45 protein-coding genes and 18 pseudogenes (1 of these 63 running past the window's edge) are annotated in these 57,671 nt (G+C 57.8%); 24 read left to right on the plus strand and 39 right to left on the minus strand.

The window, feature by feature from the left end:
* Positions 1–306 precede the first annotated feature (306 nt).
* Together X265_RS35640 and nodU are read left to right on the plus strand one after the other, a co-directional pair.
* The gene (locus X265_RS35640; protein ID WP_128929758.1) at positions 307–1,005 is read left to right on the plus strand and encodes a hypothetical protein; all 699 of its coding nucleotides are present in this window, start codon (positions 307–309) and stop codon (positions 1,003–1,005) included.
* A 946-nt stretch (positions 1,006–1,951) separates the two neighbouring features.
* On the plus strand, positions 1,952–3,664 hold the full coding sequence (gene nodU, locus X265_RS35650; protein WP_128955098.1) for a nodulation protein NodU: 1,713 nt from the start codon (positions 1,952–1,954) through the stop codon (positions 3,662–3,664).
* Positions 3,665–4,892: 1,228 nt separating this feature from the next.
* Here the strand turns inward: nodU and X265_RS35655 are convergent.
* A complete protein-coding gene (locus X265_RS35655) occupies positions 4,893–6,098 on the minus strand; it encodes a pyridoxal phosphate-dependent aminotransferase (protein ID WP_128929760.1) in 1,206 nt (401 codons plus the stop codon).
* A 1,002-nt stretch (positions 6,099–7,100) separates the two neighbouring features.
* Here X265_RS35655 and X265_RS35660 point away from each other — a divergent pair.
* The 4 genes from X265_RS35660 to X265_RS35675 all read left to right on the plus strand — a co-directional run bounded on the left by X265_RS35660 (position 7,101) and on the right by X265_RS35675 (position 11,679).
* Positions 7,101–8,690, plus strand: a complete 1,590-nt coding sequence (locus X265_RS35660; RefSeq protein WP_232995602.1) for an amidophosphoribosyltransferase — start codon at positions 7,101–7,103, stop codon at positions 8,688–8,690.
* Positions 8,691–8,698: 8 nt separating this feature from the next.
* The gene (locus X265_RS35665) at positions 8,699–9,370 is read left to right on the plus strand and encodes an HAD family hydrolase (protein WP_128929761.1); all 672 of its coding nucleotides are present in this window, start codon (positions 8,699–8,701) and stop codon (positions 9,368–9,370) included.
* 12 nt (positions 9,371–9,382) lie between these two features.
* Positions 9,383–10,288 carry an NAD(P)-dependent oxidoreductase gene (locus X265_RS35670; protein WP_128929762.1) on the plus strand — a complete coding sequence of 302 codons (906 nt, stop codon included), beginning with the start codon at positions 9,383–9,385 and terminating at the stop codon, positions 10,286–10,288.
* An 839-nt stretch (positions 10,289–11,127) separates the two neighbouring features.
* A complete protein-coding gene (locus tag X265_RS35675) occupies positions 11,128–11,679 on the plus strand; it encodes a hypothetical protein (RefSeq protein ID WP_232995603.1) in 552 nt (183 codons plus the stop codon).
* Between the two features lie 7 nt (positions 11,680–11,686).
* Here X265_RS35675 and X265_RS35680 read toward each other — a convergent pair whose 3' ends face one another.
* From X265_RS35680 to X265_RS35745, 16 genes and pseudogenes are all read right to left on the minus strand, one after another.
* On the minus strand, positions 11,687–13,462 hold the full coding sequence (locus X265_RS35680; protein WP_188637435.1) for a phosphoenolpyruvate hydrolase family protein: 1,776 nt from the start codon (positions 13,460–13,462) through the stop codon (positions 11,687–11,689).
* A 34-nt stretch (positions 13,463–13,496) separates the two neighbouring features.
* Complete coding sequence (locus tag X265_RS35685) at positions 13,497–14,609, minus strand: ABC transporter ATP-binding protein (RefSeq protein ID WP_128929765.1); 1,113 nt, start codon at positions 14,607–14,609, stop codon at positions 13,497–13,499.
* Positions 14,609–14,851 (minus strand): HAD hydrolase-like protein, encoded by a 243-nt coding sequence (locus tag X265_RS41580; protein ID WP_232995604.1) that lies wholly within the window; start codon positions 14,849–14,851, stop codon positions 14,609–14,611. Before X265_RS41580 ends, X265_RS35685 begins: the two co-directional genes overlap by 1 nt.
* A gap of 260 nt (positions 14,852–15,111) precedes the next feature.
* Complete coding sequence (locus X265_RS42365) at positions 15,112–15,435, minus strand: HAD family hydrolase (RefSeq protein WP_430648592.1); 324 nt, start codon at positions 15,433–15,435, stop codon at positions 15,112–15,114.
* A pseudogene (locus X265_RS35695) lies at positions 15,428–16,060 on the minus strand (SDR family NAD(P)-dependent oxidoreductase); the annotation flags it as partial. The gene X265_RS42365 and the pseudogene X265_RS35695, both read right to left, overlap by 8 nt.
* A 136-nt stretch (positions 16,061–16,196) precedes the next feature.
* On the minus strand, positions 16,197–17,138 hold the full coding sequence (locus X265_RS35700; RefSeq protein WP_128929766.1) for a ribokinase: 942 nt from the start codon (positions 17,136–17,138) through the stop codon (positions 16,197–16,199).
* Positions 17,135–17,899, minus strand: coding sequence for a carbohydrate ABC transporter permease (locus X265_RS35705; RefSeq protein ID WP_245470880.1), 765 nt, complete (start codon positions 17,897–17,899; stop codon positions 17,135–17,137). The genes X265_RS35700 and X265_RS35705 overlap by 4 nt, the downstream gene beginning before the upstream one ends.
* A gap of 107 nt (positions 17,900–18,006) precedes the next feature.
* Entirely contained in the window at positions 18,007–18,942 is a 936-nt protein-coding gene (locus tag X265_RS35710; protein WP_232995606.1) for a carbohydrate ABC transporter permease, read from the minus strand.
* Positions 18,943–19,027: 85 nt separating this feature from the next.
* Positions 19,028–20,416, minus strand: a pseudogene (locus X265_RS35715) (extracellular solute-binding protein).
* Positions 20,417–20,886: 470 nt separating this feature from the next.
* Positions 20,887–21,128: pseudogene (locus tag X265_RS41595) on the minus strand (hypothetical protein); the annotation flags it as partial.
* A 13-nt stretch (positions 21,129–21,141) separates the two neighbouring features.
* Positions 21,142–22,062 carry an ABC transporter permease gene (locus X265_RS35720; protein WP_245478061.1) on the minus strand — a complete coding sequence of 307 codons (921 nt, stop codon included), beginning with the start codon at positions 22,060–22,062 and terminating at the stop codon, positions 21,142–21,144.
* Positions 22,063–22,172: 110 nt separating this feature from the next.
* Positions 22,173–23,711, minus strand: a complete 1,539-nt coding sequence (locus tag X265_RS35725) for a sugar ABC transporter ATP-binding protein (protein WP_164934141.1) — start codon at positions 23,709–23,711, stop codon at positions 22,173–22,175.
* 38 nt (positions 23,712–23,749) lie between these two features.
* Positions 23,750–24,841, minus strand: a complete 1,092-nt coding sequence (locus tag X265_RS35730; protein WP_128929771.1) for a substrate-binding domain-containing protein — start codon at positions 24,839–24,841, stop codon at positions 23,750–23,752.
* Between the two features lie 94 nt (positions 24,842–24,935).
* Positions 24,936–25,949, minus strand: coding sequence for a sterol desaturase family protein (locus X265_RS35735; RefSeq protein WP_128955099.1), 1,014 nt, complete (start codon positions 25,947–25,949; stop codon positions 24,936–24,938).
* 176 nt (positions 25,950–26,125) lie between these two features.
* On the minus strand, positions 26,126–26,491 hold the full coding sequence (locus tag X265_RS35740) for a hypothetical protein (protein WP_128929773.1): 366 nt from the start codon (positions 26,489–26,491) through the stop codon (positions 26,126–26,128).
* Positions 26,492–26,595: 104 nt separating this feature from the next.
* A pseudogene (locus X265_RS35745) lies at positions 26,596–27,711 on the minus strand (DDE-type integrase/transposase/recombinase); the annotation flags it as partial.
* Positions 27,712–27,958: 247 nt separating this feature from the next.
* Here X265_RS35745 and X265_RS35750 point away from each other — a divergent pair.
* The 3 genes from X265_RS35750 to X265_RS35760 all read left to right on the plus strand — a co-directional run bounded on the left by X265_RS35750 (position 27,959) and on the right by X265_RS35760 (position 30,886).
* On the plus strand, positions 27,959–29,245 hold the full coding sequence (locus X265_RS35750) for an NAD(P)/FAD-dependent oxidoreductase (RefSeq protein ID WP_128929774.1): 1,287 nt from the start codon (positions 27,959–27,961) through the stop codon (positions 29,243–29,245).
* Between the two features lie 7 nt (positions 29,246–29,252).
* Entirely contained in the window at positions 29,253–30,104 is an 852-nt protein-coding gene (locus X265_RS35755) for a sugar phosphate isomerase/epimerase family protein (RefSeq protein ID WP_128955100.1), read from the plus strand.
* Between the two features lie 443 nt (positions 30,105–30,547).
* Positions 30,548–30,886 carry a MocE family 2Fe-2S type ferredoxin gene (locus tag X265_RS35760; protein WP_128930174.1) on the plus strand — a complete coding sequence of 113 codons (339 nt, stop codon included), beginning with the start codon at positions 30,548–30,550 and terminating at the stop codon, positions 30,884–30,886.
* Here the strand turns inward: X265_RS35760 and X265_RS35765 are convergent.
* A complete protein-coding gene (locus X265_RS35765) occupies positions 30,883–32,118 on the minus strand; it encodes an NAD(P)/FAD-dependent oxidoreductase (RefSeq protein WP_232995607.1) in 1,236 nt (411 codons plus the stop codon). The two genes, X265_RS35760 and X265_RS35765, sit on opposite strands and share 4 nt — an antisense overlap.
* A 103-nt stretch (positions 32,119–32,221) precedes the next feature.
* On the opposite strand from X265_RS35765, the pseudogene X265_RS42370 reads away from it, so the two are divergent.
* Together X265_RS42370 and X265_RS35770 are read left to right on the plus strand one after the other, a co-directional pair.
* Positions 32,222–32,344, plus strand: a pseudogene (locus tag X265_RS42370) (LacI family DNA-binding transcriptional regulator); the annotation flags it as partial.
* A 147-nt stretch (positions 32,345–32,491) separates the two neighbouring features.
* On the plus strand, positions 32,492–33,184 hold the full coding sequence (locus X265_RS35770) for a substrate-binding domain-containing protein (RefSeq protein ID WP_232995608.1): 693 nt from the start codon (positions 32,492–32,494) through the stop codon (positions 33,182–33,184).
* A 196-nt stretch (positions 33,185–33,380) separates the two neighbouring features.
* On the opposite strand, the gene X265_RS41600 is transcribed toward X265_RS35770, so the two are convergent.
* The 4 genes and pseudogenes from X265_RS41600 to X265_RS35780 form a co-directional block, all read right to left on the minus strand.
* Positions 33,381–33,593: a hypothetical protein gene (locus tag X265_RS41600; protein WP_232995609.1), complete on the minus strand. Its 213-nt coding sequence runs from the start codon at positions 33,591–33,593 to the stop codon at positions 33,381–33,383.
* 132 nt (positions 33,594–33,725) lie between these two features.
* Positions 33,726–34,235 carry a hypothetical protein gene (locus X265_RS41605; protein WP_232995610.1) on the minus strand — a complete coding sequence of 170 codons (510 nt, stop codon included), beginning with the start codon at positions 34,233–34,235 and terminating at the stop codon, positions 33,726–33,728.
* Between the two features lie 150 nt (positions 34,236–34,385).
* The gene (locus tag X265_RS41610) at positions 34,386–34,703 is read right to left on the minus strand and encodes an IS4/Tn5 family transposase DNA-binding protein (RefSeq protein WP_232995611.1); all 318 of its coding nucleotides are present in this window, start codon (positions 34,701–34,703) and stop codon (positions 34,386–34,388) included.
* Positions 34,704–35,327: 624 nt separating this feature from the next.
* A pseudogene (locus X265_RS35780) lies at positions 35,328–35,619 on the minus strand (transposase); the annotation flags it as partial.
* 52 nt (positions 35,620–35,671) lie between these two features.
* Here X265_RS35780 and X265_RS42135 point away from each other — a divergent pair.
* A pseudogene (locus X265_RS42135) lies at positions 35,672–35,773 on the plus strand (transposase); the annotation flags it as partial.
* A gap of 4 nt (positions 35,774–35,777) precedes the next feature.
* Here X265_RS42135 and X265_RS35790 read toward each other — a convergent pair.
* Positions 35,778–36,488 carry a hypothetical protein gene (locus X265_RS35790; RefSeq protein ID WP_128929777.1) on the minus strand — a complete coding sequence of 237 codons (711 nt, stop codon included), beginning with the start codon at positions 36,486–36,488 and terminating at the stop codon, positions 35,778–35,780.
* Positions 36,489–36,575: 87 nt separating this feature from the next.
* A complete protein-coding gene (locus tag X265_RS35795; protein WP_128929778.1) occupies positions 36,576–36,911 on the minus strand; it encodes a DUF4365 domain-containing protein in 336 nt (111 codons plus the stop codon).
* Between X265_RS35795 and X265_RS35800 the strand changes: the two are divergent.
* A pseudogene (locus tag X265_RS35800) lies at positions 36,910–37,752 on the plus strand (IS256 family transposase); the annotation flags it as partial. The gene X265_RS35795 and the pseudogene X265_RS35800 overlap by 2 nt on opposite strands.
* Before the next feature lie 61 nt (positions 37,753–37,813).
* On the opposite strand, the pseudogene X265_RS35805 reads toward X265_RS35800, so the two are convergent.
* Positions 37,814–39,040: pseudogene (locus tag X265_RS35805) on the minus strand (IS110 family RNA-guided transposase).
* Positions 39,041–39,284: 244 nt separating this feature from the next.
* Between X265_RS35805 and X265_RS35810 the strand changes: the two are divergent.
* Positions 39,285–39,493, plus strand: a pseudogene (locus X265_RS35810) (transposase); the annotation flags it as partial.
* Here the strand turns inward: X265_RS35810 and X265_RS35815 are convergent.
* From X265_RS35815 to X265_RS35835, 5 genes are all read right to left on the minus strand, one after another.
* Positions 39,457–39,684: a hypothetical protein gene (locus X265_RS35815; RefSeq protein ID WP_188637434.1), complete on the minus strand. Its 228-nt coding sequence runs from the start codon at positions 39,682–39,684 to the stop codon at positions 39,457–39,459. The pseudogene X265_RS35810 and the gene X265_RS35815 overlap by 37 nt on opposite strands.
* 743 nt (positions 39,685–40,427) lie before the next feature.
* Positions 40,428–40,661, minus strand: coding sequence for an IS4/Tn5 family transposase DNA-binding protein (locus X265_RS41620; protein WP_246767936.1), 234 nt, complete (start codon positions 40,659–40,661; stop codon positions 40,428–40,430).
* Between the two features lie 245 nt (positions 40,662–40,906).
* Positions 40,907–41,812: an NAD(P)-dependent oxidoreductase gene (locus X265_RS35825; protein ID WP_128929779.1), complete on the minus strand. Its 906-nt coding sequence runs from the start codon at positions 41,810–41,812 to the stop codon at positions 40,907–40,909.
* Between the two features lie 3 nt (positions 41,813–41,815).
* On the minus strand, positions 41,816–42,496 hold the full coding sequence (locus X265_RS35830; protein WP_128929780.1) for an HAD family hydrolase: 681 nt from the start codon (positions 42,494–42,496) through the stop codon (positions 41,816–41,818).
* A gap of 9 nt (positions 42,497–42,505) precedes the next feature.
* Positions 42,506–44,095, minus strand: a complete 1,590-nt coding sequence (locus X265_RS35835; protein ID WP_232995614.1) for an amidophosphoribosyltransferase — start codon at positions 44,093–44,095, stop codon at positions 42,506–42,508.
* A gap of 835 nt (positions 44,096–44,930) precedes the next feature.
* Here X265_RS35835 and X265_RS35840 point away from each other — a divergent pair.
* A pseudogene (locus tag X265_RS35840) lies at positions 44,931–45,847 on the plus strand (IS3 family transposase); the annotation flags it as partial.
* Between the two features lie 51 nt (positions 45,848–45,898).
* On the opposite strand, the pseudogene X265_RS35845 reads toward X265_RS35840, so the two are convergent.
* The 4 genes and pseudogenes from X265_RS35845 to X265_RS35860 all read right to left on the minus strand — a co-directional run.
* Positions 45,899–46,380, minus strand: a pseudogene (locus X265_RS35845) (transposase); the annotation flags it as partial.
* Positions 46,371–46,700: a hypothetical protein gene (locus tag X265_RS35850; protein ID WP_128929781.1), complete on the minus strand. Its 330-nt coding sequence runs from the start codon at positions 46,698–46,700 to the stop codon at positions 46,371–46,373. The pseudogene X265_RS35845 and the gene X265_RS35850, both read right to left, overlap by 10 nt.
* A gap of 917 nt (positions 46,701–47,617) precedes the next feature.
* A complete protein-coding gene (locus tag X265_RS35855; RefSeq protein WP_308421722.1) occupies positions 47,618–48,298 on the minus strand; it encodes a hypothetical protein in 681 nt (226 codons plus the stop codon).
* Positions 48,295–48,852, minus strand: a complete 558-nt coding sequence (locus X265_RS35860) for a hypothetical protein (RefSeq protein ID WP_128930177.1) — start codon at positions 48,850–48,852, stop codon at positions 48,295–48,297. The genes X265_RS35855 and X265_RS35860 overlap by 4 nt, the downstream gene beginning before the upstream one ends.
* Before the next feature lie 166 nt (positions 48,853–49,018).
* On the opposite strand from X265_RS35860, the pseudogene X265_RS35865 reads away from it, so the two are divergent.
* Positions 49,019–49,689: pseudogene (locus X265_RS35865) on the plus strand (DUF6088 family protein).
* A gap of 245 nt (positions 49,690–49,934) precedes the next feature.
* Positions 49,935–51,001: pseudogene (locus tag X265_RS35870) on the plus strand (hypothetical protein).
* Positions 51,002–51,101: 100 nt separating this feature from the next.
* On the opposite strand, the pseudogene X265_RS35875 reads toward X265_RS35870, so the two are convergent.
* The 4 genes and pseudogenes from X265_RS35875 to X265_RS35895 all read right to left on the minus strand — a co-directional run.
* Positions 51,102–51,476: pseudogene (locus tag X265_RS35875) on the minus strand (IS630 family transposase); the annotation flags it as partial.
* Positions 51,467–52,281: pseudogene (gene ltrA, locus X265_RS35880) on the minus strand (group II intron reverse transcriptase/maturase); the annotation flags it as partial. The pseudogenes X265_RS35875 and ltrA, both read right to left, overlap by 10 nt.
* Before the next feature lie 526 nt (positions 52,282–52,807).
* Positions 52,808–53,311, minus strand: a pseudogene (locus tag X265_RS35890) (helix-turn-helix domain-containing protein); the annotation flags it as partial.
* A complete protein-coding gene (locus X265_RS35895; protein WP_128929782.1) occupies positions 53,308–53,649 on the minus strand; it encodes a hypothetical protein in 342 nt (113 codons plus the stop codon). The pseudogene X265_RS35890 and the gene X265_RS35895, both read right to left, overlap by 4 nt.
* A 154-nt stretch (positions 53,650–53,803) precedes the next feature.
* Here X265_RS35895 and X265_RS35900 point away from each other — a divergent pair.
* The 3 genes and pseudogenes from X265_RS35900 to X265_RS41625 all read left to right on the plus strand — a co-directional run.
* Positions 53,804–54,093, plus strand: a pseudogene (locus X265_RS35900) (chorismate-binding protein); the annotation flags it as partial.
* Positions 54,090–54,380, plus strand: a complete 291-nt coding sequence (locus X265_RS42140) for a type 1 glutamine amidotransferase family protein (protein WP_347339917.1) — start codon at positions 54,090–54,092, stop codon at positions 54,378–54,380. The pseudogene X265_RS35900 and the gene X265_RS42140, both read left to right, overlap by 4 nt.
* Entirely contained in the window at positions 54,352–54,747 is a 396-nt protein-coding gene (locus tag X265_RS41625; RefSeq protein ID WP_206733205.1) for a hypothetical protein, read from the plus strand. The genes X265_RS42140 and X265_RS41625 overlap by 29 nt, the downstream gene beginning before the upstream one ends.
* Positions 54,748–54,984: 237 nt before the next feature.
* On the opposite strand, the gene X265_RS41630 is transcribed toward X265_RS41625, so the two are convergent.
* On the minus strand, positions 54,985–55,233 hold the full coding sequence (locus X265_RS41630; RefSeq protein WP_206733545.1) for a hypothetical protein: 249 nt from the start codon (positions 55,231–55,233) through the stop codon (positions 54,985–54,987).
* Between X265_RS41630 and X265_RS41635 the strand changes: the two genes are divergently transcribed.
* The 4 genes from X265_RS41635 to X265_RS41650 all read left to right on the plus strand — a co-directional run.
* Positions 55,232–55,999 carry a hypothetical protein gene (locus X265_RS41635; protein WP_206733544.1) on the plus strand — a complete coding sequence of 256 codons (768 nt, stop codon included), beginning with the start codon at positions 55,232–55,234 and terminating at the stop codon, positions 55,997–55,999. The two genes, X265_RS41630 and X265_RS41635, sit on opposite strands and share 2 nt — an antisense overlap.
* 8 nt (positions 56,000–56,007) lie before the next feature.
* On the plus strand, positions 56,008–56,388 hold the full coding sequence (locus X265_RS41640) for a hypothetical protein (protein WP_206733201.1): 381 nt from the start codon (positions 56,008–56,010) through the stop codon (positions 56,386–56,388).
* 393 nt (positions 56,389–56,781) lie between these two features.
* Positions 56,782–57,144 (plus strand): ATP-binding cassette domain-containing protein, encoded by a 363-nt coding sequence (locus tag X265_RS41645; RefSeq protein ID WP_206733200.1) that lies wholly within the window; start codon positions 56,782–56,784, stop codon positions 57,142–57,144.
* A gap of 14 nt (positions 57,145–57,158) precedes the next feature.
* Positions 57,159–57,671: the beginning of a hypothetical protein gene (locus X265_RS41650; protein WP_210326185.1), read on the plus strand. 579 nt of this gene lie beyond the right edge of the window; the window shows 513 of its 1,092 coding nt (coding positions 1–513); its start codon is at positions 57,159–57,161; the stop codon falls past the right edge of the window.

Here is a 57,671-nt window from a genome sequence, read left to right on the forward strand (position 1 = left end):
CCGAGATCCCATCGCGCTGTTGGAGCCGTAGCGAGGGGTGCAGATGCCGGGAGAGGCTACCACACTGCCGCTGTCGGGGCGGTGGGCGGAGTCACCATCAGCCGCCGCATTTGCACGTGGGGGACGCGTTAAAGAACCGAGAAGGAGCATGCGGCGCACTGTCGGAGTCACGACACACCCGTTCTACCTGAGACACGTGCCAGATGAGAATAAGAAGGAAACTCAGACTGACGGTTTTGGTATGCTTCTTGAACTCAGAAGCTGACCCGCCGTGTAATGCTCCATCCGAGAATAGGAAATGCTGCAATGAGCGCACCGAATTTGACCAAGCGAGCTAATGCCCTCGGAACCGACAAGGGGAATGAGGTAGGCGACGCCCACGGCTACACCAGCTTCTACTCTTTTCTGTTCGAAGAATTCCGCCAGCAACCTTTCACGATGGTCGAGATTGGATTACAACACGGAAACGGCTCTCTCGATCCCGATGTAGTGGTCGGTCGCAAGGTTGACGACATTCCGTCTATTAAGATGTGGCTGGAGTTCTTTCCCAAAGCCGAGATCATCGGATGCGACGTTGCCGATTTCAGCGCCTTTAAGATGGACCGGTTCCGTTTCGAGCGCCTTGACATGGGCGATACGGTAGCCCTGGAACGCCTAGCGAACTCGCTCCCGCCCGTAAGGATCATCATTGATGACGCTTCGCACGCAGCTTATCACCAGCAGCTTGCTCTAGCGAAGCTGTTTCCCATCGTCGAGCCTGGCGGTTTCTACTTTATCGAGGATCTACATACCACGCACGGGATTGCCGCACGATTGCCTTCCTGCAATTCAACTGAGACCGTAGTTGAGAAATTCGCTCAGACACGTCGGCTCGACATTCCGTTCCTGCCCGCGATCGAGCGTAGAAACCTCGAGACTACAATCAGGAAGATGTTCATTCATCGCGACGACAAGGGGGGTGTCAGCCGCTGGACCATGAAAATGGTGGGATTTGAAAAGTACTAAAGAGTCAACCGAACTTTCCCGCGACCAACATGCCTATCTAGTCGGCGGTCTTCGCTCGCGCACGTGAGACCACTAAAATGTTGATCTCAGAAATATGAATGGGTTCACAATGGTGGAAAAATGGCGATAGAGGTGATTTGCTGGCTGGAGCGGCTTGGCAATTCCCGTGCCTCGCTGCCGCGCGATACGGCGGCTCGAAGTCTTTGTGTTGGAGTTACAAGCTGCGGGCCGTCTAGCTACTTGATCGACGATCGCCAAGCTTTCTCGACAACAACGTTAGATTGAGGCCCTGGCTCTTTACGGACTTCAAGGCCAGGCTGTACAACGAATTCGCTGGCCATGAGCGACACGTCACGCAAGGCCTCGACAGGTGCGCCGACGACGACAATAAATTTGGAGAGGCTGCGCACCTCGAGCCGCCCGTCGACGTCAACATCGCGCCGAGTCGGCCAAATTCCTTCGTCCGCTTGGCCTGCACGCGGTAGCTCTCGATGATCGATGCATCAATGATCTGCGTGTTGCGGTACTTCCGCTGTTGACCGGAGAAGCCAAACCGACCGCCGAGTCCAGTTCGCGGCGGTAGGTCGGATAGCACCTCCCAATTGGCGTAGCGCATGCTTCTGTCCGAAAACACACTCGTCTGATGTCAGGAACCCGCCAAGCAGTTTGCGAACGCGAGAGTCGGCCGAGAAACCGCGAGGGATTCCTGCGATTTGCATTGGTCTAGATCGTGCACTGCGCTACGTGCGGCATCTAGTAATCGGATCGCCGCGCTGGGGTCACGCTGCTAGTGCCGAGACGGTCGTGGGTATGTGGAATGCAACCTTAGACCGACGTCGAGCGCGAGCGGTGCCAGAATCGATCCACGACGATTTCCTATTCGCATCTTTCTAAGTTCGATTCGGTCTTTGTCAATCGAATTGCCGGCATCAGACAAGGAGGCACTATGCGCATCTGCGGTATCAAGCTGACACATGACGGCGGGATTGCTCTTGTTGAGGACGGACGGCTTATCTTTTGTATCGAGCAGGAGAAACGGAGCAACAATCCGCGGTATCAAACAATCGACAACCTCGATGCAATCGTCGTCGCTTTGACCGAACACGGTCTGGATCCGCAAGAAGTTGATCAGTTCGTCATCGATGGCTGGGCGGGGGTGGCGGAGTCGCAGTTCCAGGTTCTCAGCGGGACGACACCGATCACTCTCAAAGGGGCGCCCTATGTTGAACGCCATGCCGACGGCCTTCTCACCTCGTGCGATGGCTCTGGTCTTAGGCTCGATGGCAGCGATTTCCCTTATAGAAGCTATCCGCACGTCACAGGCCATGTAGCCTCCGCATACTGCACCAGCCCCTTTGCCAAAGCTGGACAGCCCGCCTTCTGCCTCGTGTGGGACGGCGGCACCTTTCCACGTCTTTATCACGTAGAACATCGAGGCGCTCAGTTCATCGAATGCCTGTTCCCGGTGATTGGGCATGTCTATGCCGCCGCGGGACTTCATTTTGGACCGTATAAGCAGGCGAACCGCGCTAACTGGGACCTGGGTGGCCCCGGCAAGGTGGACCCGGGCGGTGCCGGCAAGCTTAACCTGGGTGTAGCCGGCAAGCTGATGGCGTATATCGCGCTCGGGTCTGTCATTGAAAACATTGTCACGGTCTTTGAGGAACTCTACCAGGAGCGCTTTGCGGCCGACACGAAACTTGCCAGTTTCCGTACAGACATTGAGAGCATGGAGTCCGCGCTTGCGGCTGTGCATGACTTCTTCGACGCCAGCGCGCGCCACCTAAAGGCCAGGGCCCCCGAAGATGTGCTGGCATCGTTTCATTGCTTCCTCGAGCGTCTCCTCGTCCGCAAAATGGCGCTTGCTTTGCAGCGGCATTCATATCTTGGGGCGCGCAATCTGTGCGTAGCAGGTGGCTGCGGTCTCAATATCAAATGGAACAGCGCACTACGTGCGACAGGCCTGTTCGATGCCGTCTGGGTGCCCCCGTTTCCGAATGACAGTGGCTCGGCAATCGGTGCCGCTTGCTGCGCAATGGTGGTGGAAAAAGGCTTCTCGCCGTTGGAATGGTCGGTATATAGTGGTCCAGCCTTGCAACGTCGAGATGTACCCCCCGAATGGAAGGCCGCGCCGTGTAGTCTGCATGAACTTGCGACCATTCTTGCCGGCAACAAGCCCGTGATTTTTCTTACCGGCCGCGCCGAGCTTGGGCCTCGGGCGTTGGGTAGCAGAAGCATTCTCGCCCCCGCGACCTCGCCGCGAATGAAGGATTATCTCAACGACATCAAACTTCGCGAACACTTCCGGCCAGTGGCTCCGATATGCCTAGAGGATCGTGCGCCGGATATATTTAGTCCCGGAACACCGGACCCTTACATGCTTTTCGATCACCAGACACGACCAGAATGGCGGGACAAAATCCCCGCTGTTGTACATCTCGATGGATCGGCGCGATTGCAGACGATTTGCAGGACCTCTCAGCACAAAGTCGCCGAGCTTCTCGTCGAATACGAAAAGCTCACAGGCATTCCGCTGCTTTGCAATACGAGTGCAAACCACCATGGACGTGGGTTCTTCCCGCATGTCGCAGCAGCCTGCGAGTGGGGACGCGTCGAGCACGTATGGGGCGACGGCATACTGTGGACCAAAGCTCGATAACCGTGCGGCGCGACAATCAGTGACAGTGCTTCCCAACCAGATTGTCGCGCTATAATAGCCTGTTCTAGAGGGCGCACAACGCAATTTGAGTAATACTCGGTAGAGCGGCTCCGGCGACGAATGCAGCCTCCCTGAGCGTCGCCCTCATCCAGCCGCCAGGATTTGACTTGTGTCGCAGTTGGCGCGAGCGATTAGTTTTTGTAAGGCGGCACGAGTACACCAACGTGATCACTTAGAGTTGCGGCATGGCCGCAATCTGACAGTGCAACGCAATACGCACGTGGCCTCGCTTGCCAAGGGAAACGCCAACTGTTTTGGCCGGGATCAGCACAATCCACGCGCTGTAGTAAGCGGATGTGTTCGGAATGGCTTGACGCATATCCGAGTCCGAAAAGAGTACGGCTGCTTTTCGGGTGCAGCAGTCGCAGGACCAACGGCCTATGAGCTTAGCAGGGTGCGAGTGGGCATCCTGGATCCCCGACCTCAGAGGATGACACCTGATACGAATGAAGTTCGCATAGCGCGCTCGGCGATGGTGTTGAGGTGGCGGGTTCGCGCGCTTCGGTGCTTCGGTAGTACCATCGATCGGATCGAGAACGAACGCGGCGCCTCGGTGACCGACAACGTCCCTTGGTCAGCATCCCTCCTGCCGATGAACGAAAGCACGTCTGGGCCGCGCTGGCAGTGACAGTTCAAATTGACGGCAGACCTGATTCACGATTAACCCCCGCCAGCGACCGACCATGTACGGATCGTAAGCGAACAAGCTCACTTGCCGTCCGCACTCGAAGATCCTGTCGTCGCCGATTGTCCTGCTGCACCTGTCTGTGGCCGCAGCAAACCAGAGGACCGCTTAACCCTACATTGCCATCCATGTTGAACGAGCGTGGCTTATGCCGCACCAGAGCTTCCTCTGCGCTCCCCGTTGGAACAAGCCGCCGCCGCTAGTAAGGACTCTTATGGTTCGGATCGAGTTCGATTTTGCAGTTTATGACTGGCCCACGTTAGACGTTTTGAGCTCGACTCTTGAGTGAGACTCACAGCGATGCCCTTATCACGGACCAGATCAGGAGATTGATCGCCAGAAGTGGCGGCATCGCTAGGGCTTAATTTTGAAATAGAGCAATCTCGCCGTTAACAAGATATCGAAAGCCCTATCCGCCGCTTAGCGGCAATGGATGAGGTGAACGACGGACACTCAGCTCAAATTCCTTCATTTCTGATGCGGTTAGGTCCCTGGCTGCCCGCGCCTTAGACCGTTGAGCGCCTCGACGATGCGTTTGAGCCCCATCTCCAATAGCTCCGGTGGAGCACCGAAGGAGAGACGTAGGCCGTTCGCGTCGCCGAAAGCGTCGCCTGGAACACATCCTACATTAGCTTCTTCGAGGAGCACTCGTGCGATGTCATCGGCAGATCGCACTGAGCCTTCAGTCCGCAAAGCAGACAAAAGCCGACTCAGATTGAGATAAAAACAGAACGAACCATCGGCGCGGGATGGAGTTACATCGCGTAGATCAGAAAGGATGTGAAGACCTATGTTGCGAGCGTCGACAAGACGCTGATAGATCTGCTCCTCAAAGCTGCCATCGCTGGCTTGAAGGTGGTGCAGGATCGCCTGCTGCGCGATTACATTCGGAGTTGCGATTGCATGGCTCTGAAGCTTTCTTACCGCGGAAACGAGCTGCGCGGGCGCGGCGAAATAGCCCAAGCGCCAGCCGGTTATCATCAACTCCCTTGAAAACGACTTGACTATGATCGTCCGCGAACGTACCCGGGGGTGCGCCATGACGATCGACTCGTGGTGACGAAAACCAGTGAATACCAGTCCCGAGTAGCACTCATCGGAAATGATCCATATCTGGCGTTCGATAGCGAGTTCGCCGATATCTTGTAGTATCGTTCGATTGTAGACTGCGCCGGTCGGGTTATTTGGCGAATTGATTATTATAGCTTTCGTCTGCGGTGTGACAGCAACTCGGATTGCACTGATATCGGGAATATATCTCGGGCAGCGAGCATCAACGAACACTGGTGCTGCACCAGCGAGAACGACCTGGGACAGCAATATCGGCCGCCAGGGGCGAATAATGATAACCTCGTCGCCCGGCGCTAGGACAGTCACGGCCGCATAGAGCAGCGCTTGCTGCGCGCCCGTAGTGATTACGATCTCTTCCGCACTCCAACCAACGCGCGTTTCGACCGAGAGCTTTTCGGCGACGGCCCTGCGAAGGGGCGTAAGCCCAATGAGATCGACATAGCGGTTCGCTTCGGCGTTGACCGCAGCCATCGCTCCTTCGCACACTGATGAGGACGGCTCGACGACGATTTCGTCGGTTGCCAGATCAATGAACCGGCGCCCAATCACAGCTACCGTGGCTAAGTCGTGGCCGGCTTTTCGGGATCTAGAAAGGAAGGACATCGGGCGCGACGGCATAGGCGCTCTCCTGCAAAGTTGTCGCGCTTGTGAAGTGATCCCAGCCGCGTGACCGGACGTTCCTTGATCTGTTTCGGAGATATCGCTCTTCGGGTTGAACAAGCTCTTCCCAACCGCCGAGAGTTCACCGAAACCACCAAGCCCTTTCTCAATATGCACAACACGTGGTTGCGACTACTCCGGAATTGAAGCCGAACACGCACAAGACGCGGACCAGAGCCAACCGCAGCCGACCTTCAGTAGTATTGGCACGGCGATAATGCTGGGAACAAACAGATCGACTTTTGGACCCCGATGTCGCTCGGCAGGACGCCACCATGCAATGCGGGCTGGTGAGCGCGCCACGAGTCGTGCCATCTGCCAACTTGCCGAAGCTCCTGTCTTCATCAACGAGCGCATGGCAGCGTTCAGCCTCAACACGCCACAACCTCCATGTGATCGTTCTGCGACCCGCCTTGCCGCCTCGACTAGCCCGTTGACGATAGTCGATTGTGGTTGATCTTAATTGCCGACCTCCTCCCATCTGCCTTGCGATCAGCGCGTGATCCGCAGCAGTTACCCACCGTTCATTGCCAAGAAACCATCTCTTGATCAATCACTATTGTTGGTAGTTCATCCGGGCAATACTTCCTTCTGCTGGATGCCAGCAAAGCCCCGCGGCCGGCTTGGCGCGACTCGCATTGGTCATGCTCGCTAATGTGAGGACACTGCCTCGTACCCACGCGCGAGCGTGAGAGTCTCAGACCAACGGTCGGCGCCTGACACTTTTCGGACGAGCTCGTCGCACCTTAGACAGAATGTCGGGATTCGGACACGGAGCTCATCGCGGGTCGCCAAACTGTTTGCGTATCTCGACCTTCGTTGTTGCATCAGCGCGAGCCAGCTCGTCTGAGGAGTGGTACGGCGCTTGCTTAAAGAGAGCAGAGCCACGTCGTCACGCCGTGGTGCATTCGCCAATGATGCGAGCCGGGACATCGGTTCTTCGACAAGAGGGGTAAAGGCATGTCCGGCGTTGCTGCTGCGTTTTTTTGTCCTTCAAGCAATTCGCAGGCGGATGTTTATGATCGACTCGAGCACATGATCCCGAAACTTGCGCTTCGTGGCCAGGCGGCGGTCGGCGTTGCGGCTTTCATGCACAAACAAGGTATTCGATATGGGAGAGCGTTTCAGTCATCGAGCGCTTCAGTGCGCATTGATCCCAACGAACAAGATCGGCGTTTTCGGCCTCATGTTGCAATCGCTCAAGTCCGTAGCCGATGCCGCGAACTCAGTGATGGCGTCGACCTTCAGTCAATTCATAACAATGCAGGCACCAGCCGCCATCTGGCCATTTCTCTGGATGAGGCCTTGGTCAATGCTCGTGAACTCAGGGGAGCCTTTCTTGCCCAGGAGCAACGATCAACCGTCAACACAGATGCTGAGCTCTTGCTCAAGTGTATTGAACGCTGTTGTGAACGACACTACTGGCGCCACGGTCTAGCGGCCAATTACGAAACCGTTTTTCGAGAGATTGACGATCGTATTGACGGCGCTATTAGCGCGCTTTTCCTGGACGGAGACGGAAATCTCATTGCTTACCGCAATCGAAGCGGCTTGCGACCGTTGGAGACCATGCAAACAGATGACGGGTTCTTGCTCTTCGCCTCTGAAAATTGTGCCTTTGCCGCTCTCGAGGGTAAGACGCGGCAGATCTCGCCGGGCCACATAACGTATGTGGACGGAACGACGGGGGGCAGCGTTAGTCGTGCCGTGCACAACGGGCGACATAAAGCCAGGCTCTGCGCGTACGAAGCTCTCTATTTAGGAAGTCCGAATACGTCGGTCGAAGGCCATTCACATTTCGAAACCCGGTACAATATCGGTGCTGCCTTGGGTGGGATTGTTGCGCAGCGACTGCAAGCTGAAGCAGATCCTACCTGCACACTCGTTTCCTCCAAGCCGCGTACAGGTGGTCCGTTCGCCGATGGCCTGTACGCATCTCTCGCGGAATACGGGCTGCTCGCCGAGCGTCGTGAAGTGGTCGCCACGACGTTTCTTCAGCGAACGCTCATCGGCACGACCGACGAGCGAAAGTCCCGCATTTCTCAAAAGTACCGAGTACTGGAAACTGACCTGACTAAAACCAGCGTAGTAATTGTCGACGAAGCACTCATTCGCGGCGATACCAGTCGAGCTGTCACGAGCATGCTCCTTACCGCCGGAGCCAAAGCCGTGCATTGGGCGATCGGTTCGCCGCCTATAGTGGCTCCGAACTACTACGGCATGGGTATCAACACACTCGATGAGCTCGCATTCTGGCAGATTTGGAAACGACTGCCGTCCGAGCAGCGAACGCAAAGCCTTCGCTTTCACAAGATGGAACCCCACGTTTTGAGACTCATCGAAAGCAACATCGCGACATCCATCAACGCAGCCTCGATAACGTATCTGCCCTTCCCACTGCTAGAATCGTTGCTGCCCCTGAGACCGGAGAGCTTCGATCTGTCACCCTTTACATTCGAGATGCCAACTCGGGCGGGACAGGAGCGGGCGGACAGGAATCTGCGCGAATTGGTGGCTGATCTTCCCCGCATGCAATCAGTTCACGCTTGAGGTCATTAATGAAACCCGTTCTCGTCTTTGATTGGAATGGAACGTTGCTCGATGATGCGCACGCACTGCTTCAAACGACTAATGCTATTCTGAACCGCTTTGGTTACGCGCCGATCAATATGGAGACGTTTCGGGAACATTGCGACCTCCCGCTATCTCTTCTTTATCGCAATCTCGGAATGTCGCAGGACGAGGTTGCGGCCGTGGATCGCGATGGCAGCGCTGTCTTTCACAACACCTATGAACCACTTGCGGATCGCGCCGATCTGCGCGAGGGCGCGCGTAGAGTGCTGGAGCTAGCGCACCGAGAAGCAGCTTTGTCCGTCATCGTGAGCAACCATATCGTTGCCCCCCTTCGGTCCCAATTGAGAAGACTTGGAATCCATGACTACATCAACGAAGCTCTCGCCTTTGAAAGCCGCGCCACTCAATACAAATCGATGAGCAAAGGAGAGCGGCTTCGCCTCTACATGCAGAAGTACAGCCTCGACCCGGCGTCGACGTTTATCATCGGCGATATGCCGATCGAAATGGACATCGCACGCAATCTCGCACTCATAAGCATATCGATCACCGGAGGTTTTGTTTCGGACTCGCGCTTGCGGGCGGCAAATCCTGACTATTCGATTAACAACCATCATGAGCTGTTGCCTATCTTACAAAGGCACGGCTTTTTCTAGAGTGCATGAACCATGTTCAGCGAGGCATCATCACCAAACGCAGGTCCTAGCACTGCGAAACAGAGAATAGGTCTTGTCGGCGTCGGGCGAATGGGAACTGGAATGGGTATTAGCCTGATGCGTCATCAAATTGAACTGCATATCAAAGCCAACAAGAATCGTTTCGGTGCGAATCGATTTGCTTCAGCCGGTGCCCGTGAACATCCTTCGATCGCTGAGTTGGCGCAACATGTAAGCGCTGTGGTGTTGTCCCTACCGTCAAGCCGCGAGGTTGAGGCAGTGTGCCTTGGGCAGGATGGGCTTTTTGTCCATATGTCCCGTGGCGGTTTGATAATTGACTGCACGACATCTTATCCTGCTTCGACAGTTACACTGGCGGAGCAGGCTCAAGAACATGGCCTAGGTTTTGTAGATGCCCCAGTAACACGTAGCCCCGAACAAGCTGAGTTCGGCCTTCTCAATGCGATCGTTGGATCGAACGAGACGCTCTTTCCTGTGGCGGAAGGCATTCTTGCTGCATTTTGTGAGACCGTTCTTCATGTCGGAGAAGTCGGACAGGGTCATAAGCTCAAGCTTGTTTACAACAGCATGACTATGGGCATAGCGGCCGTCGCAGCAGAGGTCTGCCAATTCGCAAAGGCTCTTGACATTGATCTTGTAACACTCCGCTCTCTGGTCAGCCGCGGTTCCACTAACAGCGGAATATTCCAAGCCTTCGCTGCCTTTTTGTTGGGCGAAAAACCCGATGTTCTGGCCGTCTCAATTGCCAATTCCGCAAAGGATATTAATTGCGCTGTGCGCCTAGCGGGCGAGAACGTAGTTTCGGTGCCGATCCTAGCTGCGGCTGCGAACAAGTTAAACGCCTCGGTTGCCTCGGGCAAAGGCGAACTGACTCTACCTCATTTGTCTCACTCATAAAGTCTTCGGTCTAATCGAATTTTACTATCTCACTGCCTTTGGAGGTACGGGCGTGTTCCTTCAATGCCGAGAGCGTGGAAGGGTCCCGCCCTTGAGGATTGGCGCGCTCGTTAGCGACACTCGCGCTTCAATGAATGAGATGCCTAGTGTCCTTTAAGAAAAAGCCGCTGTCAGATTTCTCCAACAGCGGCTTAAGTTGAGGGAGGAAGGCAGACGAACCGGTCTGCCAGCGGAGCCGAAGGCTATCGTTAGCAGGCGACAAATCGGATAGTTGGTCGCCCAACGCATCGACATAGGACGCCGGAGACCACCGCGACCAAATTACCGATTGAATTAGATTTTCCTGGTGCCCCCCAGTTCGGAGAGATTCCGGACGAGACGCTGGACCAGGCTGGAGACTTGCGCCGCCACTCTCGCATTCGGAGAGCGAGGGTCGGCACGGGCTTTGGCGCTTGCGCGTGATCCAGACCATTGAAGGTTGCGGTGAAGCGGAACACCTCTTTCCCATCACTGGCGGCCGCGAGATTTCCCCTTAGTGGCCGCGAAAGGATCCAGCGGGTGATTTTTGCTTCAGCTTCAACCAACCACCGACAAGGGTGACGCCGGCTTTCACACGCACGGATTGAAACATTTACAGGCGAGGCTCCATCCGGGACCGACGCTTGGCCGTCCGCCAAATAATGAGACACGAATTTCCTCCCGGAGCATTCTCAACAATAGGAGGTCTAGACCGGGCTGAAGCATTGTATAACATCGGCGATACTTCCGGGTGGGTAAGAATGGGTATAGTCAGCTGCAAGCTTGCCACGCGCTTAACGGCCGCATCTAGAGGCGCGCCCTTGGAAATCTACGCGCCGTCCCTGCGGAGCTTTCCAGCAGACTCGATGCTCGTAATGGCGACTTTACCTGTCGTCGACTGGAATGACTGTCTTTTGCGAGATTTGCGCAGCCTCGACAAGCAAGCGTCCATTCGCGCCTACGCGGCGATGGTCATGATCGATCCCTTTGCCTGTTGGGAGGATTTTGCCGACTTGCTGAAAGAGGCGAGAATCTCCGGCGTCACAAATTTCCCACCTGCATCTATCATTGAGCAGGCTACGGATGGCATGCCAATTAACTCCGGACTGGAGCTCGAACTTCGACGTATGGAATGGTTCGCCAGCCTGGGATTCAAAATCCTGTTTGTTGCTGCCAAGGATTCTGAGATCACGATGGCAGAGACGAGACTTGGAGCGCATCTCGAAGGTATTGTGTATTTGCCCGAAGAGGCTCTTGCGCGTAGGATTTGCGACGAAATGGGGTTGATCAGCCTTGGCCAACAGGCATCGTCGATGCCAAGGTTCTCGTTTTTGCATGCGACTACGTCGCAGCAAACCCGACGCAAGAAATGAGGGTAGGCTATTCTAGGATCCGCAGTTTCTTTATCTTGTTGTAAAGCGTCTTCCTTGAAAGCCCAAGAGATTGTGCGGTCTTGCCACGGTGGAGCCTGTTTCGTTTTAGGCCTTCGATGAACCACTCGCGCTCGGAGAATGCTCCTTTGGGCCGAGCGGGCGACGTCGAGTTCAGAAGCGGCTTGAGGACGTCAGCAGTTATATGCGCGTCTTTCACCATCACCAGTTGATTGACGATCTGGCGCAATTCTCTCAAATTTCCGGGCCAATGGTGGCCCGCTAACGCCAAGAACGCGGACTTCTCTATTGCCAGCGTTTGTGCATTCGAATCCCCCTTGGCTTCGACGGCAAAATGCTGAATGAGCTGTGGAAGGTCCTCCAGACGGTTTGGCAAAGCGGGTTGTTCTATGTCAAGCCCGGCAAAGAAGGCAAGAAGGCGGGGACATAGAACACTTTCCAAGCTTGCTCCGCGGGTCACTGTCGCGGTTGCGATGATCCGGGCGTTTGACCTTACAACGGATACGCCGTTCAGCGGCGTGAAAGTACCCGTCTCGAGATAGTCCGCGAGACGCTCTTGCCCATCTCGCGACAGCTGATCGACATGCGTCAGCAGGAGCGCGGAATCACTTGCGGCTTCGAGGAGCGACAGTTGGCGCCTCCTATTCTCAGCGCTCTCGGCACCGAACAGCGCACCGACCGTGTCGATTGCCGGCCCTCGGCGGCAATGAAACAGCGCGGCCTTCGTGTGTCTCCGATCGCTAAAGGCATGGACGAGGTTCGCTATCCTTCGCTTTCCCGATCCCGCCTCGCCCCACACCAGCACAGAATTGGGATTACTTGCCAAGCGCCTTGCAGTCTCAAGCACGTGCTTCATGATCGAGGACTGCGCGATGACGCCATGCCGGAATCCGCTCAACTGGAGCTGGCGCTCGAGGAGATCGACCTTCTCTCGCAATAAGTGGATGGTCTTAAAGCCCGAGGTTACCTCGAGAACTGACATTTCGAGCGGGATGCGGTCGAGCGACGAACCGCCAATGAAACCCTGCACACCCGTTTCTCGGCAGATGTCCAGGAGTTCGTCAGGCTTCGTGATTGGCCCGCCACCAAGCAGGCAAATTGCGTTCACGTCGACGGATTGAGCGACACGCGCAACAGCGCTCGTTCGCGCGGCAAGCTCCGACAGGCTGATCGACAAGTCGCATCCGCTTTCGACAGCGCGGTTGAGATTGAAGTTGATACAGATGGCTTCAGCTCCAGCTTCAACCATGCGCCTTGCTTCGGACTGGGTGCGAGTATAAGCGATGGTCATTAGGCCGCGTTTTGCGGCTTTGACCAGGAGTTCGATTTCCCGCTCGTAGCCGAGCCCGCAACTTTCAAGCAGTGATCTCCTGTAGTCATCAATGTGGATGACGGACGGGAAATTGGTGACGCCTGAAAAACCCCATCGCATGATGCGGTCGAGAAAGCGGTCGATATCCAGCTGCGGATCGAAGGTACAAGCGCCAAAAAATACCGGCAATTTCGTTGAGGGCAGGATCTCGGTCCGGCCGAAGCCCGCCACGAATTCGTTTGTATTGCGGATTGGAAGAATTGAGGCTGGCGAAGAGCCCCCCATCGCGCGAAATCGGCCGGCGTTAAGGGCGAGAACGAAATCCGCGCCCGCCCGTTCGGCCGCTCGCGCGGTCATGCCCGATCCTATTCCAGCCCCAAGCATAAAGGAGCGGGAGTTGCGGAAGAACCGCCTGATGCCGCCGCCCTTTGCCTGGTCTGTCCGCGTGTGCATGACTTGCCCGCCTCCTGCACGGCGGTTGCGAAAACTAGCTCCAATTTGCGGGCGCGTGCAACCGGCGCAGCGCCTTTCCGTTCGTCACGAACAGGTGGCAGTCCGCCGGCGACGCCGCAAGACGAACCTTGCCAGACCTCTTCTGTGACTCCGGCTTTGGCGCCTTTGCGACCACCGATTCCTTGCCAGCGTTTCCGTAGATGTAGGTGACGCTGCCAAGATGCTCGACGAAATCGACGTCGAGTTCGATCGCGATCTCTTTCCTCTCCGCCGCAGATGGAGAGAAGTCATCGGGGCGAATTCCGAGTGTGATCGGCTTGCCGACGAGCAATTGATCCGGCTGCACGGGGACGGAGACTGTCGCCCCGGCGTCGAGCCTGACGTCCATGCCCGCCTCGTGCGCCGCCTCGATGTGGCCGCCCAGGAAATTCATCTTGGGTGAGCCGATGAATCCGGCCACAAACCGGGATGCCGGATTGTGATAGAGATCATGCGGGCTTCCCACCTGCTCGATGTTGCCGTCCTTGAGTACGACGATCTTGTCGGCCATTGTCATGGCTTCCACCTGGTCGTGTGTCACGTAGATCATGGTATTCCCAAGCTGCTTGTGGAGCTTGGCAATCTGAACCCGCATCTGCACCCGCAATTCGGTATCAAGGTTCGACAGGGGTTCGTCGAATAGGAACACCTTGGGTTCGCGAACAATTGCGCGGCCAATCGCAACGCGCTGACGCTGGCCGCCCGAGAGTTGTCGGGGTTTTCGGTCCAGAAGATGATCGATCTGTAGCAGCGACGCAGTCTCGGCGACCCTGGTCTCGATCCCGGTCTTCGCAACCTTTGCCATTCGCAGAGGAAAGGCAAGGTTCTCGCGCACAGTCATGTGCGGATAGAGCGCGTAGCTCTGAAACACCATCCCGAGGTTTCGATCCGCCGCATCGACATCATTGACGAGCTCGTTGTCAATCAGAAGCCGGCCGCCGCTGATTCGTTCTAGTCCTCCAATCATTCGCAACAGCGTCGACTTGCCCGATCCCGAAGGTCCGACGAACACGACGAACTCGCCGTGATCGATGGTGAGATCAATGTTCCGCAGGATCTGGATTGTCCCATAGGCCTTGTTGACGCCTTCCAAACGAACATCGGCCATCACGAACTCCTCTGTCGAATCCGTTCGACCAGCGCCGCCGGGACCTCAATCTCTGCCAGGCTGGAGACGATAAAATCAGGTGGCACCAGGGATGGGTCTTCGCGGGGCGGCACGCCGGTCGTGACCAGCACCGTCGGTAGCTTCGCTCGCTTTCCGGCCTGGATATCCGTCTGGATCTGGTCGCCAATCATCAATGTGGCGTTGCGCGCCGTCCCGAGACGGGAAAGTGCCGTCTCGATCATGTGCGGCTCAGGTTTCCCGACAATCAAGGGCTTCACGCCTGTGGCAGCAGCTACAGCTGTGATCGTTGCTCCTGCTCCAGGTTCGAAACCGCCTGCGGTCGGCAGGAGGAGATCGGGGTTGGTGCCGACGAATGCGGCACCGTTCAGGATCGCTTCGACCGCAATCCGCAGCTTCTCATGCGTTATCTAGCGATCGAGGCCCATGACCACGGCATCGGGTTCGCGATCGGTCACATCGAGCCCCGCTTCGGTGATGGCCTTCACCAGCGATGGCGCGCCCACGACGAATACGCGCGTTGCATCCTTGTATGTCGCGCGAATGAGCTCGGCGGCAGTGATGGCGCTCGTGACAACGTCTTTCGGCGTGACGACAAGCCCGAAACTCGCAAGTTTGCGGAGACATCTTCGGGGGTATGGGTGGAATTGTTAGTCACGAAGCAGAACGGCAATCCTGCCGTCTGCCAAGCTCCAAATGTCTGGATAGCATCTGGTATCGCCGCGTTGCCGCGATAAACCACGCCATCGAGATCCGAAATGATACCTTTGACTTGCGGCCAGTTATGGGCCGGGGCGGTATTAGCCATTCATCAGCATCCCGCCGTTCACGTGAAGAATCTGCCCGGTCATATATGAGGCCGCGGGGCTTGCGAGAAAGACAGCAAGACCCGCGATATTCTCCGGTAGACCCACGCGTCCCAGCGGGATCCGGCCACTATGGCGGGCTTCGGTCTCCTCCCGGGGACGCCCGTGCATGGGCGTGTCGATAATGCCAGGGGCGATTGCGTTGACATTGATCTTGAGCGGCGCGCATTCGTAGGCGAGCAGCTTGGTGAGATCGTGGACGATCGCCTTGGACAAGCAGTAGTCGGCGCCGCCAGCCTGATAGTTGAAGACTGCACCTTGCGAGGACAGCGAGGAGCCGACGTTGACGATACGGCCACCTTTCGCCTTCATGAACCGGTCGACCACCAGTTTGGAGGAGCGCAGGACAGCGACTGAGTTGATCTGGATCGTGCGCTCGATCTTTTCCGAATTGCCGTTCAGGAGCGGCTCGGCAGACTTGATGCCGGCGTTATTCACCAGCACATCGAGCCGGCCGAAACGTCTGGCAATCTCATCTAGCACCCTTGCGACATCGTCCTCCCGCGCGACATCCATCGCCATTGGCAGTACGCCGTTGCCATGGGGCAGGCCAGCCAAGGTCTCCCTGAGGTTTGCGAGATTAGCATCGGTGGCAAGGACATTCGCCCCTCCCGCCCGGAATGCATTGAAACAATGGCCGACCCGATGCCTCCACCGGCTCCGGTTACGAGCACCGTTCTATCCGAAACTGAGAACTGTTCAGTCATTCCAACTCCAGGATCGTTTGTGATTGCAGAAATTCGCCAACCGCCTCGCGGCTCGGCATCGAGCTTTGAGCACCGCGGCGCGTCACGCACAGGGCTGCCACCGCGAGCGCCCTTCGTACGGCTTCCCTCAAGGGCAGGCTCTCAGCCAATGAAGCGGCGAAGGCGCCATTGAAAGCATCCCCTGCGGCCGTGGTATCCACGACCTTCACCGGGAAGGCGCGCAGAGAAAAAGATTGCTTCTTGTCGGCATAGTAAGCGCCCTGCGCGCCCAAGGTGATTAGGGCGGCAGCTGGACCGAGATCGAGAAGCTTTAAGGCCGCGCCCGCGGCTGTGTGGAAGTCGAGGACTTCGATCCCTGTGAGCTCAAAGGCTTCCGTCTGGTTCGGCGTGACGAAGTCAACGCTTGCCCACGCGGCCGGTGAAAGCCCGGGCCTGACCGGCGCCGGCTTGAAGATGAGTTCAAAACCCTTGTCCGCCTTCATCTCGAAGAGCCGATTAAGGGCCGAGATCGGCATCCCCATTTCCGCAACAACGATTGCATCGCGCGCGATGAACTCGGCCGCGCGCTCGATCATCTCGGGTGTCACGTTCAAATTCGTGCCAGGGTCTATGACGATCATGTTCGAGCCGTCGTCGCCGACCATGACCAGGGCTGAACCGGAGACCTCGCCCGCAGAGATCTGAATGGCATCTGCGCGAACGCCGGCCTGCATCAGGGACTGCAACAGCCAGTGGCCGGCATCGTCATCGCCGAGACGCGTGTAGAAATGTGGCTTGAGGCCAAGCCGGGCGGCAGCAACGGCCTGATTGGCGCCCTTGCCTCCGGGGTAACGGGTCAAGCCGCCCATCAGGCTTTCACCTGGAGTCGGCAGTCGCTCGACGTTGAAGCAGAGATCGAGATTCGTCGTTCCGAAGAACATCAATGGCCGGGTGTTCATTTTACGGCACCGAAGGTGAGGCCGCGTTCGAGGTGACGCTGGCCAATGACGATCAGGATGACGGGAATGATCATCGTCACGACGAGCCCGGCCGCCATGACGGGATAGAACTGCACGCCCGGATTGAGAAGCTTGAGCAGAGCGACCGTCACCGGCGCCTTGGTCGAGCTCAGCATTAGACCGAGGGCAAAATTGTGCCAGGCGAGCAGGAAGATGAGCAATGAGGCTCCGATCAGTCCTGGCTTCAACAGTGGCAGCACGATGTGCAGCACGACGCGAACGGGTTTGGCGCCGTCCATGGCAGCCGCCTCCTCGATGTCCTTGGGGATGTCCTCGATGTAGGAGCGGCTCAGCCAGACGATCATCGGCAGTGTGACCACCTGGTAGACCCAGATCATGCCGAGATAGGTGTCATATAGCCCGATGGTCTGGAATACGCTGAAGAGCGGGATGACGACCAGGAGAACCGGGGCAAAGCGGAATCCAAGAATGAAGAACGCAATGTCCTCTTTGAGAGGTATGTCGCGCCGCGCCAGCACGTAGCCGGCCGGCACGCCCACGAGCAGAGACACGATGACCGAGCCCAGCGCTATGACGACGCTGTTGGTGATCGGCGTCAAGAAATCGACTTTGATGGTGCCATAGCTGGTCGCCCCCGCCTGGGCGACATCAAACAGCACGCGAAAATTCTCCAGGGTCGGCGAGAACAGAAAGGTCGGTGGCCAGGTCATGACTTCGGCCTGCTGCTTCAGCGACATCATCAATATCCAGATAAGCGGAAAAGCTAGGATAAATGCGCAAACGCCCACGAGCAGGTTGAGGATCAGATTGGCGGGAGTCGAACGATTGACGCGCATGCGCGGCCTCTTCAGCTGACGCGCTGGCGAACAAAGCGCCAGAGCTTGACCATGGCGAACGTCCCGACTAGCACGATCAGCCAATTGACCACCATCAGTGCGGCGCCACGCCCAAAAGCGAGATTCTGGAACGCGGTGATGTAGGCACGTACCGAAAGAACCGAAGTGCTGTTGCCGGGCCCGCCTTGGGTTGTCCCGAAGATGATGTCGAACTGGTTGAGAGACTCGATCAGCCGAAACACCGCCGCGATCAGAATGTAGGGAGCAATCAGAGGCTGCTCGATGTGCAGAAAGGTCGCCAAGCCCTTCGCACCGTTAACGCGCGCGGCTTCTCTCACCTCTTCATTGATGCCCTGAAGGCCGGCGAAGATGATGAGTGCGAAGAAGGGCGTGTAGGTCCATACGTCGATCAGGACCAGGGAGAACATTGCGGTCACGGGATCTGAGATCCAGGCAAATCGGCCGATCCCGACAAGCGACAACAGATAATTCATGATCCCGTTTTGTGGGTCCATCATGGTCGTCCACATGAGCGCTACGCTCATCGGGGGTAGGACGAGGGGCAGGAGAATGACCGGCCGCATCACGCGGGCCAGGAAGACTTCGGTCGCGAACAGCTTGGCAAGCGCGAGACCGAAGGCTGCCTCGGCAAGGACGGCGGATCCAGAGTAGACCAGCGTCGCGCGAATGCTATTCCAGAAATCCTCTGTCTTAATCAGCGCCGCGTAATTGTTGAGGCCGATGAAGTGGACCAAGGGGCGACCGAACCTGAGGTCAGTCAACGACTGATAGACGCCGTAGAAGAACAGAAGCAGAAATCCTACAAGTATGACGATGGCTGGCGCAATTGCTGCAATGCTCCACCAGTCAAGACGCGGCTCCTCAGCGCTCTTGATCCGCCGATCCTGTGAGGAGGCAAGTTGGCTGGCCGAAGACTGCAGCGTCACGATTGCGTCGTATCCTCGAAGTTCCATATGACTACATCTCTAATTGCAAGAAGGGGCAGCGGGTCGCCGCCGCCCCCTCGGCACTTCACATGGTCGATCGGATTTCGGCCGCGAGGTCTGTCAATGTCGCCTTCACGTCAGCTCCGTTGACCATTTTCTGCATGGCAACGGCCCAGGCATTCATTGCTTCGGCAAAGCCGACGCGAGCTGTAAAGGCCAGCTTTGCCCGGTCCTGCACGCTCTTGAACGTGTCGACAAAGTTGTTGAATTCAGGCTTTGCCGCGTATTCGAGCCATGCCTTGTCAGTCCAGGTCGAGGTGCGCGGAGAGTTGACGAGCTTGCCGGCCACGGCACCGTTGAGCTTCACTTGCTTCGAAGTCGCCCATTGGATGAAGAGCCACGCAGCTCCCTTCTTTTGCGATGCCGCATTCATCGCCAAAGACCAGATCCAGATGTTGGATTCGAAGTTTTTGGCATTCGGAGCACGCAAGGGCGGCGCAAATGCTATTTTGCCTGAGGCTGGCTTGCCGGCAACGTCGTTCCAAAAGCCAAACATGTTGGAATCGATCGCCATGGCTGTGCGGCCGGAATTGATGCCTTCGACCACCTGGTACCAATTGTCGTTAGCAAAGGAGGGCGCCGCGCACTTCTTGATCATGTCCACATAGTCCTTGTGGAAAGCGATCGACTCGGGTGAGTCGAGGCCGGTGTCGAGCTTACCGTCCTTGACGGTGAAATCGTGCACCCCGTAGGACCTGGCGATCGAGATTGCGGCCGTGTGGATGCTGCTCCAGAACCGCACACCGCGGACGCCAAGGGGCGTAATCGTCGGATCGGCAGCCTTCAGCTTTTCGCATGCCGCGGACATCTCCGGCGGGGTCGTAGGGACCTTGATGCCATACTTGTCGAGGATGTCCTTCCGTTAGAACAGTTGGATATTCTCGAAGCCATGCGGAATGGCCCACACCTGCCCGCTTCCCGGCTCGATCTGGCCTTCCTTGACCTTCCAAGTCAGCGCATCTCGTAGTGCTGGGAAGAAATCCTTGTAATCGTAGCCGGCCGCCGTAAGTTTCGGATCGTTCAGATAGCGGTCGAGGGGCTCAAGCAATTGACCGGGCGCAAGATCCCAAGCCGGTTGAATGCCCGTACCGACAACGTCCCAGCTTGGTGATTTGGTGCTGAGCTGGATCGTCAACTTATTCCAATACGCATCGTCCGGATAAAGCTCCGGCGTCACCTTGATGCCGGTAAGCTTCTCGAATTCCGGCAGCTGGGCTGCAACCGCATCGGCATATGGATGAATATCGGAGGCCCAGACGATCGACTCGCCTTCGAACTGGCGCCAATTGATGTCGTCTGCCTTGGCGTGGGTAAGCGCCATGGCCGTTCCGGCCAAAAGCGTGGAGCAGATAAGGGTAGCTTTCCTAGCAAAATTTGCTGAACGGTCCGGACAAGCAGCGTACTTCCTTGGCATGATTCCCCTCCGGTGAGCTCTTTGGCCCGTAAACCTCGTGCCCCCTCCTCTTCGAGAGGCCGCAGTGTCGGCAAGGCTAGCGCCCGCTGTTCCGTCGTAAGCGGTTTTCCGAACTCTCTTTGGGTAAGATTGGGTAACGTCGAACAATCGGTAGTTCAGAAAGTGATCCGCGGATCGCGTCAGGCGTACTCAAGCCACGTTGTCTACCAATTTGCTGGACTGGCAGCAGTCATCCTCAAGGATCAATTAGCAAACTTATGACGCTGACGCCTCGTAGCTTCGGCAGTCAAACGACAGTCGATTGTCCTGGGATGTGGCGGCTCCGAAATCTCTTGTGCACGCGCCGGTTAGCGAGGTTCACAATGACCGTTCTCGAGTGCGCGATAGGGCAAAGGTTTCAATCCTCCACTGCAGTACTTCACACGGTTTTCCGTCTTCCGTACCGTTCCTCCGAATGCGCCGAGACGGCTTTAAGCTGCAAGAACCGTCATCAGGAATCTCCGGACCTCTGTCTTCAGCCGCGCGCTGTCGTTGGACAGCATCTGCGCGTAGGTGAGCAGTTAACTCGAAGCCGAGCCGGTCTCCGTTGCGCGGCGCTTCACGTCGGCTATGCTCGAAGCCACTCGGCGGGCCCCGTGTGTGCCTCCTGGATATTGGAGGAGATCTCTTGCGTAACAGCTCCTTGTTCGTCAACCGCGCACAAGATCGCCGACCAAGAACTAAGTTCAACGGCGGCGTGGGCCAAGCGTGTAACTCATCAGCAACGCGACCACGAGCAGCACTCCCTGAACGAAGCTTTGCGCGTAGTACGGGAAATTGAACATTGTCAGTCCGTTGATTAGTGTGGCGACGAAGACCGCGCCAACCAGCGTACCGACGGCATTCGCTTTGTTGGCGCCAAGCACGGCATATCCCACGAGCGCGGCGGACACGGCCTGCAGCAAGTACGCGTCGCCCACATTGACGTCGCCCCGGTTGGAGCGGGCCGCTAACATGACTCCGGCGATTGCTGCCAACGCGCCGGAGATCAGGTATGCCGCCATGCGATAACGCGCCACGCGGATGCCGGCCGCCGCGGCTGCGATCGGATTGCCCCCAACGGCGTAGAAGGCCCGCCCCCACCGCGTGTAATTGAGCAGCACAATGACGACGATGAATATCAGACCTGCGACCACGACTGACGCTGGGATACCGAACAGCCGCCCACCACCTAGCCAGCCGAATAGCGGCGAGAACTTGCCCGGAGCGACATTGCCGTTGAACGACATACCCTCCGCGATCGACTGGCCCGAGACGCCGAGCAAGGTCAACCCGTTGATGAGGAACAAGCCGGAGAGCGTTGCCACCAGATCGGGGATGCGGGCGTAGACAATGAGAAAAGTGTTGAATAGGCCGACCGCGACGCCCGCCGCCACGGCGATCAGAATCGCTGGGGCGCCACCGAGGTCGCCGATCACCATCGCCGCGGTTGCTGCCATCACCGCAAGCGACATCGACGCTCCTACGGACAGGTCGAATCCGCCGACCGTCATCGAAACCGTGGCGCCAAGCCCGATCACCGCGACCACCGAGGCCGCTTGCAGGATAAACATTGCATTGGCGAACGTGCGGAAGAACGGCTGCTGCCAGGAGAAGAACAGAATCATCAGCACCAGAACGGCCAAAAGCCCGTAGCGGTAGATGAAGACTTTCAGCTTTTCCGCGCTGCCGCGGGTGGATCCAGGCTCGGCCGGCTGCGCGAGCGAGTTTTGGATTGTCATTGAAGGGTGCCCCCACTTACGCCTTGCCGAGCTGCACCGGTCCGGCTCATGATTTCAGAAAGCTCTTCGGAGCTGAGCGCATCCGCCATAACTTCGCCCGCGATCGCTCCTTCGACCATAATGAGTACGCGGTCGGCGACCTCCACCACTTCCTCAGGGTCCGACGACGAGACTACGACCGAGTTGTACTCCGAGAAAGCCCGCAGCGCGTCCGAGATGATGCCGCGCGCTCCGATGTCGATTCCCCGGAACGGTTCGTCAAGAATTAGAAGTGACCAGCCGTGCTTGAGCCAGCGGCCGACTAACAGCTTCTGCTGATTGCCTCCCGACAGCGCCTCGATGGGGGCATCCCAGCCGGGACACTTGACGTTGTAGTCACGGATGATATCCTGGGTGAATGCCACTTCTTTATGTAGGTCGATGAAGCCATAGCGGCTGAAGAATCCCATTGCGCCGATCGAGCAATGCTTCGCCAGGCCCTCGCCAGGGAAGATCGATTGCTTCGCGCGCTCCTCCGGCACCATCGCCACGCCCCTCGTCAGCGCATCGGCTGCGTCGCGCGGCTTGAAGGGCCGATCGTTGAGCAGCATCTTGCCCGAAACCAGCGGCATAGCACCGTAAATCTGTTCCAGAAGCTCGGTCTTCCCGGCGCCAACGAGCCCGGTGATACCGATCACCTCGCCCTTGCGGAACGTCAGGTCGACGGGCACCGCATCGGGCCGCACACGCAAGCCGCGTCCGACAAACACCGGCACCTGGTCCGAGCGGCGGATGACATGTTTCGCCGACAAGATCAGATCGCCGAGAATTGATGTCGCTATCGCATTCGTATCGAGCGGTGACTGGTGCTCGGAAACGATCTGACCATTGCGCAAAACGACTGCGCGGTTGCATAGTTGCTGGCTCTCGCTCATGCGGTGCGAGACGTAAAGCACCGCGATACCGCGCCGCTTGAGGTCCGCCACCGCCTCGAACAATTTTTCCGCTTCACGCGCCGACAGCGTCGAAGTCGGCTCGTCGAGGATCAACAGCTTAGGGTTCTTCACTAGGGCGCGCGCGATCGCCACCTCCTGCCGACCGCTCGCTGACAGTTCCTCCACCGGAGCTTCCAGCGGTAGCTTGAGGCCCAACTTCTGCTGCACCTGCTGCGCGCGGTCCATGACGCTGCGGCGGTTGAGAAAGAAGGGCGAGTCGGCGGTCGAGAGATCGTCGAGCAGCAAATTTTCTGCCACTGTCATGCCGAACACCACGGCATCGTCGATGTTCTGGTGAACGGTCGCGATGCCGCAGTCACGCGCTTCGGTCGGCGAGCGGATTTCGGTCCGCTCGCCCTCGATCAGGATTTCGCCGGACGTGCGCAGGAAATTGCCGGAGAGCACTTTGATGAGCGTGGACTTGCCGGCGCCGTTGGCACCGAGCAGACCCAGCGTCTCGCCCGGCATAATCGAGAAGCTCACACCCTTTAGCGCTTGCGTGGCACCGAAGCGCTTGGTGATGTTGCGGAACTCGACGAGGGCTCTCGTTCGCTCGGACATAGGGCAACCTCCAGCGAGGCTTTCCTGCGTGGACCGATTCATTTCATCTTATCCATCCAAGGGGCCTTCGCCACGTCCGGCGTCTTCAGATCCGGAAAGACCGCACCAAGCTGTTCGATGTTCTCGACTTTGTTCGTGCGCAGCTCTTCCTGAGTGATAACCAGCGGCGGCACGCTCAGCGTGTTGCCGATGAGGTCGCCGGCAATCCTGGCCGCGGCCACCCGCAGTACGACCGAGCCGACATTGGACTGGTTGGTGGTAGCCGTGACCACCCAAGGACTGTGTGGCTTCGTCATTACCGCGATGTCGGCAGTTGAGATGTCCATGCCATAGGTCTTAACCTTGTCCGCCAGACCGAGTTCGCTGATCGCTAGCGATGCGCCTTTGGTGAACTCATCATACGGCGCGACAATCGCCTTGACGTTTGGATGGGCAGTCAGCGCTGCCTTGGCCTGATCGGCCGTCTGGGCGGCAGTGTTGGCGTTGACGACGCCGATCGTCGCTACCGTATTGACGCCAGGGTTGGCCCTCAAGAATTCCTTCCAGACTTCGTTGCGCAGATCGAGCGCCTGATAGCCTGGCACATAGACATAGATGACGTCAGCCTTTGCACCGTCGCCGCCGATATGGGCCTTCAGAGCACCAAGGATGCCGGTCATCATCAGCTTGTCGCCCTGATCAACGGTGATGACCTTGTCCGACGGCTCGACCGAAACGTAGTAGGTCACGACAGGAATATTGGCGTCAGCGGCCGCCTTGATGCCGTCGCGCAGACTATCACCAAATCCCCAACCAATGACGATGGCATCCGGCTGAGTGGCTACGGCCTGCTGCAGCATCAGCGCCTGCTTCGCATTGTCGCCGTCGGCGTTGTAGACCGTCAGCTTGACGCCGAGCTTCTTCGCTTCAGCCTCAACGCCGGCAATCCACTCCTGATACACGTCGCCAGTGTTGAGCTGGCGGACAACCGCGATCTTAACCGCGTGATTCTTAAACTTTTGCGGTACCTCGGCGTGCGCGTCCGACTTAACTCGAATCGGAGTGGGCCCGTCTGCGAACGCTACACTTGTAAGGGCGATCCCCGCGACGCCTGCGAGAAATGCGCGACGAACAATCCTTGCCACAATCATAACGTTTCCCCTTTGCTGACGTGGTGCTTGGCCGCGGAGTTCTCCGTGCGGCTTGAGTTCTTCAATAGGATTCTAGGGTACGTTGAGCACCCAGTCAGGCTCGAGCGTCCTTCTTGGCATAAGCTTCAGCACGCCGTTCCATACGAAGCTTTAGACGCTCATCGGCTTCAGGGCTGCCGTCGTGAAAGCTGCCAAACCACTTGTCTAGTGGGACCGCCCCATCAGCGTAATTCACCTCGAAAAGCTTGTGGTGAAGATAATGAGCGTAGACTCCAGATGGGACGGTGCGCTCGCCCCCCAGCTCGGTTCGATCGAAACCGGTATGGGCAATTGCTGGAGCGAGGCCCGCGCGCATCACCATGGCAAGCATATGTATTGGATGTGAATTGAAGACAGCGATCAACACGATGACAGAAAAATACAGGATGTGTTCGACCGGGTGCATCGCTAATCCCGACCAGGGAAGCACGTTCGTATTATTGTGGTGCAATGAATGAACGTACTTGTAGAGGAGACGAGTATGAAGCAGGCGGTGAACCGCGTAAAAGTGGACCTCATGAATGAATGGGACGAGTAACAGCAGGACGATGAACCATATTGGGTTGTCTGACAAGGTGATGAGAGGCACGTAGCCGTTGGCATAAAGATAAAACGCCGCGACCTGATATGCTGTAAAGACCGGAACGCCGCTCGTTATCGTCCAGAAAATATTGTCCAAAGCCTGTTTGCCGAAGACGAAAACAGTAGCTCTGGCCGTGGGCCAACGCGGGTTGTACTTAAAGCGCGTCTCCTGCCGTCGCAAAACGTAGAGCCAAGAGTGCCAGGCGCCATACCAAAGGACGACGATGGCATAGTTGAGGAGAACGAGATAAAGTACCCAGCCGATCTCGAGTGTCTTCATTTGTTCAAGAGACGGCGCAAGAAAGAGCCAATAACCGATCCCGAACACGATAAGCAGCAGGTTCCAAGGCAAAAAGTACCCTGGCAACCACTTTATCACCGCCATAGGTTTCGGAGGCAACGTGAACAACGGCCCATAACTGATGAGCTCCTTAGGCGCGTAGTGACCAAACTCGTCGCGACGGCCGAATTTAGTTTCCTCCATCATCGCTTCCTCCTGGCGCGCAATCCACCCCTATATTTTCTTCAGTATATGGCAGAGCGTTGGATGGCTCGATGGTTAGGTTGATTGAAATCCATCAAAATGTCGAGCTACGGCTTACTGCATTGTCGCCACGGCCGCTAAACGCTCGTCATTGTACGGCTCGTTTGCTCCCCTGCACGCTACGTATAGCGGTCGAGAGTATAGATTGCAGATCGGCAACTGATGCAACTTAGCGTGCTCGCTATCGAAACACCGGTACACCAGACATCACTGCCTTTCGAACCGCGATGCAGCATCTGAGCGGCCACAACGGATTGCGCCGGGCGCCACTTCGAGGTGAACGACTTCGCCGCGAACCGGTCGCTCGCGTTATTAGCAGCGAACCGTTGTACGCTGAGGGCTGCGCCACCGGCGACGAACTTTGGCGTCTTGCTCACAACGGACCACACGACCTTCACCGCCGCGGCCGAACTCTTCGCCAACTTCGACCACGGCGCCGCAATGTTCGCGTTGTGTCCGTCGTCAGATAATTTGAGACCGCTCATGCATTTCGAGAAGGGAGGCTCCGGATCATCTTGGGCTAGAGGTTAAGCTGCCTGCAGTCGATGCCGCAAGCGACGGATTGCGATGGTCTCGCGCTTGATGCGCTCAGCAAGATGCGGTTCTTCAAGGTCTGATGCCAGTGCCCTGGGTCTGGCGATGATTGGCGCACCGCGCACAGGCCGTATGTCCTTGCCCTTGAGCCAGGTGGCCAGATCATCCGCGACGTAACTTGATCCGTTGTCGCTGAGAAGCCGTGACCGCTGCTTTATATTGATGTACTCCAGGCCTGAGGCGACAAGCGCCCGGTCGAGCGTGGCCGTAACGTCGGAGGCGCACATGGTTGGGCTCATCCTCAACGCCACGATATAACGCGAGAAGTCAGCGAGCACAGTGAACAGATAATACCAGCCCCAGCCGGTGATCTTGAGGTAGGCGAAGTCAGTCTGACAGAGCTGGTTGATCGCCGTGGTCTTGTCCTTGAACTCGTTGGCCGTCTTGATCACCTCATAGGCGGGGCTGGTGATCAGGTCGTGCGCCTTCAGCAGCCGATAGACCCAGCGCCTCGGAGACTAAGTACTTTCTGTCATCGGTGAAGCGCACCGCCAGCTCGCGCGGCGACAGCTCGGGAATCTCCAGCGCCAGATCGATGATCTGACCGCGGACTTCGTCAGGAACCCGATTCCAGACCATGTCCGACTTCGAGCGATACTCAGCCAGTACCTCAACGCCAACCGCACGGTAGCGATCGTACCACCGATAAAATGCGGCTCGCGGGATGCCGAGCTTCTCGAGCGTGCGTCTGGCACGCAGATGGTGATTGCTCGACCAGCGCGATGATCTCGGCCTTCGCGAACGCAGGATACCTCATGCCTCGTCCTCCCCAGCCGCGCTCAACTCTTTTTTGTAAGCGGTTCTCCAGGGTACGATCGGCGACCACCTCCTTCAATTCGGAGGCTTCACGACGAAGATCCTTGACCTCGCCGGACGTGGCTGAGCGGGCAGTGTCGCCCCCCAAGGCGGCGTTTGCCAGCCTCAAGGAACTCCTTGGACCGGCCATAATACATCGAGGCCACACAGCTCGGAGATATTCTCCTCGTCGCGCAAATCCTTCCAACACGATACGGATATTCTTTTCCGCTGAATACTGCCGAGGTGCCTGGCGTCGGTTGTCCTTCAGCACTTGTTCTGCCGGGGCTTTGTCCGGCCCGGATTTCTGCTTCAACTTCGCTCCGTACGGCAACGATGAACCAGAAATCCTCCTTCGTGAAGTCCTGGTCTCAGAGGCGCTGACGGCGAACACGCCACACTACATGGCGTTGATCCTACGCCGGCAGGCCGCCGACTCGGGGCGCCCCGCACACGAGCGAGTCTACGAATCGTAAACATGATGGAAAAACATCAGGTTCAGAATAGCCTAAATCAGATGTCGGCGACTAACCTCCAAGCTCGCACAGTTCGGACTTGATGTGATGGCTCGAAGAATTGTCATAGTTGGTGCTGGACATGCTGGGACGAGTGCAGCTCGCGCACTACGGGAGCATGGGTGGTCCGACGAGATTGTACTCCTAACGGAGGAACGGTCCGCCCCTTATGAGCGTCCGCCTCTGTCCAAGTCAGTCCTTACTCAAGAGGAGAGCTTCAGCGGCGTAGCGGCTCTTGCCCCAGGTTGGCTTGACCAGAACGGAATCCTTTTCCGCTCTGGGGTCAGAGCGGAAGCAATCGACCGGGACGCACAGAGCGTTACACTCGCTGGAGGAGATCGTTTTCGGTATGACTACCTCCTGCTCGCGACAGGAGCAAAACCGCGTTTTCCGCAGTTGCCTGGCGTCGGCTCGAAGGGAGTGATCGCGCTGCGGTCGTTGGATCAATCCGCCGTTCTCCGAGAGAGATTGATGCCGGCACGAAGGCTTGTCGTTATCGGCGGAGGACTGATCGGATTGGAAGTCGCGGCGTCTGCCCGGGCAAGAGGTGTTGACACAACAGTTTTGGAAAAGGCACCCGCTCTGCTGTCTCGCGTGATGCCGATCTCGACGTCCGATAGAATCTTAGAACTGCATCGTTCCAACGGCACCAAGGTTTTCCTCGGAGCGGACGTGGAGGCGATCATTGGTTGCGACATGGTCGAGGGCGTGCGACTCAGATCAGGACAGGAATTCGTAGCCGACACAGTTCTGGTTGCTGTTGGCGCGGATCCCGACGTTGAATTGGCGCAGAAGGCTGGCCTTGCCACTGACGACGGCATTCTCGTCAATGAATACCTCCAAACTGCAGACTCTCGGATCTTCGCCGCCGGAGACGCAGCAAGATATCCGGCGTCGACGGGTAAAGACACGATACGATTGGAGGCATGGAAGAATGCGCTGGACCAGGGGGGCACTGCCGCGTTGAACATTTTGGGACGAAAGGTTTCCTATAGGGCAGTTCCATGGATGTGGTCTGATCAATTCGACAAAGTATTCCAAGTTGCTGGCATTCCGAACAAATCGCAGGTCGAGGTAAATCGTAGTTTAGACGATGGGGGTATAGTAACGTTTCTCCTAGACAGATTTGGCGTTCTAGAGGCCACGGCGGCGTTCGGTAGCCTATCGCAAGTAGCAAAGATCGTCCGAGTCGCGACCTCGATAATTGAGAGGCGCCTTCGCCCGTCGCCTTCCGTCCTGCAGGACCCAAGCTACGATTTGAGAAAGCTCTTGCAGTCAGATGCCGTCAACGCCCACTCAACGCATGAAGCCGCTCTCTCAGCAGTTCGAAGGTAGACACTACATGAACACCATCCTGTTCTTTCAGTCGCTTTGGGCCATGGAATTGCGAAGCGCGACGGAGCCAGAACGCGGGCTTGAGGAAAACATCCGAATGATCAAAGATGCCGGCTATGACGGCGTTAGCGCAGATTGGCGGAGCCGGGAGTACGTACGCGAGCTGCATGGCCTGTTGAAGGCGAACGGGTTGACAGCCGAAGGCCAGTGTTTTCCGAAGACCATCGATGAGCTCAAGCCAGTGCTCGAAAATGCAACGGAATTCGGTCTTCATCATCTTGAGATTCAACCAGATGTACGGCCACGTCGCTTGGATGATTGCATCCCGCTTTTAGAAGGATGGCTGCGGCTTGCCGAGGAGGTCGATTTTCCCGTCTATATAGAGACACATCGCGACCGGATGACGACCGACCTGTTCTTTACACTCGATCTACTTGAACGAATCCCCGATCTCAAGCTGCTGGGGGATATTTCGCACTTCGTTGTTGGGCGCGAGTTCTCATGGCCAATTACCGAGGAGAATAACAGCCACATCCATCAAGTTTTGGATAGGTGTTGGGCGTTCCACGGTAGGGTAGCAAGCCGCGAGCAAATACAAATCGAGATTAGCTTCCCGCAGCACCAAATGTGGCTCGACCAGTTCTTAGAGTGGTGGGGCTACGGCTTTCGGAGTTGGCGCCGGCGCGCGGCGGACGGAGAGGCATTGGCGTTTACTTGCGAGTTGGGGCCGCGGCCGTACGCGATAACCGGTCGAGATGGTGAAGATACAACGGATCGCTGGAGCGAAGCCCTGATGCTTCGAGAATGCGTCAGGAAGGCTTGGGACAAGTCTGGAGCCCACCTGGAAGACAACGCGTAGAGCACAACGACAGCGCTTGAACTCAGGAAACGTTACAGCCCACTACTGCTCCGCTGCTGAAGACTGCAAACTGTAGACTGCAGATGTAGGTGTCCAGATCAAGGCGATCGCGATTTGTTGTATCGTCGATACACGCTTCGTGTGCTGATCCAGATGGCCTCTTTCTGTTGATTTGAGCTATGAGAGCGCTGGGATCTTGGTCGACATCGGTTTGGGGGGCCCGGCCGGAAGCGGCGCATGCATACATGGTCTATTGAGAAGATCCAAAGGTGCAATGAGGTCGACGGGTACGCGGGAGAACTAGAAGTCGACCTAATGATAGCCCGACTTTGCCGCCGGATCGATCGACGAAGGGTTCGATGTCAGGTGCAAAAGTGATGGCGCCAGACGTTCAGCATATTCTAAAGAGGGAAGAGAAGTTCAACATGAGCCTAGATTTGAAGATGGTTGACGACACCGCTCGTACATGGGTGTTTGCGTGCAAGGTAGAGGATATTCGGCTTCAAGACGTTCGTCGCTGGGAGTTTGACGGGCATTCATACGCAATATTTCGCTCCCCGAAGGGCGAAATCTTCGTAACAGACGATATTTGCACTCATGAACACGCCCACCTGTCCGATGGTTATGTTGAGGGCCACACGGTGGAGTGCCCCCGTCACTCTGGACGGTTCAGCTATATGACGGGAAAGGCACTTGGCGCTCCGGTATGCATAAACCTGCGCACGTACGAGGTGAGAATCGAGGATGGAGCGGTCACCGTTTTGGTACCTCGACGGGCTTAACCCGCAACGACCTCTAACTCGGCTCCGTCAAGCGTGACAGAGTTGCAGATAGCGCGTGAAGCAATCAGCTGACGCATTTTTCTCAGCTCTCGCCCGATGAGCGCCGTGGGTCCGATGGCGGTCGCGCCGACGAGTCGTTCAAGTGCGTCGCAGTGAAGCAAGATCGCGCTTCCAGACGCTGTCGGTTTTCGCCTTGTCGACGTACCGAGATGAGGTAACCCCATTATTTGAAGGGAGAGGTCGTACTGGTCAGACCAAAAGAATGGGACTGACGGCGCCGTAACTTCTTCGCCCAGCAGTACGGCGGCTAGGATTCTTGCGTGATCCTCCGCGTTTTGCCACGACTCCAAACGTATATGCCGTTGGTAAAGTGGATGCCAGAAGGCGGCAATGTCGCCACAGGCGAATATGTTGGGATCAGAGGTACGCAGCTGCTCGTTAGTTATTACACCAATGTCGATCTCCAAGCCGGCGCCAATCGCAAGGGATATCTCAGGTTCAACACCAACGGCAACGACGGCGACACTGCAGTCAACAGCATCTCCATTGCTGAGAACAGCGCGCTTTAGGCTACCATGGCCATTGGAAACGAACCTCTCGACCATGGCCCCGTACGTCAATTGCACACCAGCGTGGAGGTGCGTCTCGGCAAGGCGATCTGCTACCAGTCGCGGCACCAAGCGAGAAAGCAGTCGGTCGGAAGCTTCGATCACTCGTGGCTGGATGCCGCGCTGTGCGGCGGCCGCCGCGACTTCGAGGCCGATAAATCCGCCACCAACGACGGCCACTCGGTTTGATGCCAGGAAGTACTTAGAAACGGTTTGAGCATCGGCGTAACTTCGAAGGCTAAAGACGCCGCGGAGCTGACTTCCTTGCACCGGAAACCCGCGAACTCGAGAGCCGGTAGCGAGAACCAATCGATCGTATCTAATCACTTTACCGTCGCTAAGTCGGATGTTTTTCCGGACGCGATCAACATCTTCAACGGCGACGCCGAGATGGGTCTCTACACGCTCCCAAACTGGGTCGTTAGGCTTCCACAACACGCAGTCATCGAGCCCGCTGGTGCCCAGGAGAACTCCTTTAGATAGCGGAGGTCGTTCGTAGGGATAGATAGGCTCGGCCCCGACGAGGGTCACGTGGACGCGATCGGGGCCGCGAGACAAGAGTTGCGCCAATCTGCCGCCGGCGTGCCCCCCTCCAACGATGACTATTCTGCATCGCTCAGTCATCAGTTATAATCCTGTGCATCCATGACATCTTGGTGCGAAGTGCGGTGTTGACCTGCGATGGGCTATCGTCAACAAACATACCGCAAAACGAAAGCCGAAGCGAATGAAACCTGGGCTGAACGAGGTAGCCAAGCTCGCTGGCGTCGGAATTGCAACGGTCGATCGCGTCCTCAATGAACGAGCTAATGTATCCCCGAAGACGGCGCTGAAAGTCATCGAAGCTGCTCGTCAGCTGGGGATCAGTCGGACTCTTCCATCGCCCCATCGTCGGCTCTTTCGAGTCAAGGTAATAATGCCTTCGCAAAGGACGCCCCTTCTGTTGCGGCTTGCCCGAGCGTTTGAAAGCCAAATCGCGCAAACTACAAAATCCCTTGTGATCGAACGCGTCCTATTCGAGGAGCGGCATGCGGAAGCGGTCCCGGGTCTGATTCGCGCGGCCAAGGCAGACGCGGTGATAGTGTACGGACCCGAGACAGATCAAATGATAGATGCGATTGCCTCGGTGACCTCATCGGGGACCCCTGTCATTACTCTCGGATCAGACCTGCCGACGACACCACGGTTGGCCTACGTCGGGATTGACCACTACGGAGCCGGACGAGCTGCGGCATTCTTCATGTCCCGGATGGTCAATCGGGGAATCTACTTAGCGGTCTGCTCCGATCTGAAATACCGAGCGGAGGCCTCTAGGATTAGTGGATTTCGAGACGGTGTGAAGGCAGAACTTTCTTCTCCGATACACGTCGAGATAATGGAGAGCGATGAGTGCCCTAAAGGAATGTCCGAGGATGCTGTCAGCGGTATCTACGTCGCGGGATCAAAAAATGGGCTTGCCCACACAGTGGCACCGTGGTTGGCCAGAGCACCAATCGTGATCGCGCACGACCTTAGCGACGAGGTCAGACAGATGATGAAGACCGGCGTCGTTGCTCTGGCGATTGATCAGAACCCGGAAGAACAAGCATCGAGGTCGGTAGCTCTTCTCTTAGCCCGCTTCGGCCTAACGGCTCACGCGCCCGAGGCCGGGATAGTATCGTTTACCGTCCACACGAAATACAACATCTAAGACTGTGCAGTATCCAGAGTCCTGCGAGGGCCGCTCTTTTTCATCGCGACCGGCGCGTTCTGCGCGCTAGCGGCAATGCTGCGTTTGGCGCGGCTGACGAGCAGCCTGCCCTCGGCCGAAAGGCGCCCGAACTCGCCGTGGGCCAAGCTTGATGGTATCCGTCCGGTGATGCTTGCGATTACCCACATTTTTTGAGTCAGAGTTTCGCTCCCGTTGCGATATCGATGAATCGCGATAATCCGCGCCATATGATCAGATTCCCTGGTGGCGGATCGTTGGCGCGGGCGAGATAGCCGCCGAGCCTGGCGATCTTGATAAGATAATGCGACAATGTCTTTCGTTGTGTGTCGACTGGATTCTTGTCTTCGACGAGCCGATCAAGCAATTGGCTTTCAGCCTTGGTCAGCACAAATCCGGTGAGGCATTTGGCGCTGAACGATTAAGCATCGTCATCCAAAAAATGCGCCAGCTCACAATGCAGAATACCGAGATCAGATTCGTCAATCGCTGAGCAGTCCGCAGTTGCGAGTCCTCCTCTGCCCTACAGCCGGATTTGAGTATCTTGTGGAAGACCTCGATCTTCCATCGCAGGGAATACCATTCGAGTTTCTCGATCGCAGCCCTGCGCCGATTGCACTGGAAGATCGGTCAGGAGTTTCCATTCAATCTTCTTTCTGTTCTTTGGCGCTCCTCTTTCATCAGCGTGGATCACTGTCATAGTCAAAGTTGGATACCGCGACTGCTTGCCGATCGGTAGCAAAGTACCGATTTTACGATACCGGATTTCAAGAACAGACTGGTCTGGATTGCCCTTGCTATCCTGGACTTCGATCCGGTGGAGGCCTTTGACCACGACCTCGTCCATTATCGTTGCAACGGTATGATCGCCATCGCCTGCCAGGCGATTGACAAAGGTCCTTACCAAGAAATGCGTTCCAACCTCTTGGGCGGCGCACAACAAGTCATAAATATCGGCCTCACGATCACCGATATGGATGCACTGCGTGGCTTCTCGAAAAGCTCCGTGGATTGTTTGAGGTTCTCCAGCCACCGAATGCTCTCCTTGGTTTCAATGGGGATCCGTGTCAGGTTGACCTCGCGCCTGAGCGCGGCGCCCCCTCTGAACTTCTTTCGGTCCAGAACTTCACGGCGCTGAGCCCCAGTGGAAGCCCCTCGAGGGTCACCGCAAAGCTCGAATGCATCAATATTCCGCATGTCGTGTACGTTTGGGTTTTCCGTCCAATCTTCGGGAGTTGCTTTTGGGGATGCGCTTAATCATCCCGATCAGATCCGGGCGCTCTCTTTGATAGGTGAACTCGGTCGTATCATGCGGGACAAGAACAGGACCTTTCGCAGCCGCGATACGTTCCCGCGTCGATTTAAAGAGACCAGACAGAATGTCGGCCTCGCTTACTCGTTCATTGGAAAAGAAACGATAGGCCGCCTTGGTATTCGCCCAGTCTTGGCAAACCATCGGAATGCTCTGGCCGATGTCTCCACCGATCTGCTTCAGTAGCATGTAACTCTCTCGCCAAGTCCAGCGTCCTGGAATTCGCAAAGCGCTGCTTCACGATCAAACCAGGTCATCGCGTCGGACGCCTCCCGATGCAAGGCTCAGCCTCACAATCTCGCGCACCTGGCGCATGATAACCCTCCTCGTCGGCATCCAATCCTCCCAGCTGCTTCCAGCCGGAGAATTGGCCCAACGATCGGGCCTCACACCATCCGAATCTGCGCGCGATCAAATCCGAATGCTGCGCGGAAAATGCTCGGAATGCTGGGCGCGATCATTTCGGAACCCTGCGCGCCATCAAGTCGGTACGGTGCGCACCATCATCTCGGAATCCGCACGCATTGTCTGGGTGGTCTTGAGCTCTCTACGAACGCAGAGATCCTGCTTTCACCTGACGCTGGCTTCGATTGCATGGCTCGGGAACAGTGATGACGAAACAGTGGATCAACATGCCGTAAGGCCTGTGCAAAAAACGGGCTTCGTGCCCGAACCATTTATTGGGAACGGCGTGCGCAGATCTCATCATGGCCTGGCTGCAACAGCAGTCCACTCACGAGAGGCCGGATACATTTATGCAACTGGAAGTGTCATTTTCGTTGTTACGAACCCTTACACGGACGGGGTGAACCATACATTTTTTGACAAAAGCTCGCGCAGTGCCGCCGCATCGAGCATCTGCTCGGCCAGCAGCTTCTTCAGCTTCGCGTTCTCTTCCTCGAGCGCTTCAGCCGCTTGGCTTCGGAGACTTCCATGCCGCCGAACTTGGCCTTCCAATTGTAGATCGTCGCCTCGGAGACCCGTGTTTGCGAGCCAGGCCTGCTGTCGTCGCTCCAGCCTCATGCTCCTTCAACACTGCGATAACCTGCTCTTCCGTGAACCTTGCCCGTCCATCTTCTGATCTGAGGCCGGCAAACTGGACCATTTTTGGCTAGAGTTTTTCGCACCGGTTCCCTGGCTGGGAGGAGCGAAGGACGATGAAGGCTTCGAAGTTTTCGGACGCCCAGAAGGCGCTCATCCTGAAGCAGGGCAGTGACGGGGTTGCGGTGGCGGAGATCTGCCGCAAGGCCGGGACCAGCTAACTTATTCTGGTAGGGGCAGTTGCCAGTCCGTCCGCTCATTGATGTATTGCTTGTAGGCGGGGTGATCGAACAGGTGCAACACAAAGATCTGGTCATGCCACTGCGTTGGTGCGCCAAACTTCCAAGACAGACCGTTTATCTTTGCGATTTTCCGCGCTGCGTGAGCATCGTTAAATTCCCGGATTGCCAGAAGTTCCCCAACCCATTCGCAGTGTACTTCATCAAGATCACCGACGATATCGTCAAAGTAGCAGAAGGTCCGTGGTAGAAAATGAGATGCAGCAGAGTTGAAAAGGTTTAGTGCCGGCTTAGTACTTGTATAGAGGTCGAGGTCGAAAGACACAAAGCCGATAACAGGTGGCGAATAGCGTTCGATAAACGCCAGAACCGTCTCGCCGACGTTGCCGATTATCAGGGTGGCGCGCTTTAATTGACGCTCCAATTTAGCCCTATCCATTTTGAAAAAACCGGCGCGCCAGAGGTATGGCAGATCTCGGTAATCGTCAGAGGGTGGCAAGCCAGTTTCCAGATCGAAGCCGTAGAGTCGGAAGCGAACTCCCGTTTCAGCCTGAAGACTCTCAGCGACTTGTTCCATCTCCAGCAGTCCCATACCGCCAGCGACGCCAAACTCGATAGCGGCGATTTCGGGAATTTGGAGTGCCTTTGCTTGCCTCGCGGCTTGCCTCATTCCGAAAAGATAATTCGGGCGCATGCGTAGTCCTCGCTTTTAGTGTGGCGGCTTAATCCTGCCACCAAGCATAGGTCCTATTGTACTCAGATCGCCCCATTGGGACACCCCTTAGCGTTGGTAGGTTCGCCTTCTCGAAGACGACCTGCGGGACTTACGGCGCTCCGGATCCGCAAACCACTCCTTCAGCGATTTGCAGTAGGCCTTCCGCGTCTTCAGAGCCACGACGATCAGCAGGACGGGAGCCGTGCCTTTGGTCCAGTATTCGATGTCAGCGTCGGCGCACGCGAATTCGAACGTTTCCTCGGTCTCCACCTGCAGTCGTTCGCGCTCAGTGGCCTTGCCCTGGACCCGCAGGAGCAGGTTGCGTACAGAATCTTTCGCTCTTTCAGCACTGACGGCTTCTTCTAGAATGAAGGAGCTTTGGATGAACGATGGGAATGCCATGGGTCAGGTGATCCAGATAGATGAAGCCCGGATTCGCGATCACCTGGGCGAGATGGTCCGCGGAACGGTAGAAGAGACGCTGAATGCCATGCTGGAGGCCGAAGCGGACCTGCTGTGCGGTGTCGGACGCTATGAGCGGAGCCAGGCCCAGCAGGACACGCGGGCGGGCAGCTACGAACGAACGCTGCAAACCAAGGCGGGCGACGTCAATTTGAAGGCCAGAAGCTACGGCGGCAAACCTTCGAGACGGCGACTATCGAGCGCTACCAGAGGCGGGAGAGCTCGGTTGAGGAGGCGCTGATCGAGATGTATCTGGCCGGGATTTCAGTTCGCCGGGTCGAAGACATCACGGAGGCGCTGTGGGGCACCCGGGTCAGCCCGAGCACAGTGTCGAACCTGAACAAGAAGATCTATGCCAAGATCGAGGCATGGCGGAATCGCAGGATCGAGGACGAGCATCCGTATCTCTATCTCGATGGCATTGTGATGAAGCGCAGCTGGGCCGGTGAAGTTCGCAACGTGTCGCTGCTGATGGCCTCGGCCGTCAATGCCGAGGGATTCCGGGGGATCCTCGGCATCTGTGAAGGTGCCACGGAGGCAAGTCCGGCTGGTCATCGTTTTTGCGGCATCTCGTCGATCGTGGTCTCAAGGGCGTGCAGTTGGTGGTTTCCGATGCCTGCCGAGGTCTTGCCGAAAGCGTTACGGATTACTACGGGGGGTACGCTATCAGCGCCGCATGGTGCATTTTTATCGCAATGTCTTCAGCCTCGTGCCGTCGACCCGGGTCCGCGAGGTGAGCCACATGCTCAAGGCCATTCATACCCAAGAGAGCCGCGCCGCGGTTGGCGCGGGCGACCTCGTGGCGAAGAGCGGCGTGTCGGCTGGAAGCGCGGCCAGGCAGCCTATTCAAGCCTTATCGGGTTGAGGCGTCCGCGCGCCGCGCCCTCGGCGGACATACTTTCCAGTACGTTACAAATCGTACGTAACTCTTCTCGGCGAGTTCGGCGACCTGACGTTCCTGGTCGCGCAGAGACTTGACGTTATAGGCGTAAGTGGTCCCCCCGGCGATTGCCTTTCTTCTGCGGCCGCCCCGCCTGAGCCTCCATCCATGGCGCGCATCTTGCTCGCCACCGGAGCCGGCCGCGCCCAAAGATAGTCTTCCTGCTTGGTCAGCAGATGCCTGCATAGGACAGTGAGCTTACGGGCAAGCGCGACCGCCGCGATCTGATGCCCCCGCTTCGCCCTGATGCGAACGAACAAGGCCTCTTTGCAGCACCCCATTCCGCCTCGACCAGCATCGCCCGCGCGTGGCTGCGACCAACCTTGCTGATGCGCCCATGATGGGCAGCGCCGAGGCCCGACTGGCGTACCCGTGGATTCAGGCCGAAGTAGCTCACCAGCTTCTGTGGGCTCTTGACTCGCGTGACGTCGCCGACCGCCGCGATGATGCCGACGGCCACCGTTAGGTTGACGCTCGTGATCGTCATCAGCCTTCGCACGGGACTGTCGCCCATGACACTCAGTGCGATCTCGCGGTCCAACTCCGCCTGGTCTTCGGCGAGCCGATCGAGTTCACGGATATTCCGCTCAAGTGCCGGCTGCTCATCTGCCGGCACGACCTGCCGTGCAAGCCACACTCGGCCGCGCTGGTTGAGCAGGTCAGAGTGAAGGCACTTCGGAACAAGATGCGACGCAAGGATCGCATGCACCTCATTCTTTACGCGTGTTCGACGACGTACAATCTGGTAACGCCGCGCCACCAGCCGGCGCAATCGCTCGGTAACCGCGTCCGGCGTCCACACTTCGGGCAAGTAGCCCGCGACGTAAAGGTTCGCGAGAGTGCCTGCATCAACCTTGTCGGTCTTCACATGCGCATGGGCGATCGCCTTCACCTGCAGCGGGTTGGCGATCACCTCCCGGGCGACGAAAGGCGACAGTACGCGCGACGCTGCCATGCTATTGCCAGTCGCTTCCAGAACGACCTCGTCCGTCGGCTTAGGCGTCCTCCCGAAGCCTTCAAGTGCCACGCGGGTCATGTCGACCCGGCCTGCGTGCCGCAGCACGCCTCCTTCCCAAATCGCCACCTCCCAGAAGGTGCGGTGGATATCCATTCCGATTACGCGTCGCATGTCCGTCTTTCCTACCCGCCACGTTGATAACGAGAGCGGCGGGCGACACGACAACTACGGATTCGCGCTCTCGGCGCAACCGGGCGAGTCGTAAGAGGCGGCCACCTAACAAAACGAGCTCGCAGCTCATCGTACGAACCGGCCGCCCGCACCTTCGTGCTCCCGGAGCCTCTATCCCGGATACTCGCAGCATATGCCACCAGTTCGAAAAGCCAGTAGCGGAAACAGTGACCGCGCCATCCTCATACCGGTTAACAATCCGCTCGAGCGCATCATGAAGGAGATCCGGCGACGAACCCGTGTCATCGGCGCCTTTCCTGACGGTCAATCCTGTCTCAACTTGGCAGTGGCACGGCTGCGGCACATTGCCGGAACGCGTGGTCGACCAAATGCTACATGAATATGCGACCGCTCTATCAGCAGCAACTCTCTGAGACCGGAGTCGTCGCCTGATCAATGTGCGAAAGATACTGGACACTACCAGTTGCGACCTCGCCCGTTTCGGCGTCACGCAACTCGATGAAGCCGTCGATCTCCGCTTCGACGCCGCCGGTCGGATAGAACATGAACTCCAAGAGAACGATTCCCTCGATGAGGGACATTCCCTGCTGTCCGATGACATCGCTTTTCACGACCTTCTTCATGGCCGTATGTTGGGCGCGGGATCCGACTCCTGTCCATTGCTCGACGCCGGTCGTGCACTCCTTCGTCGGTTATCGGCGATCGACAATCCGCTTCGACCGCGGGCGCGCTCCGATGGTATGATGCCATCGGAAAGAGTCGGGAAATCGCTGGTGATGTACGTCTACTGCAATGGAACCGCCCGTATCAGACATCGACGTTTTGGCGAGATACACGAAATCGATTCGGACCTGCTGGACTGGAACGCCGTTTGCAGCGACGAGCGACAGATGGGACCGGAGCTCCACCATGAAGCCGTTATTAAGCATCCGGAATTGGGAAGACTTTCCCTAGGGTCTGGGAGTATCCGGAGGGCGTCGAGAACCATCAGGAAACCAACACCGGCTCCCACCACGTGGTCGAAGATTTCGACTACGGACTCGAGCACGACCGTCCCGAGTACGACGACGAGTGGCTGGAGCTCCCTCCGCCCGACAATCCGTTCGCACAATTCCAAACGTCGTACCGGGAAAGCACCGATCTTCTCGCGCGAAGCGGCTCAGATGCCGGCAATCGCCTGGTCAACAAAAGCGGCGGCCTTGCCGCACTTAGGTCGCCTCGTGGAATGAAGCTGCCAATCAGATGTACTCGCGCCGGTCGCCAATACGGTGAAACGCGGACGTGGCGCGGATGCATCATGTCTCGACACGATGCAACTCATGCCAAAGGCCGGCACTGTGACAGGATGTCGGCCTCGCTTACTCGTTCATTGGAGAAAGAAACGATAGGCCGCCTTGGTATTAGCCCAGTCTTGGCACACCATCGGAATGCTCTGTCCGATGTCTCCGCCGATCTGCTTCAGCAGCATGCGAATTCTCTCGCCAAGCCGAGTGTCATGGAATTCGCAAAGCGCTGCTTCACGGTCAAACCAGGTCACCGCGTCAGACGTCAACCGATCCGCCTTCTCATCCCGCGCGCGTGAAGTCAGTCCATAGAGCACCTCTTCTCGAATCAGGTACCCGTCAAAGAATCACAAGCGTTTCTGGCGACTCAAGTTTTTCGGCACAGTACACCTCAAAAAATGTGGGTAATCGTAGGGTTGCCCGGATGCGTACACTGCATCGATGAAAATGCGCAGACCGATAGAGGGCCGCGGCCCCGCCAGCTACACCTCTCCATAACGACGATCTGCACTCGCTCCGCGGTTAGAGCCCGCTCTCGATTGCTATGAATAGGCCGAGGAGCTCATGGGCGAGACAGATGAGGTAGTGTGAGTTCGCCTTTGCCCGCAACAACTGAGACATTTAATTTGTGTGCGGCGGCAGCCAAGACCGGCACCGGAACTGCGCTCTCGCCTGCCAGGCGCACAGCGCACTCAATATCCTTTGCGGAATTCGCGATTGAGATTGCCAGAACATCGGGTTTCTCGCCTAACAAAAAGGACACGAAGGCTTGAAATATTCCGCTATTGGTGGAGCCCCGACTAACCAGAGAGCGGAGTGTTACGAGATCGACGTCAAGGCCGCACGCAAACTGGCAAACCTCCGCGGCTACCGCCGCTATCCCCATAGTCATGCTGTTGTAAACAAGCTTGAGCTTGTGACCTTGTCCGACATCTCCGACATGAAGAACGGTCTCACAAAACGCACCAAGAATGCCCTCAGCGACAGGAAAAAGCTTTTCATTCGATCCAACGATCGCGTTGAGAAGGCCTAGCTCTGCTTGTTCGGGGCTCCGCGTTACTGGAGCGTCCATAAAGCTTAGGCCGCATTTTTGCGCCTGCTCAGCCAGTGCGACCGTTGAAGCAGGATAAGACGTCGAGCAGTCAATTATCAACCCTCCTCGGGGCATATGGACGAACAGCCCATCTTGCCCAAGGCATACTGCCTCAACCTCGCGGCTGGAAGGCAAGGATAACACGACGGCGTTTACATGCCGCGCCAACTCGGCGATCGAAGGATGTTCATGGGCACCTGCACCAGTCAAGCGATCCGCACCGAAGCGAGTTTTGTTCGCTTTGATATGCAGCTCGATTTGGTGACGCAATAGGCTGATACCGATACCGGTTCCCATGCGTCCAGCTCCGATAAGGCCTATTCTCTGCTTCGCCGTTTTAGGAGCGACGTTGGGTGATGATTCCTCGCCAATCATGATTTATGCATTCCGAAAAAACCCGTGCCTTTGTAAGATTGGTAACAGCTCATGATGGTTGTTAATCGTGTAGTCAGGACGCGCCGCGCGCAAGCGCGACTCCGAAACAAATCCACCGGTAATGGATATGCTTACGAGTCCGAGATTGCGCGCGATATCCGTTTCGACCGGCATATCGCCGATGATGAAGGTTGACGCCGGCTTCAGGTTGTTTTTCTGCATGTATAGACGAAGCCGCTCTCCCTTGCTCATCGATTTATATTGGGTAGTGCGGTTTTCAAAGGCGAGCACATCGTTGATGTAGTCGTCGATCCCAAGTCTTCTCAATTGGGAGCGCAGAGGATCGACTATATGGTTGCTCACGATGATGGACGAAGCTGCTTCTTGGTGCGCTAACTCCAACACCCTGCGCGCGCCCTCGCGCAGATCGGCTTTACCCGCAAGAGGTTCGTACGTGTCGTGAAAGATTGCACTGCCATCGCGATCCACCGTCGCAACCTCGTCTTGCGACATTCCGAGACTGCGATAAAGAAGAGATAGCGGAACATCGCAATGTTCCCGGAAGGTGCTCATGTCGATTGTTGCATGACCAAAGCGATCTAGTATGGCATTTGTCGTTTGGAGCAGTGCGTACGTATCATCGAGCAGCGTTCCATTCCAATCAAAGACGAGAACCGGTTTCATGATTTGACCTCAAGCAAGGATCGATTCCGAATAGGGAAGATCGGCCGCTAATTCGCGCAAGTTCCTATTCGCGCGCTTCTGCCCCGCAGGGGTTGGCATCTCGAATGTAAACGGTGACAAATCGACGCCGTCTTGCCTGCAGGGCAACAACGATACTAGAAGTGGAAACGGCAGATACGTTATCGTGGCCGCGTTGATGGATGCCGCGATATTGCTTTCGATGATTTTGAGATCTTGCGGCTCCATCTTGTGAAAGCGAAGGATTTGCGTGCGCTGTTCAGGCGGCAATTGTTTCCATATCTGCCAGAATGCCAACTCATCTAGTGTGTCGATACCCATGCCGTAGTAGTTAGGAGCCACTATGGGCGGCGAACCGATCGCCCAATGTACGGCTTTGGCCCCAGCGGCAAGCAGCATATTCGTGACAGCCTGACTGGTATCGCCACGAATGAGGGCCTCGTCGACAATTATTATCGCGGCTTCAGCAAGGCTCGTTTCCGATACGCGGTACTTTTGAGCAATGAGACATTTTCGCTCGCTGGGTGTACCGATTAGAGTTCGCTGAAAAAATTGCGTTGAGACTACTTCCCGACGCTGGGCGAACACGCCGTATTCGACGAGAGATGCAAACAGACCATCAGCGTACGGCCCGCCAGTATGCGGCATGGAGGAAACGATTGTGAGTGTGGAGCCTAGTTCTCCTTGCAGTCGCTGCGCAACAAGGCCACCAAGGGCGGCTCCGATGTTGTAACGGGTTTCGAAATGTGATTGGCCTTCGACCGATGTGTTCGGATTTCCTAAGTAAAGAGCTTCGTAGGCGCAGAGTTTGGCTTTGTATTGCCCGTTGCTCACGGAACGATCAACGCAGTACCCCATTTTCCCGTCTACATACCTGATGTGCCCTGGTAAGATTTGCTGTGTCTTACCCTCCAGATCGGCAAAGGCACAATTTTCCGAAGCAACCAGCAAGAACCCGTCATCTGTTTGCATAGTTTCCAATGGACGCAAACCACATCGATTACGGTATGCAACCAGATTTCCTTCTCCGTCCAGGAGAATCGCGCTAATAGCGCCATCAATTCGGTCATCAATGTCGCGAAAGATGTTTTCGTAATTGACGGGCAGACCGTGCCGCCAATAGTCTCTTTCACAAGAGCCTTCAATCCACTTGAGCAAGAGCTCAGCATCTGTGTTGCTGCCCAACCTATAGCCCTGGGCAAGCAATTCTCCCCTGAGTTCACGGCCATTGACCAAGGCTCCATCTAGAGAAATTGCCAAACTGCGGCTGGTGCCCGCATTGTTGTGAATTGGCTGAAGGTCCCCGCCATCGCTGATTCCGCGGCATCGGCTACGGATATGGGCGATTGCAACATGGGGCCTAAAATTCGGATCCTGTTCATCGTGCTCAATGCGCACTGAGTCGCATGAGGACTGAAGCGCTCTCGCATATCGAACACCTTCCTTGTGCATGAAAGCTGCAATGCCGACCCCCGCCTGACCGCGAAATGCAAGTTTCGGAACCATGTGCTTGAGCCGATCATAAACCGTCGCCCGTGACTTGCTTGAAGAGCATAGAAACGCAGCAGCAACACCGGACATGCTATTAGCTCCTCGTGCTAAAGAACCGATCTCCTAGGTCCATCGCAGGCGAAGGTATTTAATCGCCAGGGGGCGTAGACGTGGTTCCGCCTCTCTTTAAGCAAGCGCCATACCAGCCCTTAGATCACTCGGCTCGCGCCCCCAGAGCCGACGGAATTCGAAAAGAGTTGGCCATTTGGTTTGCCAGCGATGATTTCGCGTCGTCCGACTCCCGACACGTTGTCTGAAGCGCGACGCGTTGGTACGAAAAGAGCCAAGCTCTGACTGTTGGTTCTCGGTGTCCTATGGTCCCACGGACCCGCTCGAGCTTGCCTGCGACGCAGTCCCCTCACATGCGCGAGCATGACGATTTCGAGCCGCACCAGGCCTTCTGATCCGGCGACCGAGTCGTAATCGAGCACCTGCTTCAGGCCTACCGCCTTTTCAAACACCGCAGGATCGGAATCAGAGGCTCCAGACAGATGGCGAGCAGGTCTTGGACGCGGTCGCCGACATCTTCAGTTTCCGACTGGGATGCGAGTGAAGAGCCGCATTGAAGCCGACGCTGACGATCTCCTCTCGATGATCAACGTCCTTCGCCGCGCCGAACGGTTGTGCGCGAGCGCGACGACAACGAGCAGGCTTAGAAGCGCTCGCAACGGGGCAACACGGTAGCGACGTTAAGATCGCTCAATTTCGAGCGCTTCATGACCGAAGGCAGGGCGCCAACACTTAACCCTTTCGGTGAAACCATCGTGCGTGTCGGTTCAACGACATGATCTGAGGCCGGCAAGCTGGACCACTTTGGCTAGAGTTTTCGCTGCCGAATCCCCTCGGCTGGGAGGAGCGAAGGACGATGAAGGCCTCGAAGTTCTCGGACGCCCGGAAGGCGTTCATCCTGAAGCAGGGCAACGATGGCGTCCCGGCTGCGAAGATCTTCCGCAAGGTCGGGATCAGCCAAGCGACCTACTTCAACTGGAAGAAGAAGTGTGACGGACTGCTGCCGACGGAGATGCCGCGCTTGAAGCAGCTCGAGGCCCAGAACGGCAAGCTGAAGAAACTGGTCGCGGGCCTGTCGCTCGACAAGGAGATGCCGCAGGACGTGATCCGCCGAAGGCTATGAGGCCTTGCCGGAAGCGCAAGCTGGTTGACGAAGTCCGCAACGAATGGCAGGTCTCGATCCGCAGGGCCTGTGCGGCGTTTTAGTTTGACAGGTCGACCCACCACTACAAGTCCCGTCGCTCCGGCCAAGCTGCCCTCGAGCAGAAGATCAAGGAGACCTGTCATGCCCGCATTCGCTACGGTTATCGCCGCGTTCACGTGCTGCTGCGTCGTGAAGGATGGGCGCCGTGCCAGAACAAGACCCGGCGCGTCTATCGCGAGTTGGGCCTGCAATTGCGCAACAAAAAGGCCCAAGCGCCGCGTCAAAGTCAAGCTGCGCGATGATCGCAAGCCGGCGACGCGATCCACGAGACCTGGGCGATGGACTTCGTCCATGACCAGTTGGCAACAGGACACAAGCTTAGCGTGCTGACAATCGTCGATATCTTCTCACGGTTCTCACCGGCGCTGGCGCCACGGTTCACCTTCCGCGGCGCCGACGTCGTGGCGGTGCTGGAAAGGGCCTGCAAAGAAGCGGGCTTCCCGGCCACGATCCGCGTCGATCAAGGCAGCGAGTTCGTGTCGCGCGATCTTGACCTGTGGGCCTACCAGCGCGGCGTCATGCTGGACTTCTCGCAGCCCGGCAAGCCGACCGACACGGATGTTGTAGACAAGCCCTATGTTGCAGAAGCCTTGCTGTGTCGGGATCGCGGCTTTGGCCGCCAATCTCGTATACTCCTTCTCGGCGCATTCCACGCCTGCTCGTTCCTCAGCCCTCTTCGCGGGGATGTTGTATCATAGGCCGATCCACGCTTGGCATGGCTGGTGGGTAGTCCAGCGCGCAGTTCGATGCTCCGGAACTTGTGCGCCAGCAGGGCCGGCCTCGTCCAGATTTAGTCAGTGCTCTTGGTCAGCATATGCCAGATGATCATCGCCAGCTTCCGCGCCGTCGCGACTGCCGCGATGTGCTTGCCGCGTCGTGCAGCGACACGTTGAAGGAATGCACGCAGCGGTCCCGCCGAACGGGCTACAGCCCATGCTGCTTCGACGAGCATTCCGCGAGCTTGGCCGCAGCCCTGCTTGGTGATCCTGCCATGGTAGGGGCCCTCGCCAGACTGCCTGACGCTCGGGTTCAGCCCCAGGTAGCTCACCAGCCTGGTCGGATCGGCAAAGCGCCGAATGTCGCCGACGGCACCTATCGAACCGCGGCGCTCGCAATGCGCGCGGCATCCAACACTTGGCGGCCGATTTCGGTCACTGATGAGCTCATCTGCTCAGTGGCGCAGGCAACCGACTCTAGGTTAGCCGAAGCCTTCTCGGAAGCGACAAAGACTACGGTATTGCCGGCCAACTCGGCACTGGCGATCGCAACCGGCGTACGAAGACCCACCATCTCATTGACGGTGGTTGAGACTCCGCTAACTGCGAAAACCGCATATCCGAATGAGAGCGCTATGATCGCACATTCCGCTGCAAAACCCGCAATCAGCTGACCACGAACGCGAAGCATCAACTTGGCAAACATCCAGAACACTCCACGGTCTTCAATTGCCCGCGGGCACCGTAAGAGAAGAAATTTAGAATCTCGTTAGCCAAAAACTCGTCCATGCCAGGTCAATTCCACACAAAATCTGTCACGTCTCAACGCCACGAAATTTGTCTCGATCGAGAGGGGCAAAATTTGCGACAATTTTGCGCTTGCAGACCATGTAGATTCTGCGAGGAGGCTCGCTCCGTGAGACCTTGGACAACCCGCCTCTTCCGAGTCGTGTGATCTGAAGTACGCTGCGGTCGTCTCTCTCCGGCGTTCTCCGGAACGCGACCATGGATGAAAGCGCTCTGCTGGCGATGATCCAGCTCGGCCCAGAACCCGTCAGTCGCCACGAGCACTGGCGTGTCGTCCAGCGCAATTGAACAGAAAGCTGGCTCGACGAATTCTCGCGAGCGGAAGCTTCGCGTGAGGCGATGACGACCGCTATCGTTCGCAAGGTCGCCGATCGTCATCTGCGACACCGAGTTGGCAAGCGTGTGCGGCTGGGTTAGCCAGGACATCGGACCCGCCGGCGCCTGACGGCCAACCAGGCAATCGCCTGCGTGCAGAACGAGAGCTGTTTGAGCAGCGCCGACATGCATCAGAAGGTAACTCGCCGAATCCCTCCGAAACTGTTTCGACAGTTTAGCATGCGTCGCGCGAAGTTGAGCTGTGAGAACCCCCGCGGTGATGTTTTCGTCGGTCGACACGTACCAATCGACCATCCGACGCGCAATCTCGTGGGCAAAGGCTCCGCTCTCTGCTCCAGAGGTCGAACCGTCGAGCACTATGGCGAGGGCCGACGTCTGGCGTATGCCGATCCCGGCGCAATCCCGGTTGTCGGTCGTCCTCGTTCCCTGCTGGCTGTGCCATTGGATTGCAAACGCCATATCAGCCGTTGCCCAACTGGCTCAATGCAACGAATCGGTCGCGAACAATGTCAGCACGCCCCACCGGGCCGCGAATATTTCCTTCGAGGAAATGATCGAAGTCGCGATCTGCGAGCAGCGCTCCGAATTGCTCGGCAATGTATGAGCTAATGTCTGCATCGGAGGCGGCAACTTCGTCAAGCAGTTCCTCCCGCCCGTCGACGAGCAGGAGAATGTCCTCGGCGTCGCGGCTGCCGATAAGGTCCCACTACCTCTTCCGCGATAAGCCTCCAGCTTCGTTGCGATGAACAAGGGCGGCGTGAGGCGACGAATCGTAATGGCATCATCCAGGGGCGTCTCAACAGCTGTTTCGATGCCCTTTGCGTACCAACGATTGCTGAAACCGAGGATCTTCTCGTCGTCGGGCATGAAATCGACCTTGAGTTCATTAAGCTTCATCCGACAGATGACATTGTCCTCGGGTGTCTCGGAAAAACCCTGCGTTCGCAACTGATCCACCAGCTTTGCCCACTCCGGGAAGCCGACGAGATCCACGATCAGGTCGACATCATCTGTCGATCTGACTCCTTCGAGGGTGACCGGATCCGTTATGTAGAGAGCGGTTGTGCAGCCTCCGACGAAGACCAATCGCGCACGCAGCTCATCGCCGAGTGCGCCGGCGACTGTCTTCAGCATTTCCTTGAGATGCCCCTGGATGGTCACCCTAGTCTCTCCTTGAGCAAGTTGGCCGCGAGACTCGCTTCGCGCTGATTGCCGAGCCGTATTGCGTCGACGAGAGCCAGATAGGCATAGAGGCGATCATCCCTCTCGGCGGCTTTCGGCACAGTCTTGAACAGCGGCGCGACGGACTGCCCCATCTCGCGGCCGCGCGCATAAGGCCAAACATGAATCAGGCTACCCGCGCTGTAGAGTAAGTCCTTCAGGACCGGGGCGGCGAATGCCGTTGGCATGCCGCGCTGCATGGGACCCGGGCTTGCCGGAAAAACGAACTTCAGGCCGTATGTGATGAAGTCGCGCAGGTTCCTGCGATTGGGATCGGGACGGCTCGTCATCGGGCGCTTAATTGCCATACCCGATGCAAGGCTGCGCTTGATCGAGGCGGCGACTTCGGTTTTGCTGATTCCGAGGGACGTCTCGAGTCCCCGCACCGAGTATGGGTCTTCGCCATCTTGGCCAAAGGGGCCTACCCCGCCGGCGTGCTCATGATCCTGCAAGCACACGAGCTTCAGCAGGACGACAATATCCTGACTTTTCATGGGTTCCGCGCGCATGTCCTCTGTCCTAGGACTGAGGACAGTATGCGTGCAGACGGGTGTCCGTCAACTGGTCCGAGGTCTTAGGTCCTTTGACCGCTCAAAACGGGCGAGTTCCAGTCAAAGATTCCATCGCAGCTGAGTTGCTTCCGACCGAAATTTACATCATATTTCGGACACGCTCAAGGAGCCGACCCCGGACCTCCGATCGCGGCTCATTGCCCGCATCGACGCGGCACCCACAGAGGTATGGACAATTTCGCCGACTTCGGAAGCCGTGCGACCGTCGACAAGGCGTTGCAGCGCCTGGTCGTGGCTGGCGAACTACGCCGCTTCGATCGTGGCCTCTACGACCGGCCGCGAAAGAGCAATTTCACGGGCAAGCTGGGAATCCCCGACTATCGCGCCGTCATCAAGGCCGTGGCGCGCCGCGACCAAGCCCGCGTCGTGGTTGACGGGATGACTACCGCGAATGATCTCGGCTTCACCAGGGCCGTCCCATCGCGCATCGAGGTCCTGATCGACGCCCGCCTGAAGCCGATCATCCTTGGAAAGCAGGTCATCCATTTCAAGTCGGCAGCGCCCAGCCGTCTCTATTGGGCCGGACGTCCAGGCATGCGCGTCGTGCAGGCGCTCTATTGGATGCAGGACATGATGACAAGTAGGTATGATCGACAGCCAATAGTGAACCTCCTGAACAGACTGTTTGCAAATCCGCAGCATGGAAGGGTGATTCGCGACGATCTTCGCGCAGGTCTGTCAGCTATGCCGATCTGGATGCAGGATTTCCTTAGGCCCTTGCTCGAGCGTGACGACGCCATACCGGAGGATGGCTCGTGAGCAGCGCAGCTTGCAAGGAGGTCATCCGGCGAGAAGTTCGATCTTTTCTTAACGACAGCGAACCGGCCTCGTGCGCCGATCGACGCGCTCGCGCGTGACTATGCGAACATGACGCCAATGATCTTGCGGCGGGGCTTCGGTTCGAGCACATCCTGGCGTCAATGGAAGAGATCGAGCGCGCGGCGAAACAGGCTCCGATGATGGGATCAAGTCATGGATGAGCCTCCGGAGAATGTTCCGCACGACTGCCCGATCCCGCCACGATCGAGGCGGTCCTCGCCCGTCTTCCGATCGGAGCTAACGAAACGGCGCTGGCGGCCGCGCTGACAGAGACGTTTGCTGGATTCCCATTTTCGACGGCGGCCATCGATGACCAGTATTGGCGCGACAGACGCTCGGTGATCGCCGCTGACGGGACACGGATCGCAGAATACCGGTCGTGGATGGAAGCCGAGCTTGCCAAGAACAACGGCGACATCGGCGCGCTCTGGACGCGATTGCGCCAGAGCGATCTTCAGACTTCTGAATGGCGCGGTAAGACGGTCTACGCCTTCGCGCCGACTGGATCGGGCGCGGCGGACTATGTGCAAATCCGTCTCGGCCGGGAAGTCGAATCGCGTGCGGGGCCGATCGTCAATCGACGTACCGCCCTTGGGGCAAGGACGAATTACTCGATCCGTCATGGATCACGCACGAAGAGATGTCCGACAACAAGGTCATCGCGGGTCCGCTCTATCGGATGCTTGGGCGCGCGGGCAGCAGCGTCATCTACGTTCGGAGTTACCTTACGCGGTGCGCCCGACTCGAGCGCGAGAGGCGCGAGGCGCAGCGGCCGGAGATGGAACGTCGTGCGGTGCGTGAAGTGACACGGGAGGGCACAACCGAGACGCCGTTTCTTGAACTGGTGCCGGACTGGTTCGAGTTCGTACCGCGGGAGAACCGTTTCTTCCAGGACTGGGACGAATCGAGCGCCTCGGCTGAACGCGTCTACGCGCACTGGGCCCTCGATATTTGCGACTACGACCACAAAGGCACGCGCGAGGTTGGATTTGTGCCGCGTCCCCTTCATCTGCCGGACGAGAGGCTTGGCGTGGGAGGTGCGTCCGTCCATTTCTTGATGGACCGCGTGGAAGCGATCGACCGTGAAGTCGGCGTTCCATTCGGCTGGTTTTTTCTGATTACGCATGGCAATCGCGTCGAGCCGGAGGTTGGTCAAACCATCGCCAAGGGCCTCCGCGATCAGCGTGTCATCTTGCCCAATCGGGATGCTCGAGTGCTTCTGCGCTGGGCCGAACGGCCGTATGGATTCTAAGAGGACGACGGCTGCGGGAAGCTGGCTTTGCTCGACTTGTCGGGACGGATGTCCGTTGCAGGTCCTGCGATGATATCGACCGCGTCCTCGTTAGAGCGTTTCACATTTTGATTGAAGCATAACCTGAGTTTGCGAAGTAGTTGGCGCATTCGCGGGGCTGGACCTCCTGGACGAGGTGACCGATATGGCGCCAGGTGTCCTCGAGGGTGCGCTTCTGGGCTTGCCGCATCCAGTGTTTGATCTTGGAAAATGCCTGCTCGATCGGGTTGAGGTCGGGCGAGTATGGCGGCAGGTACCAGAGCCTGGCGCCAGCCGCCTTGATCATCTGTCTGACAGCGTTCGACTTGTGGCTTCCGAGATTGTCGAGAATGACGATATCGCCCTCGCGCAAGGTCGGCAGGAGCAGGTGCTTCACGTAAGCGCGGAAGCATTCGCCATTGATCGGGCCGTCGAAGACGAAGGGTGCCGTGAGTTGTCCTTGCAGTAAACGATCTGCGTCTTCGTCGGATGCATCTGAAGTCCGCACACTTCCAGCCTCGCTTGAAGCTCCGCCTTAATGGCTTCTGCTTCTTGCTCGGTCCGGCAGTGCACCAGTCCGTCATCGGCATACCGACACCAAGGAAGGTCGGGATGTGTCCGCGCCATCCAGAGATCAAACGTATAATGCAGGAACAGATTGGCCAGTATTGGGCTGATCACGCCCCTTGAGGGTTCCGCGGATCCGCTCAACGAGCTTCCCGTCCTTTTCCCTTGATGCCGTCAGCCATCTTTCGATGTAGAGCAGCGCCCATTTGCATTTCACGTGTCTCCGGACCGCCTTCAGCAAGAAGATCATGCGGGAGATTGTCAAACAGTCCTTTGATGTCGAACTCCAGGACCCAATCATATTTCCAGCACCGCTGACGCGTGACGCCCACGGCGTCCAGAGCCGATTTTCCTGGCCTGTGACCGTAAGAGTCCGGCAGGAAGATGGATTCCAGTTCCGGCTCAATCATCCGTTTGACCACCATCCGATCGCTGATAGTGGGCACACCTAAAGTCCTTTCGCCGCAGGTCTTCTTTGGAATGGAGACGGCGAGCACCGGAGGTGGAAAGTACACCCCCGACGACATCCGATTCCAGATCTTGTAGAGATTCCCTGCAAGGTCTTTCTCGAACATCTCGAAGGTCTGTCCGTCCACTCCAGCCGCTCCGCGATTGGATTTGACCGCCTTGTACGCTTCGTACACTCGCCGCTTCTCAATCGAGAACGGCTTGTTTATCGCACTGTTCGAAGTCATCCTGTTTCCAGTTGGTCCAAGAGTACGACTACCTGACCCGATCCCTTTGCTCCGTCCCCATTACAGGGCCCTCAACGCTCCTACGGATCGGTCCGCCCCAGTCTCTTGCATCGGTACTCCCGCCTCGCGGTTGGCACCGCTTGCGCTTCTCCCTTGGCATCAAGAGCCTGGTTCCTGCAGTTCCACGCGAAAGCCTGTGTCCGACTCACGCCCCCTCTACGCCGGTCGCCGCCCGCCCAGTCGTCAGGCATCTGGCGGACGTGTCCCAGGTTGACGAGACGGTCCTGGTTTTGACGACACTTGAATTAATAACGACGCGTCTCAGGAGGGTTCACTTTCGTTCGTCTTTCGGACACTCACCTGCTCGGTATATTCCGAACTTCTGATCCGACGCTCACCACCACAGCTCTTTACCGCAGCAGCTCGGATTGGTTTGAGACCCGCCCCTGAAAGCTGATCTCGGGGGCCCGCCCCCATCTTTCTCGCAGCTTCACCATCGGTCTTAGTTCATTTGAACTCCTTCCGCTGTCTGCAGCACACTCTCATCGATGAAGACGAGCCGGCCCGGATCGAGCCCGGCCTGCCAAGATCGCCAACGCAGGCGCCTACGAGAGACGTCGGCGCGAGCCTGTTCGAGGGCGAACAGTGTTCTTTTGAACCGCAGCCCCTCCCGGCGCAGGAACAGCCAGACTGCGTTGTGTGAGACCTTGACCCCACGGGCTGCCAGCTCTGCCTTCAGACCATGCAGCGTCAGGTGCGGCGTCTCGGTGATCCGCTCGACGATGAAGGCCCGGTGCGGATCAAGCACAGGCTTGCGGTGACCACCCATCTTGCCGGGGGCTACCGAGCCGGTCGCTCGATAACGCTGAGACCACTTCACGACTGACGAGACCGCAACGCCAAACCGTTCCGCCACAGATCGGCAGCTCTCACCCTTGGCAACAGCGGATACCGCGCGCTTACGCAAATCGTTGGAAATTGGTCGGACCATCAGATGCTGGCCTCCAGCCCAGCCAGCATCTTGAATCATATTCGCCCCAGATCCGGGATCCCTTCCGATTCAATAAATCTGTGAACCGCTCTAGGTCGGAGTTCGACCCGTACGGAGCCTCCGTTTCCAACATCCTCCAATGCGGCTTTCCAGACCCGCCGTATTGCCCGGCCGAGTGTGGCGGGATCAACTGGACAGTCTGTGACGAGCGGAACCATGACATTGCCGGTCACGCCGGCCGCTTCGTAGGCTTTGATGATCGCGAGGGTGGCGCGAGAGGCGGCGACCACTGACATCGCTTCGACGAGATCGAGGGGGACGATGCCGTTGGTTTTCGGTGTCCGGACGATGGGGATTGTGGCTGTTTCGATCGTCAAGTTCGCGTCCGCGCTCGATTGGTCTGCATCCTAGTATCGGTTGGCCATAGTGGTGCAACAAATCTTTGCGTGTCAACCCCCGGTAGTGATACCGCCCTGCGCAGTAGGGCCGCGTGATGCTGATCGATCGCGCAATGATGTATTGTCGTGTGGATGCGCCGTCGGCGGCTCCATCACCGGGGCACCGAAGGTGCGCTCGATGGAAATTATTGCGGAAATCGAGCGCGTGGCGCGAGAGGTATATTGCGGGGCGATCGGCTTCAACGGGCACATGGACACGAACATTGCGATCCGCACTGTCACGATCGACGACGACCTGGCCGTATTTCATGCCGGCGGTGGAATAACGGTGCTGTCGGACCCAGAGGCCGAATCGAGGAGACGCTCGCCAAGGCTCAGCGGATCTTTGATGCATTTCGTGCTGAAGCAGCTGGTGCACTTTGATTGCCATCATTGACAACTACGATTCCTTCGCCTTCAACATTGCCCGCTATTTCCGCGAGCTTGATCAAGCAACGGAGGTCGTCCGAAACGACTTGGCGAGCATCAGCGATCTTGTTGGCCTCAAGCCGCGCGCGGTCAGCCTTGTACTCAAGTTGCCGGTCCTGAATTTGGATCCGCAAGGAACATCGCCGCTGCCGGACCTTCAATTCGCTGGACTGATAAGCGTTCACAGGGTAAGTGCCGGCAAAGGGGGCAAACGTGAACGAAGACTCACCGGCACCGCGTGACATTCATCTGCTTACTACCGACACACTGCTCGCCGATTTGATCGGCGGGCGAGCCGTCGCTGTCGCCGCGGGCGACCATCTTTCGATAGACTCAGACGATGCCCGCGCGGTGTTGGATTGGTATCGCCGCAATCGGGGCAAGTGGGCCGGTAATCTTTCCGCAGGCGACGTCGAGGCAATCATCAACGTCATTGGGACGGAGCCGCCGACGCTGGAGACCGCGGCTGATGATGGTCAAGCTCGCACTGTCAAAGTGTTGCGGCTGGTAAAGGTCGTCGCACACCGGTTTGCTGGGCTGCACGTTTACGGTCGTTCCACCGCGCCTCCCGACACGTTCGTCTTCGAATCTGGCAAGACTGTCACCTAGGGCGCCGATGGTTCGGGCAAGACGTCCATCGCCAACGCCATCGTCTGGTGTTTGACCGGTCACCTCATCCGCTCCCAGCGCCCACCCGAGGAGGGACCGACCGAGTTCGTTTGCGAGGCCGCGCGCAACGACGACACGGTAACGACGCACCCGATGTCGGCAATCACGCCTATGCCACACAAAGCTAGCGATCTGCCTGCGGACGGCGAGGCGATTCCAGCCGACAGTTGGGTCGAGCTAACCTTCGTCGACGCCCACGGTGACCCGCTGCCACCCCTCCGCCACCAGGAGGGCCGCACCCCGCGCGGCAAGATCACCGAGACACCGCCCGATCTCGACGCAATCGGCATCGACCCAATTGCCTCGCGCATTGCGACGACCATGCCCGCGCTGCTGCCGTTTCTGGCGGTCGGCTCTACGTCGCAACTCGGCGAGGCAGTCGCCCGCCTGACCGGCCTCGCTGACCTCGTCGATCTCGCCAAGCATGCCGGTAAAGCGTCCGAGCGGATTGCCAAGCGCACGACCAAGGAACTCGAAGCCCAACGCATCAGTCGTAGAACGCTACCAGCAGGCTGCCGACGACCTCGCCGGCGCCGTCGCGGAATTTCCCGCCATCGCATTCGAAGGAGATGCACCTGCGGTCGATGCTGAGGATTCCAAAGGCGGAATCCAGAAGATCAATGAGCATTTCGCGGCCCTGAAGGCGACGGCACTGGCCAAGGCGCGCGAAGTATTGGGCGAACAATTCAACCCCGAGGACAAGAAGGCCCGCGACGACCTCGAGGCGAGCATTCGGCCAGCCATCGAACAGCTATCGAAGCATCTCAGCGAGTTGCCCTCCATCGCGCGGCTCTCGGCCCTGTCGGCGAGCGCCGACGAGATCGCGGTGGTCGCCAGACTGTTGGCGCAGATCGATGCCGAGGCGGCGACGCTGGCCGCGCTTGCTGCGAGCCCCGACCGCGCGCGGCGGGCGCAGCTGTACGCTAGGCTTTCCGCCTGGATGCACGAGCATGGCCATGCCGATGACGGCATGTGCCCGGTTTGCGTCGGCCCGCTCCACGGGGAATGCGATCCGGTTACTGGTAATACGGTCAGCGACCACCTAGCGGAAGCCACGCGAGACCGCGAGGTTATCGCGCGCACCGTCGCCGAATGTCGTCGCACTGGTGCAGTCGCCTCCTCCAAGATCTTCCGCCTACCCTCGCGAAGGAAACCCGCGGCGACTTGCCAGGGTCACCCATCGACTTATTGAGAGCTGGATTGATTGACGAACTGTTCGGGACGGAATCGTTCCGCGGTGCGCTATCGGCGCTTCGCGCCGATGCTTCGGCGCTCGTGGATGAGCGCCTCGCGACTTTGCCTGCCTTCGAAGAACCGGACACTCGTGTGCTGCCTGCCGTATTGGTGACTGGAACGACGGCGTTGCAGCGGATAGTCGACCGCACTGTGCGTGCGTTGGCGTTCGCCGAATGGCGCGGAGCCAACGCCGCAGCACTGAAGAGTTTCCTCCAGCCGTTCGGCGCGGCCAGGACGGTGCCGCCGACGCGAGCCGGGCGATCGGCCGCCGATTGTCATCGCTGCTCGCGATCGTTGAGGGCGTCGCGCCGCTTAATACCGCGATCGAATATGTTCGCCGGATAGAAGCCGCCCGCGTGGAACATGCATCGAAGCAGGCGCGTATGGACGCCTGCTGCAGGGCCGTATCCGCGCTTGATCTGCTTGTGCCACTCGCCGAGCTCGCCCAGTCTCAGGTTGAGGCGCTACGGGCGAAGCTGCACAACCGGTCGGAGCACTGGCGGCGCGCGATCTACCGCAACGCGACCGGCTTTGCTCCCGACCTTACCGGAACTGGTATGGACGCACGGGGCGTACTTGAGCTCAAGGTCGGCCGCGAGGGCGTGACCGCACCTGCCCAGCATGTCTCCAACGCTTCTGCGCTGCGCGGCGCGCTGCTCGGCTTCTTTCTCGCCTTCCGCGAGCACGTCCTCACAACCCGCGGCGGTCTGTCATTGCTGGTGCTCGACGACCCGCAGAATGCTCGACAACGACAATCGCGAGCGCCTCGCGCGAGGTTTGGCTGGGCTCGCCGAGGCGGGCGCTCAGCTTCTAGTGACCACCCACGATCGCAAGTTCGCCCGCTCGCTCGTTGCCGAGAATCGTGCCGCCGACCGCGTTGAGCATCTATCTGTCCACCCGGTGAACGCGGTGCGGCCGACTCTCATCGTCTCGCCAGCGATCGAGGAGATCGATCGCGGGCGCCACGCGTTTCATATGAACTCCGATTCCGCTTCTGACGCACAGAACTATGCGGCCTGCGCGTCTTCCTCGAATCGCGGCTCGGTGATCTATTCGATGATGTTGCTCATCCCGCGTATGCCACATCGACGAAGCCGCTGACGCTCATCCCTCTGATGGACAAGCTGCGCGGGCTCGTCTCGATCGGGACAGGCGAACTGTTTGCCAATCCGGTCGTCAAGCGGTTCGCGGAGGATACCGCCCTCGCCGAAGGGGCGGAGCCGCGGCGTGTCCTCAACACGTCGCACCACGACAAGGCGTCGATCAGCTACATGGACGTAAAGGCTGTCGAAGCCGACTTCGCGCGGCTGCGGACCAGCATCGAAAAGGTCCACGAACAATTTCGCTTGTACCGGTGGCGCGAGCCACTCGCGCCTTCCGAGAGCAGAACGGACGTCGCGCCCTTGCGGCCGATCATCCGCCCCACCTTTTCCGTTCCGCTCTGCCCAGAAATCGCCGCGTTCGTCGGCGAATTGCCCGTGGGCGGGACGCAAGATGTTGCTGTCGAACGGCTTAGTGGCGAATGGTTCGAGGGCAAAGCGCTCTTCTACGTCCGCGGCGACACGTTGGGCTTTGCTATCCCCGGCGGCGCGGTCGCGATCGTCGAGGTTGAACCTTATCCTGGCCGC

The sequence above is a fragment of the Bradyrhizobium guangdongense genome (assembly GCF_004114975.1).
Taxonomy (GTDB): domain Bacteria; phylum Pseudomonadota; class Alphaproteobacteria; order Rhizobiales; family Xanthobacteraceae; genus Bradyrhizobium; species Bradyrhizobium guangdongense.

Coding starts and splice junctions, on each gene's coding strand:
- X265_RS35640 (WP_128929758.1), top strand. CDS start 307: ATGAGCGCACCGAATTTGACCAAGCGAGCTAATGCCCTCGGAACCGAC.
- nodU (WP_128955098.1), top strand. CDS start 1,952: ATGCGCATCTGCGGTATCAAGCTGACACATGACGGCGGGATTGCTCTT.
- X265_RS35655 (WP_128929760.1), bottom strand. CDS start 6,098: ATGCCGTCGCGCCCGATGTCCTTCCTTTCTAGATCCCGAAAAGCCGGC.
- X265_RS35660 (WP_232995602.1), top strand. CDS start 7,101: ATGTCCGGCGTTGCTGCTGCGTTTTTTTGTCCTTCAAGCAATTCGCAG.
- X265_RS35665 (WP_128929761.1), top strand. CDS start 8,699: ATGAAACCCGTTCTCGTCTTTGATTGGAATGGAACGTTGCTCGATGAT.
- X265_RS35670 (WP_128929762.1), top strand. CDS start 9,383: ATGTTCAGCGAGGCATCATCACCAAACGCAGGTCCTAGCACTGCGAAA.
- X265_RS35680 (WP_188637435.1), bottom strand. CDS start 13,462: ATGCACACGCGGACAGACCAGGCAAAGGGCGGCGGCATCAGGCGGTTC.
- X265_RS35685 (WP_128929765.1), bottom strand. CDS start 14,609: ATGGCCGATGTTCGTTTGGAAGGCGTCAACAAGGCCTATGGGACAATC.
- X265_RS41580 (WP_232995604.1), bottom strand. CDS start 14,851: ATGATCGAGACGGCACTTTCCCGTCTCGGGACGGCGCGCAACGCCACA.
- X265_RS42365 (WP_430648592.1), bottom strand. CDS start 15,435: ATGGCTAATACCGCCCCGGCCCATAACTGGCCGCAAGTCAAAGGTATC.
- X265_RS35700 (WP_128929766.1), bottom strand. CDS start 17,138: ATGAACACCCGGCCATTGATGTTCTTCGGAACGACGAATCTCGATCTC.
- X265_RS35705 (WP_245470880.1), bottom strand. CDS start 17,899: ATGATGTCGCTGAAGCAGCAGGCCGAAGTCATGACCTGGCCACCGACC.
- X265_RS35720 (WP_245478061.1), bottom strand. CDS start 22,062: ATGATTCTGTTCTTCTCCTGGCAGCAGCCGTTCTTCCGCACGTTCGCC.
- X265_RS35725 (WP_164934141.1), bottom strand. CDS start 23,711: ATGTCCGAGCGAACGAGAGCCCTCGTCGAGTTCCGCAACATCACCAAG.
- X265_RS35730 (WP_128929771.1), bottom strand. CDS start 24,841: ATGATTGTGGCAAGGATTGTTCGTCGCGCATTTCTCGCAGGCGTCGCG.
- X265_RS35735 (WP_128955099.1), bottom strand. CDS start 25,949: ATGATGGAGGAAACTAAATTCGGCCGTCGCGACGAGTTTGGTCACTAC.
- X265_RS35740 (WP_128929773.1), bottom strand. CDS start 26,491: ATGAGCGGTCTCAAATTATCTGACGACGGACACAACGCGAACATTGCG.
- X265_RS35750 (WP_128929774.1), top strand. CDS start 27,959: ATGGCTCGAAGAATTGTCATAGTTGGTGCTGGACATGCTGGGACGAGT.
- X265_RS35755 (WP_128955100.1), top strand. CDS start 29,253: ATGAACACCATCCTGTTCTTTCAGTCGCTTTGGGCCATGGAATTGCGA.
- X265_RS35760 (WP_128930174.1), top strand. CDS start 30,548: ATGGTTGACGACACCGCTCGTACATGGGTGTTTGCGTGCAAGGTAGAG.
- X265_RS35765 (WP_232995607.1), bottom strand. CDS start 32,118: ATGACTGAGCGATGCAGAATAGTCATCGTTGGAGGGGGGCACGCCGGC.
- X265_RS41610 (WP_232995611.1), bottom strand. CDS start 34,703: ATGCTACTGAAGCAGATCGGTGGAGACATCGGCCAGAGCATTCCGATG.
- X265_RS35790 (WP_128929777.1), bottom strand. CDS start 36,488: ATGCGCCCGAATTATCTTTTCGGAATGAGGCAAGCCGCGAGGCAAGCA.
- X265_RS35795 (WP_128929778.1), bottom strand. CDS start 36,911: ATGGCATTCCCATCGTTCATCCAAAGCTCCTTCATTCTAGAAGAAGCC.
- X265_RS35815 (WP_188637434.1), bottom strand. CDS start 39,684: ATGAAGAAGGTCGTGAAAAGCGATGTCATCGGACAGCAGGGAATGTCC.
- X265_RS35825 (WP_128929779.1), bottom strand. CDS start 41,812: ATGATTGGCGAGGAATCATCACCCAACGTCGCTCCTAAAACGGCGAAG.
- X265_RS35830 (WP_128929780.1), bottom strand. CDS start 42,496: ATGAAACCGGTTCTCGTCTTTGATTGGAATGGAACGCTGCTCGATGAT.
- X265_RS35835 (WP_232995614.1), bottom strand. CDS start 44,095: ATGTCCGGTGTTGCTGCTGCGTTTCTATGCTCTTCAAGCAAGTCACGG.
- X265_RS35850 (WP_128929781.1), bottom strand. CDS start 46,700: ATGTTTGCCAAGTTGATGCTTCGCGTTCGTGGTCAGCTGATTGCGGGT.
- X265_RS35860 (WP_128930177.1), bottom strand. CDS start 48,852: ATGAAAAGTCAGGATATTGTCGTCCTGCTGAAGCTCGTGTGCTTGCAG.
- X265_RS41635 (WP_206733544.1), top strand. CDS start 55,232: ATGCCGGTAAAGCGTCCGAGCGGATTGCCAAGCGCACGACCAAGGAAC.
- X265_RS41630 (WP_206733545.1), bottom strand. CDS start 55,233: ATGCTTGGCGAGATCGACGAGGTCAGCGAGGCCGGTCAGGCGGGCGAC.
- X265_RS41645 (WP_206733200.1), top strand. CDS start 56,782: ATGCTCGACAACGACAATCGCGAGCGCCTCGCGCGAGGTTTGGCTGGG.